Source organism: Pseudomonas sp. IT-P218 (genome assembly GCF_949767605.1).
GTDB lineage: Bacteria > Pseudomonadota > Gammaproteobacteria > Pseudomonadales > Pseudomonadaceae > Aquipseudomonas > Aquipseudomonas putida_AE.
This window is the reverse complement of record NZ_CATKQQ010000002.1, coordinates 1-56916: the sequence shown is the minus strand read 5'-3', so window position 1 is coordinate 56916 and position 56916 is coordinate 1. Positions and strand designations below refer to the sequence as shown.

Below are 56916 nucleotides of genomic sequence, written 5' to 3'. Positions count from 1 at the left end.
ACCCGTGCGCGAGCGCGGGCGCAAGCAAGGTGAAGGCCGCAGCCTGTCTGCCGAGCAGGAACAGAACATCTACCAGCTGTTGGTGAGCACGCCGCCGGAACGGCACCAGTTACCGTTCCTGCTCTGGCACCTGGAAGCGATGCAGGCACTGGTCAAGCGCCTGCACGACATCGACTTGCCCGAACGCACCGCCGCCCATTATCTGCAACGCTGGCAGCTCAATGCCGAGCGCCCGGCCAAGCGTGTCGCCAATGCTTCGCTGGCGGTACAGCGCTGGTACCGCAGCACCTACCGGGACATCCTCGAACAGGCTCGTACGCAGAATGGCGAGATCCACTGGATCGATGACTACGGTGCCCGCAACGATCAGGGCAAGCTCAGTCACGGGGTGCTGCGCGCGGTGAGCAATCGCGGCAAGGTGCTCTGGCTGCCTTATGAAGACGGCTTGCGCGCGCCCCACCTGCAAGCGTTCTTCGACCGCCTGCATCGCTCGGCAGACCGCAAAGTGTTTGCCCTGCTCTCGGGCATGCACTGGCAACGCGCCGCGACCTTCATCACCTGGGCCGGCGAACGCGCTGAGCGGCTGCAGCTGTTTCATCTGCCCGAAGCCAGCGCAATGCTCAGCGGTGCCCGCGAACTGGCGACCCAGATCGGTCAGCAAGCCGCCCACGTCAACCCTGACGACACACCTGCCGCGGTTGCCAGCACCCCGCCCCGTAACCCCATGCTGCAGATGCTGCGCCTGATGTTAAAACATCAAGTCGCGCATAAGTCCGAATCGCAGCGGTTGTACGTTGATAAACGACAACAACAAAAAGCGAGAGGCAAATCCATGACGCTTACCCATCTGCAACGACTGGAAGCGGAAAGCATCCAGGCAATGCGCGAGGTTGTCGCCGAATCCGACAACCCGGTCATGCTCTACTCCATCGGCAAGGACAGTGCGGTCATGCTGCACCTGGCCATGAAGGCCTTCTACCCGGCCAAGCCGCCCTTCCCTCTGCTGCATGTCGACACCACCTGGAAGTTCCAGGAGATGTATCGCTTCCGCGATCAGATGGTGGCCAAGCTCAACGTCGACCTGCTGACCCACACCAACCCCGAAGGCATTGAAATGGGCATCAGCCCGTTCAAGCACGGGTCGCAGATCCACACCGACATCATGAAGACCGAGGGGCTGAAACAAGCGCTCGATCACTACGGTTTCGACGCGGCCTTCGGCGGCGCACGTCGCGACGAGGAAAAATCCCGGGCCAAGGAGCGGATTTTCTCCTTCCGCTCCGACCAGCACCGCTGGGACCCGAAGAACCAGCGCCCGGAGCTCTGGCACCTGTACAACACGCGCAAACACAAGGGCGAGTCGATCCGCGTGTTCCCTTTGTCCAACTGGACCGAGCTGGACATCTGGCAATACATCTACCTGGAAAACATCCCGATCGTACCGCTGTATTTCGCCGCGCCGCGCCCGGTGGTCGAGCGTGACGGGATGCTGATCATGGTCGATGACGCACGCATGCCGCTGAACCCGGGTGAAGTGCCGATGATGCGCAACGTGCGCTTTCGCACGCTGGGTTGCTACCCGCTCACCGGTGCCGTGGAGTCCGATGCCGACACCCTGCCCAAGATCATTCAGGAAATGCTCCTGACCCGCACGTCCGAGCGCCAGGGGCGAATGATCGACCACGACGCGTCCGCATCGATGGAGAAGAAAAAACAAGAGGGGTATTTCTAATGGCACACGTATCCGACCTGATTGCCGAGGATATCGGGCAATACCTCAAGTCCCACGAGCACAAGAGCCTGCTGCGCTTCATCACCTGTGGCAGCGTGGACGATGGCAAGAGCACGCTGATCGGACGCCTGCTCTACGATTCGAAAATGCTCTTCGAAGACCAGATGGAAGCGCTGGAAGCCGACTCGAAAAAAGACGGCACCCAGGGTGGCGAACTGGACTTCGCGCTGTTGGTGGACGGCCTGGCCGCCGAGCGCGAACAAGGCATCACCATCGACGTGGCCTACCGTTTTTTCTCCACGGAACTGCGCAAGTTCATCGTGGCCGACACCCCGGGCCACGAGCAGTACACCCGCAATATGGTGACCGGTGCCTCCACCGCCGACGTGGCCGTGGTGATGATCGACGCCCGCCGCGGCGTGCTGACCCAGTCCAGGCGTCACAGCTACCTGGCTTCGTTGATCGGCATTCGCAAGGTGGTGCTGGCCGTCAACAAGATGGACTTGATGGACTACTCGGAAAAAGTCTTCAACGCCATCGTCGATGACTACCGCGCGTTCGCCAAGCAGATCAATCTTCAGGATGTCACCGCGATCCCGATGTCCGCGCTGCGCGGTGAGAACATCACCGAGCAGAGCGAGCACATGCCCTGGTATCGCGGCACCACGCTGATGGGCTACCTGGAAACCGTCGAGATCGACGAGGCGCACCAGCAGAAACTGGCGTTCCGCATGCCGGTGCAGTGGGTCAACCGCCCCAACCTGGATTTCCGTGGTTTCACCGGCACCATCGCCAGCGGCATGATTCGTCCCGGCGACCGTGTGCGTGTGTTGCCGGCCGGGCAAGAGAGCCGGATTTCGCGCATCGTGACCCTCGATGGCGACCTGCAACAAGCCGTGGCCGGCCAGTCCATTACCCTCACCCTGACCGACGAAGTCGATTGCAGCCGTGGCGATGTCCTGTCCACCGCAGAAGATCCGGCCAGCGTCGCCGACCAGTTCCAGGTCAGCCTGATCTGGATGCACGAGCAGGCCATGCTCGCCGGCCGCCCCTACCTGATGAAGATCGGCGGCAAGACGTTGCCGGTCACCCTGGCAGTGCCCAAGTACAAGATCAACGTCAACACCATGGAGCACCTGGCAGCCAAGGAACTGGCGCTGAACGAGATTGGCGTGTGCAACCTCTTCACCAGCCAGCCGATCGCTTTCGATCCCTACAAGGACAACCGCGAAACCGGCAGCTTCATTCTCATCGACCGCCTGAGCAACGCCACCGTCGGCGCCGGCCTGATCGAGTTCTCCCTGCGCCGTTCGCAGAACATCCACATGCAGCACGTGGATGTGAACAAGAAGGCACGCGCCGAACAGATGGGCCAGCAGCCGGTGCTGCTGTGGTTCACCGGTTTGTCGGGCGCCGGCAAGTCGGCCATCGCCAACCTGCTGGAAACCCGCCTGTACGCCCGCGGCCGCCATACCTACCTGCTCGATGGCGACAACGTGCGTCACAGCTTGAACCGCGACCTGGGCTTCACCGATGCCGACCGGGTGGAGAACATCCGCCGGGTGGCCGAGGTGTCCAAGTTATTCGTGGATGCCGGGATGATCGTGTTGACCGCCTTCATCTCGCCGTTCCGCTCCGAGCGCGAGATGGCGCGTGGGCTACTGCAGGATGGCGAGTTCATCGAGATCTTCGTCGACACGCCGCTGGCGGTGGCCGAGGAACGCGACCCCAAGGGCCTGTACAAGAAAGTCCGCCGCGGCGAGCTGAAAAACTTCACCGGCATCGACTCACCTTACGAGGTGCCGAGCAAGCCGGACATCCATATCCAGACCAGCAAGCTGACGCCGGAGGGTGCAGTGGACCGGATCATCGAGGTGCTGACCGAGCGCGGTTTCATCGGTCAGGAACGCTAGCCCCGACGCCCGGTTCACGCCTCTGCACAGGCGCTCGAGCTGGGCTCACCCCATCAAGAGAGTCCAACAATGACAATCAGCTCTATTGACGAACAACAGCTGTCGAGTGGCCAGACCTGGGCCACGTTCTGCGATCACCTCAAGCGCTGCGGCGAGCAGATCCTGCGTCCCGAAGCACCTGCCGATGCGGCCACCCGCGCCGAAGGCTTCCGCTACCTCACACGCCTGCTGCGCATCGGCCTGGAGATGCACATCGAGTTTGCCGACCCGGCGTTTCCCAGTTTCTTCAAGACCTCCCACGAGACCGCGAAGATCGGTGCCGACAACCCGGACAATCTCTACGAGTACTCGCGCCTGGACGGCTCGCTGGACTATCGCATCACAGGCCAGCGCGGCAGTGTCGCCTACCTGAGCTTTGGCACCCAGAAAGGCGGTTATGAAACCGACGGCACCCTGATCCAGACCGGCTTCATCGATGCCAGCCAGTTACAACTCGATGACCAGGGCAACTTCGAAATCATCCTCAGCCGCGAACCGCAAGCGGGCAACTGGTTGAAAATGGAAGGCGCCACCAACGCCTTGATCGTCCGCCAGACGTTTCTGGACCGTCGCAGCGAAGTGCCGGCCAAGTTGAGCATTGAACGCATCGGCACCGATGCCAAGCCACTGGCCCTTGACCCGGCGACGTTCCAACAAGGCCTGGCGCGGGTATCGAGCTTCGTCGAGAACACCGCCCGGCTGTTCGCCGACTGGAGCCAAAGCTACCTGCCGCACAGCAATCAGTTGCCCCCGGCCAACCAGGCGCTCTGCCAATCGGTGGGCGGCGATCCAAATATTTTCTATTACCACTCGCACTGGGCGCTGGCCGAGGACGAGGCGTTGGTCATCCACATCGATAAGGTGCCGGACTGCGACTTCTGGAACCTGCAGATCAACAATTACTGGATGGAGTCGCTGGACTACCGCTACCACCGCATCTGCTTCAACAAGCACCAGGCCCGGTACGACGACAACGGCGGGGTGACGCTGGTGCTCAGTGAGCGGGACCCCGGAGTGAGCAACTGGCTGCAAACCGCCGGCGTCCGCCAGGGCACGTTCTGCCTGCGTTGGGTCGGCGCCCGGGAGCAATGCCACCCCACCACTCGCGTGGTAAACGTCGCTGCCGTCGCGGAGGTCGTATGAACGCGCCCAGCCGAATTGAAGATTTGACCGTCGACAAGCTGTTGGCCAGCGCAATCGCTCGCACCGACGGCCTGAGCCATTTTGGCGATGATAACTACCGGGCGTCCCTGCAGGCGCTGCTCGATGCCCTGGCCAGCGAGGCCGGGCTGTCGCAAACCGGCTTGCATCTGCTGGAAGAACGGTTGGTCGGGCAACTGGTCAACCGCCTGGTGATGGAAGACTACCTGAGCCGTTATCCGGAAATAACCCGGATAGAAATCGACGACCCGCTGGTCATCGTCGGCCTGCCGCGCACCGGCACCACCATGTTGCAGCGCACGCTGGCGGTCGACCCACGCTTCTACTGCGCCGCCTGGTGGGAAACCCGTTTTCCGGCACCGCTGGCTGGCGAAACCCTGGCCGCACCGGCCAAGCGCATCGCCCAGGCCAAGGCAGAGGTCGATCTGATGGCCGAGGTGATCCCGCAGATCCTCGCGATCCACCCGCTCGATGCCCTGCTCTGCGATGAAGAGTTCATGCTCATGGAGCATTCCTTCATGTGCGCCATGGACGCCTACGTGAATGTACCCAGCTACACCCGCTGGCTGGATCAGCAGGACCAGCGGCCGGTCTACACGCAACTGAAGAAGATGCTGCAGTTCCTGCAGTGGCAGAAACAGCAACGGGGTGAGACGGCGGCTCAACGCTGGCTGCTCAAGGCGCCACAACACCTGCACACCCTGGATCTGCTACTGGATGTCTTCCCCGGGGCGCAGGTGATCCTGACCCACCGTGAACCGGCCCAGACCATCCCGTCGATGGCCAGCATGGCCCACACCCTGTGGCAGATGTACAGCGACAACCCGGACCCGAAAGCCGCCGGTGAGCAGTGGAACCACCGCATGGCGCGCGGTATCCGCCACACCATGCAGGTGCGCGAGCAGCATGCGCCCGAGCGCTTTCTCGACATCCACTTCGCCGACACCGTGAAGCAGCCGCTGCTGGTACTGGAAAAGGTCTACGCCTTCGCCAACCTGCCGTTCACCGATAAAGCCCGCACCGACGCGCAGGGCTGGCTGGCGCAAAACAGCCGGGAAAAACGTGCCAGCCACGACTACAGCCTGGAACGCTTTGGCCTGAACGAGGCGCAGATGACCCAGGACTACAGCGAATATCGCGCCCGTCACCTGGGCGTCAATCACTGAGCGTCAATCCTGAACAAGGGCTGGAGAAATCATGGAAAAAATCATGTTGACCTTGTGGAAGCCGGCGCGACTCGACGCCGGGCAATGGCGTGCGGTTTTGCTCGGGCTGCGCGACGCATTAGCCGCAGCCGGTGGAGAAAACATCCGCGTCATGCTGGTCGATGAGGCGGTTGCCAGTGCATCCGCGCAACGCATCACCAACAGCGCAGCGCCCCTGGACGGGATGCTGTCGTTGTGGCTGGACAGTGCCTCGCAATGGCCCGCGATCAAGACCATCGTGGCGCCGTTGAGCAGCCGCCTGGAGGCGTATCTGGTGGTGGAATCCGAGCCCTACCCCGAGGAACGCCAGACCCGTGCCGCTCGGTACCGGGTGCCGCTCGGCGAGCGCACACCCGGCATGAACCAGGTGGCGCTGCTGCACAAGCCAGATCGGATGAGCTACGAGCATTGGTACGATACCTGGCGCAACGGGCACGGCCCTAATGCCTATCCACTGCAATCGATCTTCGGCTACCGACAGAACACCGTGGTACGGGCGCTTTCCTTCGGTGCGCCGGTGCTGCACGCCATCGTCGAAGAAAACTTCCCGCCCGAGGCCCTCGGCAATCCGCAAGGTTTTTTCGCCGCCCTGGGCGACCCGGAAAAATGCGTGCAGCGCCAGCAGACCATGTACGAATCGACCAGCACATTCATCGACTTCGAGAAGATCGACTGCATCCTCACCAGCGAGTACCAGCTCAGTGCCTGAATGGCCCCAAGGAGGTTTCACATGTTGGACCTGCAAGCTATCGAGCTGATCAAACAGCTCAAGGCGCGTTATTTTCGCGCCATCGACACCGGCAATATCGAGATGCTCCAGGGCATGCTCACCGAGGACGTCGCCCTGTCGTTCAAGAGCCCTGCCTACGAGTTCCACGTCAACGGTCTGGGCGATGCGCTGGACTTCTACCGCACCTCATTCACCAAGACCCGCCTGGCCACCCACAACGGTCACACCCCGGAAATCGAAGTCGCTGGCGATCAGGCCACAGCCCTCTGGTACCTGAGCTACGTGTTCATCAACCTCGAGGACAACACCCACATGCACGGCAGCGCGATCTACCAGGATCGCTACATCAAGCACGGCGAGCGCTGGATGATCGCCGAGACGGGCTACGAAACCCTGCTCGAGACTCTCCAGCCCTTGAGCGAACAGCTGCAGATCACCTCCAGACCCATCAACTGAATGCACGACAGGAGACCTTCATGGCCAGAGCAGAAAACATAGTGACCTCCCACAAGGTGGAAATTAATGCCCCCGCCCGGGTGGTCTGGGAAGTGCTCATCGATCTGGACAACTACCACCAGTGGAACAGCTTCTGTCCGCACATACGCTGCGGCCTGCAGATCGGCGACGAGGTGCATATGCAGGTGCTTTCCCCCGAGACCGGCGAAACCGTTCCGGTGTTCGAATACCTCGTGGCCTGCGACCCCGAGCAACTGTTGTCCTGGGAGCAGCGCCCCGTCCCGGAAAACATGGACGCCGCCCGCCGCGACCAGTACATCAAGGCCATCGATGCCAACCGCTGCAGCTATTTCACCACCGATATTTTCCTGGGCCTGAACCAGGACACGATCATGCGCGAGCACGGTGCCTGGGTAAAAACCGGCTTCGACCAGATGGCCCTGGACCTGAAACGACGTGCTGAAGCACTGCACGCCAGTCGCACCTGAACGACCCACTCCTTACCAGAACAATAAGAAGGTAATCACCATGTTGCTCAAAGATAAAGTCGTCATCATTTCCGGTATCGGTCCAGGCCTTGGCATCAAGCTGGCCGTGCGCGCCGCGGAGTATCAGGCCAAGGCCGTGGTGTTGGCTGCACGTACCCCGGCCAAGCTGGATCAGGCCGAGCAAGCGGTCCGCGACGCGGGCTACAGCACCCCTATCCTGAAAGTCCCCACCGACATTTCCCGGGTCGATCAGTGCCAGACGCTCGCGGACCTGACGATCGAGCACTTCGGCCGGATCGACGTACTGATCAATTCCGCCTACGCCCACGGCGCCTGGGGCAGTTCCTCCGAGTCGTCAATGGCCGACTGGCGCAATGCGATGGACGTCAACCTGTTCGGCACCATGCACATGACCCAGGCGGTGCTGCCGCAGATGAAGAAACAGAAGTCAGGCAGCATCGTCATGATCAACACCATGGCCACCCGCACCCCCAACCAGCTGGAGTCCGGTTATGCCGTCTCCAAAGGCGCGCTGAAAACCGCCGTGCAATACCTGGCCCAGGATCTCGGCCCGTTCGGCATCCGCGTCAACTCCACCTTCATGGGCTGGATGTGGGGCGCGCCCGTCATCGGTTACTTCGAGAGCGAAGCCAAGCGCCTGGGCGTCCCGATAGAGTCGCTGGTGGACCAGGTCGCGCAACAGATTCCACTGCGCAAGATTCCGCAAGACAGCGACTGCGCCATGGCCGCCCTGTACCTGGCCAGCGACTTCGCCAAGGTCATTACCGGCGCGCAACTGGACGTCAACGGCGGCCACTACCTGCCCTGCTAAGCCCTTGAAGGCGACAAGCCTGCGTATCAGCTACAAACGGCTGCTGGAGATGATCGCATTACCCTGTAGGAGCGAGCTTGCTCGCGAAGAGCCTGAGAGCACCGCGGGGTGTCAGGCTGCCCGCGTCACCGTTGACCTCAATCGCGAGCAAGCTCGCTCCTACAGGTAACGCGTTACCTATTGCTCCCGGGATTCCGTGAAGAACCAAAAAAAAGCCCCACCGAATACCGATGGGGCTTTTGTCATTGCAACGACCCGAAGCTTAACGCCCGATCGCCCGCGCCGCATCCGCGGTGTATTGGTCCGGGGTGAACTTGCCTTCGTTGAGGATCGGCCCCTTTTTCGCTTCGTTGGTCATGCCATAGCCGGTGTACTGGCCGGAGTTCAGGTCCATGAAGAACTGCGAACCGGCCTGCCAGCCGCTCATGTCGGGGTGGTAGTAGTAGTTGATCATGGCGTGCTTCCACAGTTGCCCACGGGCGTCGTAGTTGTCGGCCAGGACCGCGTTCCAGGTGTCTTCGTCGATGAACAGCACACGCTTGCCATAGACATGGCGATAACCTTCCTTCAAGTCGGCCTCCAGCACCCACACCCGGCGCAATTCATAACGCATGAGATCGGGGTTGGGATGGTTGGGGGTCAGCATGTCGGCGTGCTTGACGGTGCCGGCGTTGGGCTTGAAGGCGTTGGCCGGGGTGTAGATCTCGCGCTTGCCGATCAGCTTCCAGGTGAAACGCTCTGGAGAGCCGTTGAACAAGCGGTCTTCGTCGATGGTCATGGTGCCGTTGGTGCCGATCATCGGCTGATCGAAACCGTAGCCCGGCAGTTGCCGTACGCGCCGGGTCGATGGGCTGTAGGTCCAGGCCTGGCGGGCATCGGTGCCGAAGTTGTAGGGTTCATGGGAAATGCTGATGGTGCCGTTGTCGCGGGCCGGCTTGAGGGTCATGTTGTTGCTCATGGCCGCAATCTTGTCTTCGGTCCTGGAGTCGGCGCCCGGTGAGTTACCCAGTGCCAGGTTACGTGCGTAAGCTCGCCCCCAGCCAATGCTGCCGTTGGGCAGGACCGACGCCAGGTCGGAGGTTTTTTCCTCGGTGTAGGCACGTGCCGGCAACTGGTGGTTCCACAGCAATTCCATGCCGTTCCTGGGGATCGGGAACGGCACCTGGCCGATCCCGGTGAAACCGGCACCGTCGTTGACCAGTTGGGCGTGCAGCGCATTGTCCATCACCCGGCGACAGACATAATCGGGGTAGCGAAAATCCCGATGGCCGGGGTAGATGTTCATCTTGTAGGTGGTGGGGTATTTCTTCAGCAGGGCTTTCTGCCCTTCGGTCAGGTGCGACTCGTACTGGCTCATGTTCTGCGCGGTGATCACCAGGATCGGCTTCTCCGCGGCATAGGGATCCACCGGCTGGTCGCCGGAGAATTTCACATGATTCCAGCCTGGCACTTCACCCAGGTATTTGCCGGTGTACGGCGGAATGGTGCCCTCGGCATTGCCGGCCTGCTCGGCGCCGACACAGGTCAGCTCCTTGCCCAGTTTGGCTGCTTCCTGGGGTGACACCGCGGCGTGCGCATAACCCATCAGCCCGCTATTGGCTGTGACTGCGACCGCGAGCATGAGACCTGTTCTTGTTATTTTCATGTGATGCCTCCTACGCTGATAAGGCTTTATGGAATGGACCCATTGTTCGTGTTCTGCCGGCCCGAACATCGTCCGGAAAGACTAAGGCGCCGCTAAGCGCCCAACTTTTCTTGCAGCTGTGCCTTGAGCACCTTGCCGGTGGCATTGCGAGGCAAGGGTTCGCGAACCCGAAAGACCTGCGCCGGCACTTTGTAGGCGGCCAGGCGCTCGGCAATGAATGCGCAGATTTGCGCCTCCTGGGGCAGTGTCGAGGCCTGGCCATGCACGGCCAGCCCTACCGTCTCGCCCAGCAGCGGGTCGGCAATGGCGAACGCCGCCGCCTCCAGGACTCCGGGCATATCGAGGACGCAGGTTTCGATTTCCGCGGCGGAAATCTTCTCGCCACCGCGGTTGATCAACTCCTTGACCCGGCCGGTGATGTGGAGGAATTGCTCTTGGTCGAGGTAACCGATATCGCCAGTGTCCAGCCAACCGTCGCGCAGGCTTTGCGCAGTGGCTTCGGGCAGGTTCCAGTAGGCGCTCATCAAGGTTGGGGAACGCAACCAGATCACCCCGCGAGTACCCGCCACCTGTGGCTGGTCAGGGCTGTCACCGATACGAATATCGACGATCGGCAGCGCCCAACCTGCCGTCTGCGGCTTGTACACGAACGGGTCGCCGCCGATAGCCGCGCCGATGCCATTGCTTTCGGTCAGGCCGTAGCCGGCACCGCCGATGACGTCGGGCTTGAGCTTGAGCATGTTGTCCAGCACCCCGGCGGACGACGCTGCACCGCCCAGACCAAGACCGAACAGGCTGGCGGTGTGCTCGCTGCCAAAGCGTGGCGACGCAAGCAGTTGCTGCATCATCACCGGCGCCCCGTTGAACTGGGTACAGCGCTCATCGCGAATGAGGTCGATGGCACGTTCGACATCCCACTTGTACATCAGCATCAAGCGCCGACCGCCGCGCAGTGCCGACAGGAATTGCGCATGCAAGCCGCTGACATGGAACAGCGGCACAGCCGCCAGCGTGGTGGGTGGATAGCCGCTGTTGATCACCACGCCGATACGCTCGGGCGAGCTCATGGCGCAAAACGCGCCCTGGAAATCCAGGGCAAACAGCGCCTGGCAAATGGCCCGGTGACTGGACACGGCGCCCTTGGCGCGGCTGGTGGTGCCCGAGGTGTAGAGGATCAGTGCCGGCGCCTCAGGATCGATTTCCAGCGTGGGCACAGGTTGTGCCGGGGCGCTGATCAAGTCCTCGAAACGCAGGCAATTTTCGGGCAAGCTTGCTTCCCCGGCCCCGACGACGATCGTGGCGCGCTGCTCGCGGGCCAGGTCTTCGCGCAGGGTATCGAGGCGCGCTTGGTCGCATAGCAGCAGGCGCGAACCGCTGTCCTGCAACGCGTATTGCAACTCGTCGCGCAGGCCCCAACTGTTAAGCGGCACACACACCGCGCCACAGCGCACGATCGCGGCGAAGGCCACCAGCCAAGCCGGCTGGTTGCGCATGGCAATCGCCACCCGCTCGCCCGGTTGCAGGGCAAAACGGGCGACCATCTGCCCGGCCAGGCGGTCGACCTGATCGAAGAACTGGTTGAAGGTCAGGCGCTGCGATTGCCAGACCAGGAACTCCCGGTCACCGTGAACCCGACCGGCGTCGAACACCTGCAGCAAGTCGTGCGCGGCGTGACGAAAGTAACGTGGAGCGCCGTCATCGGGCGTCACCACTTCGAACGGCGCACCGGGGGCGATCAGTTCGCGCCATGCGGTTTGCCAGCGTTCAATGCTCATGTTTGTTTTCTCCAGAACGGGCGAAAGACCTGTGGGGGCGACCAGCACATTCAATATCTTCATGGCCTGACACTCCGCCTTCGCGGGCAAGCCCGCTCCCACAGGGGTGTTGCGTCGTACTCAAGTGCCGGGTACCCCTGCGATTCCATGTGGGAGCGGCACATTCAACATCCTCGTTGCTTGACACTCCGCCTTCGCGGGCAAGCCCGCTCCCACAGGGTGGTGCGTCGTGCTCACATGCTGGGTACACCAGCAATTCTTGTGGGAGCGGGCTTGCTCGCGAAGAGGCCGGTGCATTCAACATCCTCTTTGCCTGACACTCCGCCATCGCGAGCAAGCCCGCTCCCACAGGGGGGGGTTACGCGTTAGAGGCGTAGCGTTCGCAATGGAAATCCCGATCGCCCAGGCTGCTCTGCGCCACGCGCACGCGCTTGAGATACAGGCCGACATCCAGTTCGTCGGTGACGCCAATGCCGCCGTGCATCTGCACCGCTTCGTTGGCGACCTTGATCGCCGTGTCGCCGGCCTTCCATTTCGCCAGGCTGACCAGTCGGGCGCGTGCCCCGGCGTCGAGGCTGGCGTCGTCCAGGGTCGCCAGCGCGGCCATCAGGGCGCTGCGGCTCAGCGCCAGGTCGACATAAAGTTGCGCGGCGCGGTGTTGCAGGACCTGGAAGGTGCCAATCGGCGTGTCGAATTGCACGCGGGTCTTGAGGTACTCCAGGGTGGTTTCGAACAGTTGCTCGGCCATACCCAACAGCTCTGCAGCCAGGCAGGTGCGACCACGGTCCAGCGCGGTTTCCAGCGCGGCCCAGCCTTCGCCCAAGGTCCCCAATAGCGCATCGCTGCCCAGTTGCACGCCGTCCAGTTGCAGGCGTGCGCTGTTGCGCGAATCGATCAGCGCCAGGGCGCTGACGGTCAAACCCTTCGCATCGGCCGGCACCAGGAACAGGCTGATGCCCTGGGTCTCACCCGACTGCCCGGACGTGCGCGCCGCCACCACATAGGCGTCGGCACCGAGGCCATCGACCACCCAGAACTTTTCTCCGTGCAGGCGATAGCCCTGCCCTTCGGCCTTGGCCTCGAGGGCAATACGACGCGGGTCGTGGCGCGACTGTTCGTCCACGGCCAGGGCCAGGCGCTGTTCGCCACCGATCAGCGCCGGTAACCACTGCGCCTGCTGCGCCGAATTGCCTGCAACTTGCACCAGCGAACCACCCAGTACCACGCTGGACAACAGCGGCGTGGCCGACAGGTTGCGGCCCATGGATTCGAAGATCGGCCCGAGGCCCTTGCAACCAAAATCCAGGCCACCGAACGTTTCGGGAAAGGCGATCGCGCTCCAGCCCAGCCCCACCGCGTCACGCCACAGTTGCGGGTCGAAACCCAGGGCTACTGCCTCATCGCGCAGTCGACGCTGGGCACTCACTGGGCTGCGGGCGGCGAGAAAGTCCCGGGCGCTGTCGGCCAGCAGGCGCTGGTCATCGTTATAACGCAGGCTCATGGGGTGACTCCTTTTTTTGCGTCGGGCAAGCCCAGCACACGCTTGGCGATGACGTTCAACTGGACCTCCGAAGACCCACCGGAAATGGTCAGCGCATAGCTGTTCAACCAGGAGCGGGTCACCGCCAGTTGCTGCTCGCTGAACGTCGCACTTTCCCAACCGAAGGCATGCCCGGCCATGGCATCGAGCAGCACTTCGAACTTGTCGCGCTCCTGTTCGGTGTGCGTAAGCTTCATGATCGACATCAGGCCGCCGATGTCATCGCCGGCCCGCGCCTCTTCACCCATGCGCTGTACAGTCAGGTTGTAGGCCTGCTCGTTCATCGCACAGGCCGTGGCCCGCGCCTGCAAAGCGTGCTCGCTCTGACTCTGTGGCGCCGGCACGTACTCGCGCATCAGGGCCAGCAGGTCGAAGTGCGACGGCAGGCTGAATTCGCCGAATTTCGACATCGCCTTGCGTTCGTGCTGCAGCAGGTACTTGGCCAGGTTCCAGCCACCGTTCAACGGCCCGATCAACTGGCTCTTGGGCACCTTCACGCTGTCGAAGAACACCTGGCAAAACGCCGACTTGCCGCTGATCAGATCGATCGGTTGCGGCTTGACGCCGGGACTGCGCATGTCCAGCACGATCAGGCTGATGCCCTCGTGTTTCGGCGCGCTGAAGTCGGTGCGTACCAGGGCGTACATCCAGTCGGACTTGTCGCCGTAGGAGGTCCAGATCTTGCTGCCGTCCACCACGAAATGGTCACCGGCATCGCGGGCGGCCATTTTCAGGCTGGCCAGGTCGGAGCCGGCGTTCGGCTCGGAGAAGCCCTGGCACCAGCGCACTTCACCGCGGGCAATCGGCGGCAGAAGATCGCGCTTCTGTTGCTCGCTGCCGTAAGCCAGCAGCACCGGACCGAGCATCCAGATGCCCAGGTTGATCTGCGGCGGTCGGCACTTGAGGCGGCGCATCTCGCTTTCCAGCACCGCCAGTTGTTCGTCACTCAGGCCGGCGCCGCCGTATTCCTCGGGCCACTCAGGGCAGAACCAGCGCTTGTCGCGCATGCGTTCAAACCAAAGGCGTGCGTCTTCACAGGGAAACTGCGGGTTCTGGCTGCCCCACACCACATCGCCTTCAGCCATGCCGGTGCGCATCGACGGCGGGCAGTTGGCCTCCAGCCAGGCACGAGTGTCCTGGCGAAATTGCTCGATAGTGCTCATGAAAGTCCCCTTCGACCCGCCCCGGATCCGGGGCGAGTGCGGTTCTTGTTGTTGATGGACGAGCGTCAGCGTTGGGTGCGCGGCATACCGAGGCCAAACTGGGCGATCAGTTCGCGCTGGATTTCATTGGTGCCGCCGCCAAAGGTCAGAGTCGTTGCAGAGCGCAATTCATACTCCAGGTCACCTTCCAACAGCGTCGCCGCCGAACCGCTGCGCATCGAGCCATTGGCACCGACGATCGCCGCCAGCTTGCGCAGGATCTCGATGGCCGACTCCGAGCCGAACACCTTGGTGGTCGAACTCAGCGCGACGCTCATGCGGTCGAGCTCAAGGTCGGCGGCAATGCGCATGTTGATCAGGCGCATCGCCTCCAGGCGCGCATAACACTCGGCCAGCGAGCTGCGCACCCAGGCCTTGTCCATCGCCCGACGGCCCTGTTCATCGCGAGCCCGCGCCCACAGGTAAACCCGGCGAAACAGCGCCACCACCTTGTCCGACCAGGTACCGAGGCCCAGGCGTTCGTGGTTTAACTGCGAGGTGATGAGTTTCCAGCCACCGTGCAACTCGCCCACCAGCATGTCGTTGGGCACCCGCACGTTGTCGTAGTAAGTGGCCGCCGTCGGATTGCCCACGGTGTGGATCAGGGTGTGGGAGAAACCCAGCGTCGTGGTATCGACGATCAGCAGCGAGATGCCTTTGTGCCGCGCCTGGGTCGGATCGGTACGGGCCGCCAGCCAGACGAAATCGGCCGATTCGGCTCCCGAGGTCCACAGCTTGTTGCCATTGACCACGAAGCCTTCTTCGTCCTGGCGCGCACTGGTTTTCAGCACCGCCAGATCGCTGCCGGCATCGGGTTCGGAATAACCGATGGCGAACATGATTTCGCCCGCGGCGATCCCGGGCAGGAAGCGCTCTTTCTGCAGCTCACTGCCATGGGCCATCAAGGCCGGGCCCACGGTGCTGATGGTCACGAACGGCAGCGGCGCGCCGGCGATGTTGGCTTCTTCGAAGAAGATCAACTGTTCGGTGGCGGCATAGCCCTGGCCGCCGTGGGCCTTGGGCCAGCCGACCGCGAGCCAGCCGTCGCGGCCCATCTGGCGGATGGTCTGGCGATACAGCTCGCCGCCTTCCTTGCCGCGCAGCTGCTCGCGCATGTCCTTGGTCATCAGGGCCTGGAAATAGTCCCGCACCTTGTGGCGCAGGGCATGTTGTTCGGGAGTGAGGTCGACGAACATCTGCTGCTCCTTAGGCTGCGCCGAGAATCAGGCCGCTGGTGGGTACGCCGGTGCCGGCGGTGACCAGCACGTTCTGCACATCTGCCACCTGGTTGACCGCCGTGCCACGCACCTGGCGCACCGCTTCGGCGATGCCGTTCATGCCGTGGATGTAGGCCTCGCCCAGTTGCCCGCCGTGGGTGTTGATCGGCAGTTTGCCGCCACGGGCGTGGTGCCCGGCGCGGATGAACTCCTTGGCTTCGCCGCGTTTGACGAAGCCGAACTCTTCCAGCTGCGGCAGCACGAACGGGGTGAAGTGGTCGTAGATGATCGCGGTCTGGAAAGATTCGGGACCTAGGCCCGACTGGCGATACAGCTCGCGGGCGACCACGCCCATTTCCGGCAGCCCGGTAATGTCGTCGCGGTAGAACGAAGTCATGCTCTGCTGGCCGTGGCTGATGCCCTGGGAACCGGCCTTGATGGTTACCGGTTTCTGCCGCAGGTCACGGGCGCGCTCGGCCGAGGTGATGACCATCGCTACCGCGCCATCGGACTCCTGGCAGCAATCGAGCAGGTGCAGCGGTTCGCAGATCCAGCGCGAGGCCTGGTGTTCTTCCAGGGTGATCGGCTTGCCGTGGAAAAACGCCTGGGGGTTGGTCGCGGCGAAATCCCGCGCGGCCACCGCGATCCGGCCGAAGTCTTCGCTGGTGGCGCCATAGGTGTGCATGTAGCGCTGGGCGAACATGCCGACCCAGGCGGCCGGCGTATGGAAGCCGTGGGGCATGTACCAGCCATAGTTGACGTTGTCGAAGATCGGCGAAGCCGCGAAGCCGTAGTTGCCGGTGCCGAAGCGGTACCAGGAACGCTCGTTCATGGCCCGGTACACCACCACTACTTTCGCCACGCCGGTGGCCACCGCCATCGCCGCGTGCATCACCGGCCCGCAGGCCGCGCCGCCGCCATGGGGCACCTGGGAGAAGAACTTGACGTCCTTGCAGCCGAGCAGGCGGGCAATTTCGTACTCCGGGACCTTGTCCACCGAGTAGGAGCTGAAGCCCTCTACTTCGGAGGGGTCGATGCCGGCATCCTTGAGCGCACTCAAGGTGGCCTCCATGGCCAGGCGCAATTCGGTGCGTCCGGAGTTCTTGGAAAATTCGGTCGCGCCGAGGCCAACGATCGCGGCGCGCCCGGAAATCGATGAATCAGTCATCTGTGTCTCTCCGGCTGTCAGGGCAGGATCAGCGCGACCGTGCCGGTCACGTGGTTGCCCATGGAATTTTTGCCGCTCAAGGTGATTTCCACCGAGCGGGTTTCGGCGTCGAGTGCGCTGACGCTGCCGTTGAAGGTCATGCAGTCGCCGGGATAATTCGGCGCGCCGAGCTTGATTTTCAGCGCGGTGAACTGCGCCAGTGGCCCGGCCCACTGCTCGATGAACCGCTGCACCAGCCCGTTGGTGGTGAGGATGTTCATGAACACGTGGGGCGAACCCAGGGCACGGGCCGCCTCGGCGTCGTGGTGACCGGGGAAGTAATCACGGGTGGCAATCGCGCCGCCGTTGATCAGGGTCACCGTGATCGGCACCGCAAGCTCCGGCAGTGCTTCGCCGGGGCGCACGTCTTCAAAGCGCTTGGTGTTCTTCGAGGTCATATTTCCATCCCAGCTTGTCGTTATCGTTGAGCCAGTCGCCCAGGCGTTCCAGGCTTGCCGCCGAGCCACCCAAGGCAAGGGACAGGCCGCGACTCCAGTAGAGAAAACGGTGGATCGGGTACGTCAGGTCGACGCCGATGCCGCCATGCACGTGTTGTGCGATATGGCCGATGCGGTGCCCCGCTTCACAGGCCAGCCAGGCCGTGGCCAGTGCCTCGCTGGGTGCCGTCAAGCCGGCATCGATGCGGTAGGCCAGTTGCCACAGCGTGGTGCGCAAGGCTTCGACGGCGATATGGGTGTCGGCCATGCTCATCTGCACCGCCTGGAAGCTGCCGATGACGCGCTCGAACTGCCGGCGCTCGCTGACATAGGCCACGGTGCGGCGGATCTGCTCTTCGCTGACCCCCAGTTGCAGGGCCGCCAATGCCGCTGTGCAACGCTGCTCCAGCCAGGCGACGGCCTCGGCCGGCAGTAGCGCGGTGGCGTTCACGGTCAAGCCTTCGATGTGCAGGTCCGTGGCGGCTTCGCCATGGGTCAGCACTGCCGACACCCGCCGAATTTCAGGCGCCGCCAAGTCGAGCAGGAGCAAGCGCGGCTGCCCTTCGGCCTGTACCAGCACCAGTGCGGCACTGGCCTGGTCACCCAGGGACAAGGCCGCGACCCGGCCACTGATCGACCAGCCCCCGGTGTTCGTCTGCGCCTGCAACTCAATGCCCCGAGCACTGCTCAAGCCATCCAAAGAAAGGCTTAGCAATGCCTCGCCGGAAGCCGCTTTGGCCACCCACCCGGCACTGTCGCCGGCGTCGAAACGGGCCAGGGTCGCGGCCGCCAATTGATGACGCCACAACGGCACCTGGGCCAGGGCCTTGCCTTGGGCCTGCAGCACCAGCATCAGTTCGGTCATGCCCAGGCCGCTGCCACCGTGCTCTTCGGGAATCGCCAGGGCGTGCAGCCCGGTCTCGATGCACAACGCCCACAGAGGCGCCATCATCGATTCGCCGCTGGTGTCCCACTGGCGCATGTACTCGTCATGGCAATGGTCGACAAACAGGCCGTCGGCCATCTGCGCAATGGCGCGCTGGTCTTCGCTCAATTCGAAATCCATGGGTGGCTCCTATGCCTCTACCGGCCGGAACATCGGCAGGGTCTGTTGGTCATCGAAGGTCTGGAACTCGACCTGCAGGCGCTGGCCGATCTGCAATTGCTCACGCTCGATACCCACCAGCCCGGCGATCAGGCGCACGCCCTCCGCAAGCTCGATCAGGCCGATCGGGTTGGGGTAATCGAACGGCGGCACTTCGGGGTAGTGCATCACCACGAACGAATACAAGGTGGCGCGGCCGCTGGCCTCAAGGGTGTCCCAGTCGAAGCTGTGGCACTCGATGCACACGGGCGCCGGTGGATGGCGCAGGGTCTGGCAGGCGGTGCAACGCTGGATCAGCAGCTGACCCTTGGCGCAGCCTTCCCAGAAGAACCGGGTGTCGTCGCTGATGCCTGGCAGCGGGCGCTTGGCCTTGACCGGCGCCGCTTCAACCTTGGTCGGTGCCTGGGCATTGGCCGCGCGGAACTTGAACACGCGAAACAGCAACTGACCCACCGGCTCGTCGCCGCCGGCTTTTTCGACGAAGTGGCTCATCACCAGGGTGACGAAAAAGCCGGTGCCCAGGGCGGTGGTTTTCTCATCGCCCACCGAATCCAGGCGCGTGGTGTAGTAGAGCTTTTCACCCAAACGCAGCGGGCGGGTGAAGCTCAGTTCGGAGTTCACCGCCACGGTGGAGGCATAGCCGTAGGCTTCCATTTCCTTGAGCACCTCGTACGGGTTCTCGTCGGTGGAGCCAGGCGGATAGTTGTTGGCGTGCAGGCCTTCCATGGTCCACACCTGCAGCATCGCAGGCGGCGCGATCAGGCCCTCGTGCCGGGTGCCCAGGGCAAATTCCGCGTCGGTGTACAGCGGGTTGTCCACGCCCATGACTTCGCACCACTGGCGAATCATCGGGGCATTGACCTCGTCCCAGGCGTACACGCGGCCGTACTCGCGCCCCACCAGGGCGCGCACATTGGATAGCAATTGTGGATCAGCCAAAGTCGTCTCCTTCACATTGAAGGCGGCCACCGAACCCGGTCGCCGCAATAGGTCGATCAGGTGGGCAGCACCTGCGCGGCGCCGAGAAATGCCGGGCGTTCACCACCGCCATGCAGCAACAGGTTGCAACCGCTGGCGTAACCGGCCAGCGGCGATGCGATATAGAGGCAGGCGTTGGCGATGTCTTCGGCCACCGCCATGCGGCCGGCCGGGATACCCGCAGCGACGGCGGCGATACCGGCCTCGGAGCCGTAGTGAAGATGCGCCTGATCGGTCAGCACCAGTCCCGGACTGACCGTGACCACCCGCACCTTGGGCCCCCACTCCACCGCCAGCGATTGCACCAGCGCCAGCACCCCGGCCTTGGCCGCGCCGTAAGCGGCGGTACCCGGCGATGAGCGCAGCGCACTGATGCTGCCAATGAAGACGATGCAACCGCCCTGGGTCTGTGCCTGCATCAGCCGGTTGGCGTGCTGGGCGACGTTGAGCGGCGCGATCAGGTTCAGGCCGATGATGCTTTCGTGGAACCTCGGCGAAGCTGTGGCCGCGTCGGTGGCAGGGCTGCCGCCGGCGTTGTTGATCACCACGTCGAGGCGCCCGAAGTCGCGCTCGATGGTGGCGAACAGGCGTTGCAGGGAATCGTGGTCGCGCACATCGGTGGCGATGAAGGTCGCGCGCTTGCCACCCACTGTCGGCACCTGTTCAGGTTCGCGCCGGGCACAGACGATCACCCGTGCGTTCGCGGCCAGAAATCCAAGCGCGATACCGGCGCCGATGCCCTTGGTGCCACCGGTGATCAGCACCACCTTGCCGCTGTAATCAAGACCCGAATGCAGCTCCATCATGTGCTCCTTTTCTACTGACAAGAGCCACTCTAGGGACGAACCGCGGGCCAAACTACGTCTGAACGGACGATGAAAATTCAACGCCGTGAACAGGACACTGGCGCCTTTCACACCTTGCCTGGTCTTCGAAGATGCCCATGTCCGACTCCTGCGCTGCACCGGTCCTGCTCGAACGCCCACTGCCCGGCGTGGCCCTGCTGCGGCTCAATCGCCCGCAGGCGACCAACGCCTTGAGCCTGGAATTACAGGCGCTGCTGTCGCGCTATTTCAGTGAGCTGGCGCTTGATCCCGAAGTGCGCTGCATCGTGCTGACGGGCGGCGACAAGGTGTTTGCCGCCGGTGGCGACATCAACAGCATGGCCGGGGTCGGCGCCATCGATATCTACAAGCGCCACACCGAACGGGTCTGGGGCCCGATCCAGCACTGTCCGAAACCAGTGATCGCGGCCGTCTGTGGCTACGCCTACGGCGGCGGTTGCGAACTGGCAATGCACGCCGACCTGATCGTCGCCGGGCGCAGCGCGCGCTTCTGCCAACCGGAAATCCGCATCGGCATCATGCCCGGCATCGGCGGCACCCAACGGCTGGTGCGGGCGGTGGGCAAGGTCAAGGCGATGCGCATGGCGCTCACCGGGCAACCGATCAGCGCCGAGGAGGCCTGGGTCGCCGGCTTGGTCAGCGACCTGGTGGACGACGACCAGGTCCAGGCCCACGCCCTGGAGCTGGCACGCGTCATCGCCGCGATGCCGGCCCTGGCCGCCGAGCAGATCAAGGAAGTGATCCTGGCCGGCATGGACGCCCCGCTGGAAGCCGGCCTGGCTTTGGAGCGCAAGGCCAATGCATTGCTGTTCGCGTCACGGGATCAGAAGGAAGGTATGCAGGCGTTTATCGAAAAGCGTCCGGCGCAGTTTGAGGGGTTTTAGCAAAAAACCTGTGGGAGCGAGCCTGCTCACGATAGGGCCAGCCATTCAACTTCTCTGCTGACTGACCCGCCGCCATCGCGAGCAGGCTCGCTCCCACAGGGATTTCTACAGGTCTTGCGATCCCCTGTAGGAGCGAACATCAGAAGACGGTTTCAGGAGCCGCTAGATACTCATCACCATCTGCCCACTATCAACACGCAACTCAACACCATTGATCGCCCGCGCCTCGTCGCTGGCCAGGAACAGCACGCTGGCCGCCACATCCTCGGGGCGGCACATGCGGTTCATCGGATCGCTGTCGATGGTCAGGCGGTTGGGGTCGACGCCTTCGGGGAAGCCGCCGCGGGTCATGTTGGTGAGTACGCCGTCGGGGTGCAGGGTGTTGCAGCGGATGCGGTATTTGCGCCGCCGGCACATCACCGCCACCGAACGCGACAACGCCGCCACTGCGCCCTTGGAGGCGCTGTAGGCGAGGTAATCGTCGCGCCCGGCCAGGGCTGCGATGGACGACAGGTTGATGATCGAGCCACCGCTGTCCTTCATCAACGCGATGCCTTCGCGGCAGCCCAGGAACACGCTGTCGGCGTTCACGCGCATTACTTTGTGCCAATCAGCCAGGCTGGTTTCCTCGATCGAGCCGGCGATCAGGATGCCGGCGTTGTTGACCAGGATATCCAGGCGACCGTAGTGCTCGCGCACATGGTCGATGACCTGACGCCACTGGTCTTCGCTGCTGACGTCGTGGCGGATGAAAGCGGCGGTTGGCCCGATTTCAGCGGCCAGGGCCTGGCCGGCCTCGACGTCCAGGTCGCTGATCAGCACCTGGGCACCTTCGGCCGCCAGCAGGCGCGCGCTGGCAGCGCCGATGCCCCTGGCGCCGCCGGTGACCAGCGCAACCTTGCTGTGAACACGCCCGTTCTTCCTGGTTTGCTCGAGGGTCATCATGGGGTCTCCTGTGCGAGGGTTGTTTGCGATTGCTGGCTGCGGGCACGGGCGACGGCGGCACCGGCTCGACGGCCGGAGAACACGCAGTCGGCCAGGGACAGGCCACTGATGTACAGGTGCGAAGGGATGCCCAGGGCACTGCGTCCGGCGGCGTATAATCCAGTGATGGCCTGGCCTTGCTGGTCGAGCACCGCGCCGCTGCGCTCATCCACGCGTAAGCCGCCCAAGGTCAGGGCGCCCAGGGGGAATACTGGATTGGTCACCGAGATATCACAGGCATAGAACGGTCCTTGTTCAAGCACCTGGCGCCCGCCTTCGGACTTGCCGAACGGCTCCGGCGCCTCGCCACGGGCGGCGGCGTTGGCCGCCAGCACCGAGTCGCGCAGCACGGCGGGGGCCATGGACGTTGCACTGGCCAGCTCGGTCAGGCTCTTGCCCTTGCGCACCTTGAACAGCATCAGCGCCAGGGCCGGAAAGCTCTGGAACCACCAGTAGCCGCCGAACAGCGCTTCGCGGATGGCTTTCTTGCGCAGCGGCGCATCCAGCACCAGCCACGCCTTGCCGCCCTGTTCTTCCATCAAGGGTTGGCCGAGGGTGGCGCCGTAGACTTCTTCGTTGCAGAAGCGCCGACCCTCGCGATTGACCACGATGCCTTTGTGCCAACTGTACGGCGGGTTGATAAAGCGCCACGCGGATACCCGCTCAAGCCCCGCACCCTGGCCACCGACACTGGTGCCCAGGCGCAAGCCACTGCCATCGCAGCCGGTGGCGCCGACCTTGAAGTTGCGCCGGAACTTCGGCGCGTGCTGTTCGAGTAGCTGGCGATTGAAGATGAAACCGCCGGTGCTGAGGATCACACCATCGCGCGCCCGCACCCGGCGTGGCTGGGCGAAGTCCCGTTCCAGCTGGCAAACCTTCTTGCGCAGTTTGTTGCAATAGCCAGGGGCGAAGTTCTGCAAGCGTTCGGCGCGGGCCGCCAGTCGTGCATGCAGCTGTGCTTCCTTGCTGCCTTCGGGCATGCACCAGAACTCGGCGCCCAGTACCCGCCCCTGGCGATCGGTCACCAGTCGTCGCGCCGCCGCCTGCAACAGCGTCTTCGCTCCGGCCTTCAGGCACGCGGCCTTGAGGTGGGCAAACAGCACTGCGCCGCCCTGCCCTTTGCCCACGGTGCGATGCCCTCGTGGTGCAGGCGGCAAGGGACCGCCGTGATCAGGCACCAATTCGTTACCCGAGTAATAGAGGAAGTAGCCGTCGGGCGGGTATGAGGTCTTGCCCCCGCCCGGTGGCATCTGGTGGGCGTAGGGTGCGCCGTGGCTTTCCAGCCATTGCAGGTTGCTCACGCTGTCTGTGCAGAAGCGCCAGAGGGTGTCATCGCCGACCACGCCCCGGGTTTCGTGCTTGAGGTAATCGAACATGGCTTCGGGGCTATCGTTGAAACCCGCTGCCTGTTGATGGCGTGTGCCACCACCGGCGTACACCACCCCGCCGCTCTTGGCGCTGGCGCCGCCGCCGGTGAAGCGGTCGGCGATCAACACGTCGGCGCCCTGGGCCCGGGCTTCCAGCGCGGCGCAGGCACCGGCCGCGCCCCAGCCGACGATCACCACGTCGCATTGTTGGTCCCACGTCACACTGTTGCCATCGGCCACTTGCAAGGGTGGCAGCACGTCGGTGCTGGGGAGGTTATCGGACATTGGCATAACCCCTCCTAACGCTGGCTGGCCAGGTGATTGGCGGCGACATAACCGAAGGTCATCGCCGGTCCCAGGGTGCCGCCGGCGCCCGGATAGCTGGTGCCCATCACCGACGCCGAGCAGTTGCCGATGGCGTACAGGCCAGCGATGGTCGAACCGTCATCGCGTACCACCTGGGCATGTTCGTTGGTCAACAGGCCGCCCTTGGTGCCGATGTCCCCGGCGTCCAGGCGCATGGCGTAGTACGGGCCTTTTTTCAAGGGTGCCAGGCAAGGATTGGGCTTGATGTTGCAGTCGCCGTAATAGCGGTCGAAGACGTTGCCGCCACGGGCGAAGTCGAGGTCCACGCCGCTCTCGGCGTAGCCGTTGACCTTGCTGACGGTGGCTTCCAGGCCAGCGCTGTCGACGCCGATCTCCCGGGCCAGGCCGGTAAGTGTGTCGGCCTTCCAGTACAGGTTGTTGAGCCATTCCTTGCGCAGGCGGCTGTCGGGCATGATCTGGCCCGGCATCAGCGGGCCCATGGCGTAGTTGAAACGGAAATGCGCGTCGAAGATTACCCAGGCCGGCACCGATTTGCCGCCGGTTTTCTGGTTGTCCTGGTGCATGGCATCGACGAATTCCAGGTACGGCGCCGCTTCGTTGACAAAGCGTTGGCCCAGGCCGTTGACCACGATGGCACCGGGGAACGCACGCTCGGCGAAGATCCCCCGGGGCTTGTCTTCACCCGGCACGGCAATGGTAGGTGCCCACCAGGCCCAATCCATCAACGCGGTGGCCGCGCCCTGGGCCATGCCAGCTTCCAGGGCTGCGCCGGTGTTGTTGCCGGGAGGCGTCGCGCTCCAGGCCTTGCGGGTCGGCTTGGGCAGGTACTGGTCGCGCAGGACCTGATTTTGTTCGAAGCCTCCGGAGGCCAGGATCACCCCCAGGCGTGCATGCAGTTGCAGCTCGGCGCCGTCACGCCGCACGGTGACGCCGGTGACCCGACCGTTATCGGTGACCAGGCCGCAGAAATCGGTGTTGAGCCACAGCGGCACGTCGCGGTCCATCAGCGAGCGGCGCAGCGAGGCCACCAATGAGTTGCCCAGGGATGCGCGGCGATCCATCTTGCTCTTGCGCCGCCATTTGAAGTCCAGCTTGTAGCGCAGCATCAGCTTCATGATCAGCAGGCGCCAGCCGAAACTGCGGGCCATGGCCTTGTGCGCATCGCGCGCGGTCCAGGCGATGCGCCCCATCAGCAGGGTTGAAGGTGACGGCTTGCGCAGGTTCGCCAGTTCATCACCCAACAGGCTGGTGTCGAACATCTCCGGGTCGAGGGTCCGCCCGCCGGGCAGCGCCCCCGGCAGGTGCGGATAATAATCTGGGTATTTCGCTGCCACCGCGTAGCGCACCCGGCTGATACGGGTGAGCTGTTCGATCATCTTCGGCGCATTGTCGAGGTAGGCACGCAGGCGCGTTTCATCGACATGTTCGCCTGCCGCGGCCTTGAGATAAGTCAGCGCCGTGGCGTAGCTGTCGTTGCCGCGCTGGCGAGCGAAGTAGTGGTTGTTGGGGATCCAGATACCGCCCCCGGAGATCGCCGAAGTGCCGCCGTACTGGTCGCTTTTCTCCAGCACCAGCACGCGCATTCCCTGGTCGGCGAGGAACACCGCCGAAGTCATCGCACCTGCGCCCGAACCAACGACGATCACGTCGTAGTGGGTCTGAGACTGAACTTGAGCCGTCATTGTTGTTATGCCATTAGCTGAGGTCAGGAAGAAACCGCCGACCACGCAGGGTGCGCTGGCGGAGTGCAGCCCCATGATCGGGGCTGCGGGGGGATGGGCTCATCGTCAAAGTGGACTAGGGGCCTGGTCGTACACACCCCCTGTCATTCCATGTGCTCACCCTGTAGCTGCCTTGCCAGCGAAGAGGTCGGCAAATCCAGCATCTCAATCGGCTGACATATCGCCTTCGCCGGCAAGCCGGCTCCTACAAGGGAACCCAATCCCGGCAACACCCAATCACACTGTAGGAGCTGGCTTGCCAGCGATGAGGCCGGCACAGCTAACATCTCCATCGCCTGACACGCCGCCATCATGAGCAGGCCCCCACAGGTATGGGATTAAAGAGCGGCGCGTCTGGCGGCCCACGGATGCGCCTGCTCCAGCTGGCTGGCCAGGCGCAGCAGTACGTCTTCGCCGCCTAAACGCGCGGTGAACATCATGCCCACCGGCAGGCCGTTGTCGCTCTGGCCCAAAGGTAGCGAGATGGCCGGCTGGCCGCTGACGTTGGCCAGCACGGTGAAGCCGGCGCTGCCCATGGCATTGTGGGCGTAGCTGTCCCAGGGCTGGTCGAGGGACAGCAGGCCGAGCTTGGGCGTGAGGCTGCCGGTGACCGGCGACAGGATCACGTCGTAGCGTTCGAAGTGCTGCTCCATGGTCGCGCCGATGTTCTCGAACGATTGGCGGGCGCGGTACAGGTCCTCGCCGCTGGTGCCCTTGGAACGCTCCAGGTTGACCAGGGTGATCTTCTCCAGATCCTGCGCCGTGGCTGCGCGGCCGAGCACCTGTTCACGGTCGTGGATCAGGGTTCGCACCGCCGTCCCGATCACCGTGCCGTGGGCGCCGAACAACTGGCGAGGATCGACCCCGAGGGTCAACTCGTCGATCTCGTGCCCAAGGGCGAGCAGTTGCTTGATGGTCTGTTCCAGGGTGGCGGCAATCGCCGGTTCCAGCGGCGCACCGGTCAGCGATTGGCGCACCACGGCTACCCGCAACTTGCCCGGTTCGCGCTGCAGCTCTTGCACATAAGGTCGTACCAAGGGTGGGCTCCAATAGGCACTTCCCGCTTCATGGCCTTGCCCGACATCGAGGAACAGCGCGGTATCGCGGACCGTGCGCGAGACCACGTTACCCACGCTGGCGCCAAACCAGCCTTCGAAATGCAGCGGTCCGCTGGGGGTGCGATAGCGACTGGGCTTAAGCCCGACCAGGCCGCAATACGAAGCCGGAATGCGGATCGAGCCGCCGCCATCGGTGGCGTGGGCCACGGGCACGATCCCCGCTGCCACCGCCGCCGCCGCGCCACCGGAGGAGCCGCCCGCACTCATGGCCAGGTTCCAGGGGTTATGGGTCTGGCCCCAGGCCAGGGATTCGGTGGTGGTGGTCAGGCCGAACTCGGGGCATGTGGTCTTGCCGAACGGCACCGCGCCGGCCTGTTCATACCGGCTGATCAGGGTACTGGTGCGGGTGGCGGGCGGTGAGTCCTTGAACATCCGGCTTCCGTTGCTGGTGACGGTCCCTTGCAGCGAGGTATTGAGGTCCTTGATCAGCAGTGGCACGCCGGCCAGGGCGCCCTGGTTTAAGGTGCCGGCCGCGCGGCGCTGGGCAAGCATGGCGCGTGCGTAGGCTTCATGCAGCATGTTCACCGCATTGACCCGGGGGTTGACCTCGTTGTAACGGGCCAGTGTCGCCGCCAGCAGGTCCTCGGCACTCAGCTCGCCACTGCGGATCGCCTGGCTCATCGCCCAGGCGTCCATGGCCTGGTAGTCGCTGGCCGAAAGCCCCGCCGCGCGGGCGTCGGCAAACCGCCCAAGAAGGCCGACGCCGACCGCCACGGCACCGGCCTTGAGCACGCTGCGGCGCGGCCAGCCAGTGGCGGAGTTGAGTGGTGCGTTTTCGTGGTTATCCATTGTAGTGATCGCGCCCTGTTTGTGGGTTATTAGAGTGTTCAGGTCTTACGCCCTGTGGGATCGAGCCTGCTCGCGAAAGCGATGGATCAGTCAACATTGATGTTGATTATGCTGGCCTCTTCGCGAGCAGGCTCGCTCCCACAGTGAATGCAGTGTCTGCTCATGCAACATTGAATCGTGCCGACAACTGATCCAGTGCCCGCGCCAGTTGCTCCAGGTCCGCGGCGGCCACCGCGCTGCGCCCGGCATTGGCCGACAGCGCACCGGTGCCGCTGGAAACGCTCTCGACCCTGGCGACCATTTCCCGAGTGACCCGCACCTGTTCGGTGATCACCGTGGCGATGGTGTCCACGCTGCGGATCACATCATCGGTGCCGCTGCGAATCTGCGCCACCGAATCGCCGGCCTCATGGGCCAGGTTGACGCCGTCACGCACCCGGCTGACCACCCGCCCCATGCCGTCGACCACCGCCAGCGTGCCTTCCTGGATGCGCTGCACGGTGAGATCGATTTCGCCAATCGAGCTGGCGGTGCGTTGGGCCAACAGGCGAACTTCGTCGGCGACCACGGCAAACCCGCGCCCCGCCTCCCCTGCCCGCGCGGCCTCGATGGCGGCGTTCAACGCCAGCAGGTTGGTTTGCTCGGCAATGCTGCGAATAACCTTGAGCACGTGGCTGATCTCCCCGGAGAACCCTTCCAGCTGGCGAATGTGCACGGCAGTGTCACTGATCACGTCGCTGATGCGGTTCATCTCCTGGGCCATGTCGCGAATAAATTCCTCGCTCTTGCCCGAGCGCCGCGCCGAATGCTGGGTGATGTCGCGAGACACGCCGACATGGTTTTCCACTTCGCTGATCGACCCCGAGAGGTCCTCCACCGCCCGGGAAATCCCGCGCACCGCGTCCGCCTGTTGCTGGGTGGCCGTAGAAGCCGACTCCGCCGACTCAGCCATGTGCGCCGCTTCGTGACTGACCCGCTGCACCAGCTCGCGCATCTGTGAAATGAGCCCGTGCAGGCCGTCACGCATCAGCGCAATGTCGCGCAGCATCAGCGCGAACTCGTCGCCGCCCTTGATCTCGATTGGTTGCACCAGATCGCCACTGGCGATGGCCCGCACGCAGGCACCGGCCTGGGCAAAGGCACGCTTGAGCCGACGCAGCGTGGAAAACGCGGTGAGGCTGCCCACCAGGCCGCCTACCACCGCCAGTGCCAGGTAAGCCAGCAACGTCGAACGATAGCGGTACTGCGCCGCCTCGTAGGCCTGCGCAGCGCGCAGCTTCTGCAAGGCCTGCAGCTTGCTCAGCTCAGCCACGGCGGCATTGCCCCGGGGCTCGGCCATGCGCAGAAAGGACAGAATGCCCGGCAGGCGAAAATCGCCGACGCGAAAGGATTCCAGAAGGATGCCCAACTCGTCCTGCCATGCCCGGTAATGCTGGTCGAACGCATCAGCCGCCTGCTGCTCTTCGCCACTCAATGAGCGTTGGCGATAGCTCGCCCAAATCTTCGCCAGTGCCACATTGTTACTCTCGATGGCACTCAGGGTGGCTTCCACCGGACGGTCAAACGCCGCCACCAGCGAGCCTTCCGGGTCTTGCTGGATCGCCAGCAGAACCTGGCGACGACTTTCACCGAGGCGATGTTCGATGTCACCAAACATCAACAAGGTCGCCAGGTTGTCCTCGTTGATGGCCCGCAGGCTGTCGCGCGCCTGCTGCAAACCGTAGGCGCCGAACAGTACCGCCAGGGCAAACAACAAGGTGGCCAACAGCGCCCAGAGCCACAGGCGCTGGGCGATCGTAATTGCCTTGAACATGATCAATGGCCTGTCCCCTGGAGCGGATGGGGCGCAAGGTACCCCAGCCTGGAATTAGTCGCGAGTGACCCCGGCCAGCATCGCCGCCAGAAAGTGCTCGCCATAGGGCGGCAACAGGCCCCATTCCCGGCGCGGGTCGTGGGCCGAGGCCTTGAACACCGTGCGCAGGTGACTGAATTCGAGAAAGCCTTCGCGGCCATGGTAATGGCCCATGCCCGAGGCACCGATACCACCGAACGGCGCATCGTGCAGGGCGGCATGCATCATCACATCGTTGATCGTGACCCCGCCGGACAGGGTGTGCTCGAGCACATGACGTTGCTCCTGTGCATCCTCGCCGAAGTAGTACAGCGCCAACGGACGTGGCCCTGCGTTGATTTGTGCGATGACCTGATCGAGCTCGTCATAACCCAGCACGACCATGGCCGGGCCAAAGATTTCCTCGTGCATGATCAGGCTGTCCTGGGCCGGATCCACCACCACCCGCAGCGGACGACGCCGATCCTGGGGATCCACCGCGAGGGGTTCGGGCAGGCACTCGATGCGAGTACCGCGCGATTGCGCATCCTCGACCAGGCCCTCGACCCGCTCCAGATGGCGCTGGTTGACCACTGCCACCACATCCGGGTTGCCAGCCACCGTCGGGATGAGATCGCGATAAGCGCCTCGCAATGCATCGAGGAAAGACTCGAGGCGGGCCTTGGGCACAAACACCAGGTCCGGGGTGATACAGATCTGTCCGCCATTGCCGGCCTTGCCTGCGGCGATGCTGAAGGCGGCCTTGTTCAGGTCGGCGCTGGACGAGACGATCACCGGCGACTTGCCACCCAGCTCCAGGGTCACCGGCACCAGGTTTTTCGCGGCATTGCCCATTACCCGCCGGCCAATCGCCGTGCTGCCGGTAAACACCAGATGATCAAAAGGCTGGCTGCTGAACGCCTCGCCCAACTCCGGGCCGCCATTGACCACGGCCACCACCAGCGGGTCGAGGTGTTCGGCGCACAGGCGCGCCACCAGTTCAGCGGTGCGCGGCACCACTTCCGACGGTTTGAGGATGGCCCGGTTGCCCGCTGCCAGCGCCGAGGCCAGAGGACTGAACAAGGTGTACAGCGGGGCGTTCCAGGTGCCGAGGATGCCCACCGTGCCTTTGGGCTGGTGCATGACCCAGGCCCTGGCGCCGAGCTGGTCATAGGGGGCAAACATTTCCCGCGGCTCGTCCTGCATCCACCCTTGCAGATGATCGCGGGCATATTTGAGCGAAGCCAGTGAACCCAGCACGTCATTCATCAGGGAAAAGCCGGCGGGCCGTCCGCCAAAGTCCTGGTCGATCGCCGTGGTCAATGCCCCGTGGTTGTCGACCAGCAGGTCGATCACTTGCTGCAGGCGCTGGCGGCGGGTGTCGACGCTGACACTGCCGGCGCCGGCAAAGGCTTCTTTCTGGCGCGCAAGCAGGCTGGAAAGGTCGTCCGAAGACGTGGCTGAACTCATTGTTATCCCCTTGCAGGTTGGCTCGATGGCCGGTGAGCGCCCGATGCGCCTGGCGCCACCCTAGCCTCGCACACGCCTGCGCCGCCTCGTCCAATCGGACGAGGCGGTGCATTAGCGTTAGTCCGTTGAGACGATGTTCAAGGCCTGCAAACGTCCAATACTGGCCATACGAAAACCTCCACCCCATGAGGCCAGTCATGGCAATGCAAAATATCAGCTTCGATCCCCAGGCATTTCGCGCCGCGCTCGGCACGTTCACCACCGGGGTCACGATCATCACCACCCAGACCGAAGACGGCTCGCCCGTGGGCATCACCGCCAACAGTTTCAACTCGGTGTCGCTCAACCCGCCGCTGGTGCTCTGGAGCCTGTCCAAGCAAGCGCGCAGCCTGCCGATCTTCAGCAGCGGCAAGCACTGGAACGTGCACGTGCTGTCCACGGAGCAGGAGACCCTGTCGGGACGATTCGCCACCCAGGGCGAGGACAAGTTCGCCGAGATCCAACTGGACAATGGCATCAGCGAGGCACCGTTGCTGCAGGATTGCACGGCGCGCTTCCAGTGCCGCACCGCGTTCCAGTACGAAGGTGGCGACCATGTGATTTTCGTCGGCGAAGTCCTCGCCTTCGATCACAGCGACCGCGCGCCGTTGGCGTTCCAGAGCGGCCAATATGCCCTGGCCACGCGCAAGCCCCGCAGCGAACTGCGCCTGGCGACCACGCCGCCACCGCCCGAGTGCAGCTACACAGAGGACTTGCTCGGCTACCTGCTGGGGCGCGGCCATTACCAGGCGCTCAATGCCCTGCGCCAACTGCTGAACAGCCAGCAGCTGGACGAACAGACGTTCTTCGTCCTGTCGATCCTGTGTATCCGCGACAACATGACGCTGGAGGAGATCAACACCTTCGTCACCTACACCGGCCGCGAAGTGACGCTGGCCAGCATGCGTTTTCTCGAGCGCCAGCGCCTGGTGGCCTTCGAAGGGCCGGCACAAGCGCCGCGTTTTGTCCTCACCGCCCAGGGCCGCGAAGTTTCGTTGCATCAGCTGGCGCTGGCCAAGGCCGTGGAAGAAGACCTGTCGGCCAAGCTCGGCGCCGCCGATGCCCAAGCCTTGAAGGTGTTGCTCAAGCGCCTGATTCACGTGAGCGACCCGGGCCTGCCTGACCTGTGGGCGCCGCGATGACCGCTCGCGCAAGTACGCTGCCGGCCGCCACGGTCGGCTGGGGCAGCCATGGCCTGCTGTTGCTGCTGGCCATGGTGTTTGCCGACAACTTTGTCGGGCGCCAGATACTCGCGGTCATGGTCGAACCGATCAAGGCCGAATTCGGCGTCAGCGACACGGCCATCGGCTTGATCTCTGGCTTGGCGTTCGCGGCCGTCTATGCACTCATGGGCCTGCCGGCCGGGCGGCTGGTGGACCGCATGCCGCGTATCCGCCTGCTGGCCATGTCCTGCCTGCTCTGGGCCGTGGCCACCATGGCGTGCGGGCTGGCGGGCAGCTTCCTGGCGCTGGCCGTTGCGCGAATGCTGGTGGCCATCAGCGAATCGCCGACCACTTCGGCCTCGCTTTCGTTGATCGCCGACCTGTATCCGGCCCATCGTCGCTCCTTCGCCATCAGTTGTTTTACCGCGGCGCCGACCTTTTCCTCGATCATCGGTTTGAGTATCGGTGCCTGGGTGGTCGAGCACTATGGCTGGCGCACGGCGTTCATTGCCCTGGGCATGCCGGCCCTGGTGTTTTGCACCCTCCTGGCGTTTTTCGTGCGCGAGCCGCAGCGTGGCCGCTGGGACCTCACGCCACACACCCACACAGCGCCCGCGCTGCTTGGCATGGGCGCCGAAGCCCGCAAGCTCTGGGCATTGCCGGCCTACCGCTGCCTGATTCTCGCGGGCGGCCTGACCACGCTCAGCTCCTATGCCATTGCCATGTGGAACACCAGTTTCCTGGTGCGCTCCCACGGCTTGTCACTGCAACACGCCGGCTTGCTGGCGGGGGTGATCTGCGGGACCTCGGCCGGGATCGGTGGTCTGTTCAGTGGCTGGTTGAGCGACCGCCTGTGCCGTCGCGATCCCCATTGGCAGGTGTCCATTCCCGTAGTGGGCCACCTCGCGGCCACCTGCGCCCTGGTCCCCTATCTACTGTGGTCCGACTCCGTGCTGGTGCATCTGGGCGACGTGCCGATCCCAGACGCCATGCTCTGGTGTGCGCTGTATTCCTTTTTTGCCGTGTGGTGGGTCGCGCCCTCCTACAACCTCGTCACGCAACTGGTGCCAGCGGGTAGGCGCGGTACCGCCATGGCGCTGCAAACCATCGTCAGCACGCTGCTCGGTATTGGCGTCGGCCCCTTGTTGACCGGCTTGTGCAGCGACATGTTGCTACCGCTGTTTGGCCAGGAGTCATTGCGCTATGCATTGCTGCTGGTGAACCTTCCAGTAATTTGTGCGGTGCTGCTGCTGATGCGCACGGCGCACCATGCTCGCGCAACAGGCTATCGCCACGCGGGATAATTTTTCCAGTTGACGGGACATCCATGCCAACCACCAGCGCATCAGCCAATCCAGTACACAGCGCCCGCGATCGACTGCTGGACGCGGCACTCGAACTCTTCGCCACCCACGGCTATCAGGCCATCGGCTTGCGCGACCTGGCGAGCTACCTGGGGTTGCATGCCGGGTCGCTCTACCACCACATCGAAAACAAGCAGGCCTTGTTGTTCGAACTCATCGAGTCGGCCTTGTCGGACCTGCTGCTGGACACGCTGCGGCGAATGAAAGGCGCACGCAACGCTCGTGCACGTCTGCGGCTATTCATCCAGGCTTTCGTCGCTTTCAACTGTAATGAAAAATACAGACTGACGCTGGTCACCCGTGAGTTCACCAACCTGAACGAAGAACAGAAGAAGCAGGTGATCCAGCTGAAAAACCGCTACGCCGCTCTCTTGAACGCCATCATCACTGACAGCTACGGCGAGAAAGGCGCGGCCTGTGCAGACATCTGCCCGACCACCAGTGCTGTCATTGCCATGCTGTTTGGCCAGTCGCAGTGGTATACCCTCGAGACCAGCGAAGCACAGCTGACAGAAACACTGACAGAGGTAGTGGCGTGCATTATCGCCAACAACCAGAAGACCAAAACACCTGCGACGCGGCCAATAACGCGAGGCGCTGTCAATTTTCCCCACCCACCGCCTGATTCGCTTTATCCTTGACGCAAATCGATGACAAGCCTGTAGAGGGCTATTGACTGTTCCCCCATGCGCAAACTTTTGTACCTGACGTTCTCCATGGCGCTTGTCGCCGCTCTTACGACCTACGCAATGTGGGCCGCGGATCGCCCGACGGGGCTGTACCTCTCGGATCTGCGGATCGATGTCGCCGTCGACCAGGGCACGCCCGCTGACCGCGGCAACTTGCTGGGCATCCAGCCCGAGCTGTTTCCCACCGACTACCAAAGCCCCGAACGCTTGCACCGCAAACTCGCCGCCTACTTGCAGAAGGCCCGGGACCAGGGGCTGTTGAATGAAAAAACCATCGTCGTATTGCCCGAACATGTCGGCACCTGGCTGATGGTCAGCGGCGAAAAGGACGAGTTGTACCAGGCCGGCACGTTCAAGGAAGCCATGAACTGGCTGGCCGTGAGCAACCCGCTGAAGTTCGTCCGCGCGCTGATTGGCGCCGAGGGCGAGAGCCGTATCGACGACGCGCACCTGCGCATGAAAGCCAAAGGCATGGCCAAGGATTACCAGGCGTTGTTCGGCGGACTGGCCAAGGAGTTTGACGTCACCCTGGTGGCCGGCTCCATCGTGCTGCCCGACCCCAGTGTCGTCGACGGCACGTTGAAAATCGGCCGTGGCGCGTTGTTCAACAGCAGCGTGGTGTTCGGCCGCGATGGCCTGCCCATCGGCCAACCCCAGCGCCAGATGTATCCGGTGTTCGAACAGCAGGAGGCGATCAAGGCCAACGGCGAACACAGGCTCAATGTCGTCGACACCCCGGCCGGGCGCCTGGGCGTGCTGATCGGCAGCGACAGCTGGTACCCGGACAACTACCGCAAACTCGATACTCAACAGGTACAGCTGGTTGCTGTCCCGGCGTTTGTCTCCGGTCGCGGTACCTGGGACCAGCCGTGGCGTGGCTACAAGGACTCATCGACACCCGCCTCCGTCAGCCTCAAGGCCGGGGAAGTCAGTGAAGGCCAGGCCTGGCAGCGCCTGAACCTGAGCACTCAAGCACCCGCCAGCCAGGCCATCGCCGGCATCAATGTATTCCTGCGTGGACAGTTCTGGGATCAGGGCAGCGCCGGGCAGAGTTTTCTCAGCAGCAACGGCCGGCATTTCGCCGACGGCAAGGCCCGCGGTGCGCGTCTGCTGAATCTTTGGCTGTAGGCCATGAAACCCACCCCCATGCGCCTGGGTGATCTGTCGGTGGGTTTTGTTCACAGCCTGGCCGACGCCGTGCGCAGCCACGGCACAGACCCGCAACCACTGCTCGAGCAATACGGCCTGGATGCGGCCCGGTTGAGTGAAGCCGGTGCCCGTCTCTCGATCCCGCGCTACATGCGCCTGGGCCACGCGGCCATCCAGTTGACCGGCAACCCGGCGCTCGGCTTGCAGATGGGCCTGCTCAGTCGCCTGAGCCAGGCCGGCCTTGCCGGCGTGACTGCCGCCCAGGCGCCGACGGTGCGCGAGGCGGCGCGCTGCCTGATTCGATTCGAAGCCTTGTATGGCTCCAACTATCGCGGTCAATCGAGCTTTCACGAAGATGCCCAGGGTGCCTGGTTGCGCTTCTATTCCATCAGCCCCTACAACAGCTACAACCGCTTCGTGGTGGATTCGATCATCTGTGGCTGGTTGCAGCAATTGTCCAGCGTCAGCCCTGCCCCGCTGCGCGCCGAACGCATCGACATCGAGTTCGAGGATCCCGGTTACCGCGCGGCCTACGAGGTGCTGGGCGACTGCCCGATCCAGTTTGGCGCCGAGCACAATCAACTGCGCCTGAGCCTGGCCAGCCTTGCCCAGCGCAACCCCGAGCATTGCCCGAGCACCTGGCGCCACTTGTTGAAGTTGTGTGAGCGAGAGCTGGAGCAGCTGACACGCACCCGCAGCCTGGGTGAACGCATCACTCAATTGCTGGGGCCGTTGCTCAATGGTGGCCGGGAACCCGACCTGGAAGAAGTGGCGGCACGCCTGAAGCTGCCGGTCTGGACCTTGCGCCGCAAGCTCGCCGAAGAAGGCACGCAGTTTCGTGCGATCCTCAACGACACCCGTCGCGACCTGGCCATGACCTACATCCGCGATACCGAACTGGCGTTCGGCGAAATCGCCTATCTGCTGGGCTTTGCCTCAGCCGAAGCCTTTCAACGCGCCTTCAAGCGCTGGACCGCCCAGACGCCCGGCGAGTTTCGCCGTAGTCGCAGAGAGACAGCCATCAGCAGCAAGCTTTAAGTTGAACGTTAAAGCTCGGTCGCGTCTTCGGCGGGTTCCAGTGGGTCCAGTTCAAACGCCTGATACTCGAGCAGTTCTTCTTGATAATCGTCCATTTTCGAATCCCCCACAGCTCATGAAAAAACGTCTGAATAAATGACCAGCGCCTTGAGCCTAAAGTGCCCACGTGAAAAAAAAATGACGCGGACACGACAGTTCGTCGCTTACAGATAAAACGTAGCAGGCGGGAGGGAATTTATCACAGGATTTTTTTGCTGCAGGCCGCAGGACGACGGTCTGTTTGACGCGGGTCAATCTTTGTAGCGGTGACGGGGCCGGCGCGAAGTCGCCTGGCCCCGTGGCGCAATCACTGGCCAGTGACGGGCATGGCCTGGATCGGCTCCGCAGGTGGCGACATGTCGCTCGGGTTGGCGGGTGGCGTGATGCTTTCCGTGGAAGGCGTTGGCTCAGCGTTTGGGGACGAGGAAATCGGTGCGGCCTCAGGCGGCGGCGCAACCGGCTCGGAAGCGGCTGGAGCGACTTCAGGGGCCTTGGCGGCTTCTGGCGCCGGGGCAGGCTCTGGTGCAGATTCCGGTGCCAACGGCGCTGGCGCCGGTGCCGGTGCCGGCTTCGGCTCGGGCACGCCCAGGTCGGTTTTCGGCTTGTCGGGGATGTGCGCCGCGGCTTTCACTTCCTTGGGCAGGAACAGCTCGACCAGGGCGAAGAAACGCTCGTAGAACTTCGCCGAGGTGACGGTTTCGCTCGCGACCTTGACCATCGAGTCGTCCGACGAGCCGATCGGCATCGACACCGAGCCCAGCACACCGACACCGAGGCTGGCCGAGTTGTTGGTTTTCTTCAGCGCGTACTTGTCCTGCAGGGCGTTGGCGAACACGGTGGCATGGTGCTCCGTCGTGCCGTCTTCGGTGCAGACCACGCTGAAACTGATTTCCATGTGGTTTTCGCCGGTCTGCTGGAAGCTCTTGTGCCCACTGACCAGCTTCGGATCACTGCTGGTGATGATATAGCCCTGGCTCAGCAAGGCTCGACGAGCCGCTTCACAGGAGGCCGAATCGGTCACCGGATAGTTGCGGGAAAAGGTTCCGGAATCATCGAAGTTCTCATGCTCGTAGATGGCGGCTTTCTTCGACGAACAACCGGCAGCAGCAGCCAGCACCAAGGCCAGCCCGACAACCCGCATGGGAATTGATTTAAACATTGAACATCCTGAGAGAAACGGTTCGGGGCGTATTGTGCAACAGATCGATGCTTAGCGGCGTACCGATTGTGTCTTAAAACAGTTACAGGGGTGTTGACCCGATGGTCGGGAGAAAATTACCCCGCCTCGTGCAATACAGGCGAAAAAAAACCCCGGCCTAACGGCCGGGGTCTTCATATCACGCGGACTGAGATCAGAAACGCTTGATCTCGGCCTGGCTTTCCAGCTGCTTGCGGTAAGCCGCGAAGTCTTGCTGGCCAACGCGCGAAGCGAGGAAGCGACGGTATTGAGCCTTCTCTTCTTCGGTCGGCGTGGCGGCCTCGTTCACACCGTTCAGACGCACGATCATCAGGCTGCCATCAGGCAAGGTGACGCTGCTGAAAGTCGGCTTGTCCTTGGCGGCAGGCTTGGGCATGCGGAACAGCGCCTGCAGCACAGCCGGGTCAACGCCTTCCTGAGCGCGGGTCGCAGCTTCGGTAACCTTCCAGCTCTGACCGTCGATCGGCTTGTCCAGAGGGGTCTTGCCATCACGCAGGCTGGCAATCAGCTCGTCAGCACGGGTCTTGGCGGCAGCAATGGCGTGCTCCTTGGCCAATTGCATGCGGATCGGACCTTCCACCTTTTCCAGTGGCAGTTGCTCAGGCTTGAGGTGCTCCTTGGCACGCAACACGATCACGGTGTCGGGGTCGAGCTCGATGGCGGTGCTGTTGGCACTCTCATCGAGTACTTCCGGGCTGAACGCTGCGGTGATCACGGCACGGTTGGCCGCAATGCCTTCGCCACCTTCACGGCCGAATGGCGCGGAAGTATGAACGGTCAGCTTCAAGTCCTGCGCAGGCTGGACCAGATCGGAGGCTTCGAACGCGGCGTCTTCCAGTTGCTTGGTCGCTTCGACGAAACGCTGCTCGACCTGCTGAGCCTTCAATTCGCGGGTCAGCTTGTCTTTCAGGCTGGCCAACGTCGGCACTTCAGGCGCTTCCACGCCCAACAGCTTGATCAGGTGGAAACCGAAGTCGGTGCGAACCGGCTCGGAAACCTGGTCCTGGGCCAACGCATACAGGGCTTTCTCGAACGCCGGGTCATAGACGCCAGGACCTGCGTAGCCCAGGTCACCGCCGTTATTCGCCGAACCCGGGTCCTGGGAGAATTCCTTGGCCAGGGCGTCGAACTGCTCACCCTTGTCCAGGCGGGCCTTGATCTCTTCGATCTTGGCCTTGGCCTGCGCTTCGGTGGTCTTGTCGTTCACTTCGACCAGAATGTGCGCAGCCCGGCGTTGCTCGGACAGGTTCGCGGTTTCTTTCTGATACGCCGCTTGCAGGTCTTCGTCCTTGACGCTGACCTGATCAAAGAAGGAAGCCTTCTTCAACTCCAGGTAATCGATGACCACCTGATCCGGCGTCATGAATTCCTTGGCGTGCTCGTCGTAGTAGGCCTTGACCTCTTCGTCGGTCAGCTTCACGGTCGACGGGTCGACCTTGATGTTCAGGGAAGCGAAATCGCGGGTCTGTTTTTCCAGACGGGCGAAGGCCAGGACCTGGGCATCGGTAACAAAACCGCTACCCGCCACACCGGCGCGCAGTTGCCCGATCAGCATTTCCTGAGCCAGCATCTGGCGGAACTGCATGCGGCTGTAGCCGAGCTGACGAATCACCTGGTCGAAACGCTCAGCGCTGAACTTGCCATCCACCTGGAATTCAGGTGTTTGCAGGATGACCTGGTCCAGCGCCGCTTCGGAGAAAGCGAATTTGGAGTTTTCTGCGCCTTGCAGCAGCAGTTTGCGGTCGATCAGGCCTTTGAGGGCCGATTCGCGCAGCATTTTTTCGTCGAGCAAAGAGGCGTCGAAATCCTTGCCCAGCTGTTGCATGAGTTGACGGCGTTGCATATCGACCGCCTGGCTCAGCTCGTTCTGGCTGATTTCTTCACCATTGACCTTCGCCGCTTCGTTCTTGCTCGTCGTGGCCTGGAAAATGGCGTCGAAACCGGTCAAGGCCATCAGTGCAACGATGACCCCGATAATGGTCTTGGCAATCCAGCCTTGTGAATTGTCCCTGATATTTTGCAGCATGCGTCCCCCATAAACGGTTGAACTTCAAAATTAGGCAACCGTGGAGCGTGGGTAGAATCCGGATAGAAGAAAGGCGCATCCGAGGATGCGCCTTCTCGTAACTGGCGGAGCGGACCGATGACTCGTCTTGACAAGCCTCGGCGTCTCGGACCGGCGAACTGCCGACTGGACTACCGCTCCGCTGCCAGGTCAGGCTTGACCCCGACCCGGATAGGCAAAAACCTGAATGGAACTTAGTTGACAGCTTCTTTCAGTGCTTTACCGGCTTTGAAACCTGGTTTTTTGGCAGCTGCGATTTCCAGCGTCTTACCGGTCTGTGGGTTACGACCGATGCGAGCTGGACGATCAGTTACGGAGAAGGTACCGAAACCAACCAGAACCACGGAGTCGCCAGCCTTGAGAGCGCCAGTGACGGATTCGATTACAGCGTCCAGCGCACGGCCAGCAGCAGCTTTCGGGATATCAGCGGATGCAGCGATAGCATCAATCAGTTCCGACTTGTTCACTCTAAGTCCCCTTATATCTATTTGAGTATGATTCTAAGTTTTTTTGGTGAAAGCAAAAACGAGTGCTGAATGGCCTACAGACACTTAAGAGCCGCTTTATAACAAGGGCTCTAAAAAGCTGTCAAGGAAGCCCCCCAGGCAAATACGTACTAATGCGTGCTAATTCTTTCCTTAGAATCTGCGTCACGTTTCTCATCCTTCGCGACTATCTCCGGAGCCACATCCGGTAAGGGCTCCGGGGCGTATTGCAGCGCAATTTGCAGGACCTCGTCAATCCATTTAACTGGTTTAATCTGAAGATCTTGCTTGATATTGTCCGGAATTTCCTTCAAATCGCGAACATTCTCTTCAGGAATGATCACGGTCTTGATTCCGCCACGATGCGCGGCCAGCAGTTTTTCCTTCAAGCCGCCAATCGCCAATACCTGGCCACGCAGGGTAATTTCACCCGTCATGGCAACATCTGCACGTACCGGGATGCCGGTCAGTGCCGAGACCAATGCCGTGCACATGCCCACGCCGGCGCTAGGGCCGTCTTTCGGGGTCGCGCCTTCCGGCATGTGGATGTGCGTGTCGCGCTTCTCGTGGAAGTCCAGGGGAATGCCCAGGCTCTTGGCCCGGCTGCGCACAACGGTCAGGGCTGCGGTGATCGATTCGACCATCACGTCACCCAGGGAACCGGTCTTGATCAGCTGGCCTTTACCCGGTACGACAGCGGCTTCGATGGTCAGCAATTCACCGCCCACCTGCGTCCACGCCAGGCCGGTCACCTGACCGATCTGGTCCTGCTGCTCTGCCAGGCCGTAGCGGAATTTACGCACGCCCAGGAAGTGTTCCAGATCGTCCGCAGTGACCTTCACAGAGAAGCGTTTTTCCAGCGCATGCTCTTTGACCGCCTTGCGGCAGACCTTGGCAATCTGGCGCTCCAAGCCCCGTACACCGGCTTCGCGGGTGTAGTAGCGGATGATGTCGCGGATCGCTTCGGCGTCGAATTCCAGCTCGCCTTTCTTCAGGCCGTTGGCCGTGATCTGCTTGGGCGAGAGGTACTTGACGGCGATGTTGATCTTCTCGTCTTCGGTGTAGCCCGGCAGACGAATCACTTCCATCCGGTCCAGCAGCGCCGGTGGAATGTTCATGGAGTTGGAGGTGCACAGGAACATCACATCGGACAGGTCGTAATCGACTTCCAGATAGTGATCGTTGAAGTTGTGGTTCTGCTCCGGATCGAGCACTTCCAGCAACGCCGACGCCGGATCGCCACGCATGTCGCTGCCCATCTTGTCGATTTCATCGAGCAGGAACAGCGGGTTGCGCACACCCACCTTTGTCATCTTTTGAATCAATCTTCCAGGCATCGAACCGATGTAAGTACGGCGATGACCACGAATTTCCGCTTCATCGCGCACGCCGCCGAGGGCCATGCGCACGAATTTACGGTTGGTGGCGTGGGCAATGGACTCCGCCAGCGAGGTTTTACCCACCCCGGGAGGACCTACCAGGCACAACACCGGACCACGAATCTTCTTCACGCGCTTCTGCACGGCGAGGTATTCGAGAATGCGTTCCTTGACCTCTTCGAGGCCGTAGTGATCGGCGTCGAGAATGTCTTCTGCGCGAGCCAGGTCAAGGCGCACTTTACTCTGGGCCTTCCACGGCACCTGGACCAGCCAGTCGATGTAGGAACGCACCACAGTCGCTTCGGCGGACATCGGCGACATCTGCTTGAGCTTGTTCAGCTCGGCCGTCGCCTTGGCCAGGGCGTCTTTCGGCAGGCCGGCGGCATCGATGCGCTTTTTCAGCTCTTCGACTTCGTTATGCCCTTCGTCGCTGTCACCGAGCTCTTTCTGAATGGCCTTCATCTGCTCATTCAGGTAGTACTCGCGCTGACTGCGCTCCATTTGCTTTTTGACACGACCGCGGATGCGTTTTTCGACCTGCAGCAGGTCGATCTCGGCATCCAGCAAGGCCAGCACGTGCTCGACACGGGCCGACAAATCGATGATTTCGAGAATTTCCTGCTTCTGCTCGATTTTCAGCGCCATGTGCGCGGCCATGGTGTCGACCAGGCGGCCTGGCTCATCGATGCTGTTGAGCGACGACAGGACCTCAGCCGGGACTTTCTTGCCCAACTGCACATATTGTTCGAACTGCGACAGCAGGCTGCGCACGAACACTTCCGACTCGCGCTCAGGCGCATCGACCTCGTCGATCAACGACACTTCAGCGCGGCAGTGGCCGTCCACTTCGCTGAAGCGCTCCACGGCGCCACGCTGCTCGCCTTCGACCAGAACCTTGACCGTGCCGTCAGGCAGCTTGAGCAGCTGCAGAACGGTCGCAATCGTACCTACGCGATAAAGTGCGTCTTCGCCGGGATCGTCGTCAGCAGGGTTTCTCTGGGCCAGCAGAAGGATCTGCTTGTCGCCCGTCATCGCGGCCTCGAGGGCTTCGATGGATTTCTCGCGCCCCACGAACAGCGGGATAACCATGTGCGGATAAACCACGACATCACGCAATGGCAGGAGAGGCAATTCGATGGTTGTCTTCATGATTTCGCCTCTACGGCGGCCATAAGGCCGGAAACAGATGGATGTAAGCTTGAAACCAAGATGGGGGCTGCCTTGAAAAAAAACAAGCACAAAGACAGTGTTAAAAAGTGCAAAAAGCAAAGGGGCCCGAAGGCCCCTTCTTTGTACCGGCTGCGTGACGCTTAGGCGTCTGGCGCGGCCTTGGCAGCAGGCTCACTGTTTTCATAGATATACAGCGGCTTGGACTTGCCTTCTATAACGCTTTCGTCGATCACCACTTTACTCACCTCGGACTGCGAGGGGATTTCATACATGGTGTCGAGCAGTACACCTTCGAGAATCGAACGCAGGCCACGGGCACCGGTCTTGCGTTCCAGGGCACGTTTTGCGACCGATTTCAGTGCGTCGGCACGGAATTCCAGGTCTACGCCTTCCATCTCGAACAACTTGGCATATTGCTTGGTCAGTGCGTTTTTCGGCTCGGTGAGGATCTGCATCAACGCAGCCTCATCAAGCTCGTCCAGCGTGGCCAGGACCGGCAGACGACCGACGAATTCCGGGATCAGACCGAACTTGACCAGATCGTCAGGCTCGACTTCACGCAGGGACTCACCGACTTTCTTGCCTTCTTCCTTGCTGCGCACTTCTGCACCGAAACCGATGCCGCCTTTGGTGGAACGGTTTTGAATAACCTTTTCCAGACCAGAGAACGCACCACCGCAGATGAACAGGATGTTACGGGTGTCGACCTGAAGGAATTCCTGCTGCGGATGCTTGCGACCACCTTGAGGTGGAACGGAAGCGACCGTACCTTCGATCAACTTGAGCAGGGCCTGCTGCACGCCTTCACCGGAAACGTCCCGGGTGATCGACGGGTTGTCGGATTTGCGCGAGATCTTGTCGATCTCATCGATGTAGACAATGCCCATCTGGGCCTTTTCCACGTCGTAATCGCACTTCTGCAACAGCTTCTGAATGATGTTCTCGACATCTTCACCCACGTAACCCGCCTCGGTGAGGGTGGTTGCGTCGGCAATGGTGAACGGAACGTTCAGCAAGCGGGCCAGTGTTTCGGCAAGCAGGGTTTTACCCGAGCCTGTCGGGCCGATCAGCAAGATGTTGCTCTTGCCGAGCTCGACGTCGTCGCTCTTCTTGTCACGCTGGTTAAGACGCTTGTAGTGGTTGTACACCGCTACGGCCAGAACCTTTTTCGCACGCTCCTGACCAATCACATACTGATCAAGGATGCCGCTGATTTCTTTAGGCGAAGGCAATTTATGCGCGCTGCTCTCGGCCTGGGCTTCCTGCACCTCCTCACGGATGATGTCATTGCACAGGTCGACGCACTCGTCGCAGATAAAGACCGAGGGGCCGGCAATCAATTTGCGCACTTCATGCTGGCTTTTGCCACAGAAGGAGCAATAGAGCAGCTTGCCGTTGTCCTCGCCGTTGCGGGTGTCAGTCATTCGTTCGATCCAAATCCGATAGGCTTGCAACACAAGATGAAGGCTATTGCGGGCTTTTTCAAGCCCGCTGGTGATCGGACCCGCCGACCACCCCTATTTTGAGCTGCTTATTTTACGCGGGGCGCTGGTTGATCACTTCATCGATCAAGCCGTATTCCTTCGCAGCTTCTGCACTCATGAAGTTGTCGCGGTTGGTGTCGCGCTCGATTTCTTCCAGAGTACGCCCGCTGTGCTTGGCCATCAGCGTGTTCAGACGCTCGCGGATGAAGAGGATTTCCTTGGCATGGATTTCGATATCCGATGCCTGGCCCTGGAAACCGCCCAGTGGCTGGTGAATCATCACACGCGAGTTCGGCAGGCAGTAACGCTTGCCTTTGGCACCGGCCGTCAGCAGGAACGCGCCCATGCTGCACGCCTGACCGATACAGGTGGTCGACACGTTGGGTTTGATGAACTGCATGGTGTCGTAGATCGACATGCCCGCCGTCACCGAACCGCCCGGGGAGTTGATATAGAGATGGATGTCCTTGTCCGGGTTTTCCGCTTCAAGGAACAGCAGTTGCGCACAGATCAGGTTAGCCATGTAGTCCTCTACCGGACCCACCAGGAAGATCACTCGCTCCTTGAGAAGACGCGAGTAGATGTCGTAGGCGCGCTCGCCACGAGCGGACTGCTCGACAACCATCGGGACCAGGCCGCCTGCGGCCTGGATATCAGAGTTCTGCTGAATATACGAATTACGGAACATGCTCTGCAGTCACTCCCAAATAGTTATGTCTTGAATACGCATAAGCCAGCTCGAGAGCTGGCTTATGTGTGTGCTTCTTAGCGCAAAAATGATCAGTCGGCTTGTGGAGCTTCTACCGGCTTGACCGCTTCTTCGTAAGAGACCGATTTGTCGGTCACGCTAGCTTTCTGCAGAACAGTATCCACAACTTGCTCTTCCAGCACAACCGAACGAACTTCGTTCAGTTGCTGGTCGTTCTTGTAGTACCAGGACACAACTTGCTCAGGCTCCTGATAAGCCGAAGCCATTTCCTGGATCATCTCGCGAACGCGGGCTTCGTCAGGCTTCAGGTCGAATTGCTTGACCACTTCAGCCACGATCAGGCCCAGGACAACACGGCGCTTGGCTTGCTCTTCGAACAGCTCGGCCGGCAGTTGGTCAGGCTTGATGTTGCCGCCGAACTGTTGAACAGCCTGCACGCGCAGACGGTCGACTTCGTTGGACAGCAATGCCTTTGGCACTTCGATCGGGTTGGTGGCCAGCAGACCGTCCATGACCTGATTCTTGACCTTGGATTTGATCGCCTGGCGCAGTTCGCGCTCCATGTTCTTGCGAACTTCGGTGCGGAAGCCTTCCAGACCGGTTTCCTTGATGCCGAATTGAGCGAAGAACTCTTCGTTCAGCTCTGGCAGTTTTGGCTCGGAAACGGTGTTGACGGTCACGGTGAACTCGGCGGTTTTGCCAGCCAGGTCCAGGTTCTGATAGTCCTCAGGGAAGGTCAGGTTCAGAACGCGCTCTTCGCCGGCTTTAGCGCCAACCAGGCCGTCTTCGAAGCCAGGGATCATGCGGCCGGAACCCAGGACCAGCTGGGTGCCCTTGGCGGAACCGCCAGCGAACACTTCACCGTCGACCTTGCCAACGAAATCGATGTTCAGCTGGTCTTCGTTTTGAGCGGCGCGATCAGCCACTTCGAAACGGGTGTTCTGCTTGCGCAGGATGTCCAGCATCTTGTCCAGATCGGCGTCAGCCACGTCAGCGCTCAGGCGCTCTACGGCGATACCTTCGAAACCGGCAACGGTGAACTCAGGGAACACTTCGAATACGGCTACGTATTCCAGGTCCTTGCCCGCTTCCAGGGATTTTGGTTCGATCGACGGCGAACCCGCCGGGTTCAGCTTCTGCTCAACCACAGCTTCGTAGAAGGAAGACTGGATCACGTCGCCTACAGCTTCCTGGCGAGCGTCAGCACCGAAACGGCGCTTGATTTCGCTCATTGGCACTTTGCCTGGACGGAAGCCAGCAATCTTGGCCTTTTGGGCGGTCTGCTGCAGACGCTTGTTGACCTGGCTCTCGATGCGCTCAGCCGGCACGGTGACGCTCATGCGGCGCTCAAGAGCAGTAGTATTTTCAACAGAAACTTGCATGGATATTCCTCGTTGCACAGACGTTAGCCGGCCGTTTCCGACCCCAGAATCAAGGGCATGCATTCTAGTGGGTCAAACTCAAGAAGTCACCCTACTGAAAACGGGTAAAAACGCAGCAGGCAATTTATAGGTGCGAATGCACGAATGCACCTCGCCCCGATGGCAAATACAACCAATCACGCCAGGGCTCTGCGCCAACCTTTCTATATATAGAGGAGGTCGCCAATCATCTCCCTGGCAGCCGATCTCGCAAGCAAGGCCGGCGGGCAACACGGCATCATCGCGAAACATAAAAACGACGAAACGCCCTGCCCTTGCGACCCGGTACCTGCGGTCGCTGAATCTGCTGAAACAAAAAAGGCGCCAGACTATTAATCTGGCGCCTTTTCGAAATATGGGGTGGACGATGGGGATCGAACCCACGACAACGGGAGTCACAATCCCGTGCTCTACCAACTGAGCTACGCCCACCATATTGCGTAACAAAGAAGCCAAATCACTTCTTTGTTGAACCTCAACCAGGCCAGGCGGCATGGATGAAGTCTTGTTTGGTGCGGATGAAGAGACTCGAACTCTTACGCCTCGCGGCGCTGGAACCTAAATCCAGTGTGTCTACCAATTCCACCACATCCGCGGGATGAAGCCTTTAAAGCAAAGGCGCCAGACTGTTAATCTGGCGCCCTTCGAAATATGGGGTGGACGATGGGGATCGAACCCACGACAACGGGAGTCACAATCCCGTGCTCTACCAACTGAGCTACGCCCACCATATCGCGTTACTTGTGCCAAAGCTGCCTAATGGCGCACCCGGCAGGACTCGAACCTGCGACCATCCGCTTAGAAGGCGGATGCTCTATCCAGCTGAGCTACGGGCGCCTTGTTAATCTGTACTCTTGGAGGACTACAAACTAAGTGCTTTTCAGTCTTGCAGAACCGTAATCCCGCTCAACCTTCTCAACCAGTGCTAGGCTGTGCCCGACAAGTGCGACGAATAGTATAGAGCCCCCCGCAGGTCGTCAAATCCTTTTTGAAAAAAATTCATTTAATTAAAGGGGTTAGCGGAATTTGCAGACCAAGCGCCTTTGCCCTCACCGCATGACATGCGAGAATGCGCTCTCTTTTTTTCCCCTCTCGATGGTTAATCACGCGCAATGACTGCACAACTTATCGACGGCAAATCGATCGCCGCCAGCCTGCGCCAGCAGATCGCCCAACGCGTCAACGAGCGTCGCCAGCAAGGTCTGCGCACGCCGGGCCTCGCGGTGATCCTGGTCGGCAGCGATCCTGCCTCTCAGGTTTATGTCTCGCACAAGCGTAAAGACTGTGAAGAGGTCGGCTTCCTGTCCCAGGCCTATGACCTGCCTTCCGACACCACCCAGCAAGCGCTGGCCGACCTGATCGATCGCCTCAATGACGATCCGGCGATTGACGGCGTCCTGCTTCAGCTTCCTCTGCCGGAACACCTGGATGCCTCCAAATTGCTGGAACGCATTCGCCCGGATAAAGACGTCGATGGTTTCCACCCTTATAACGTCGGCCGCCTGGCCCAGCGCATCCCGCTGCTGCGTCCCTGCACCCCGAAAGGGATCATGACCCTGCTGGAAAGCACCGGCGCCGATCTCTACGGGATGAACGCGGTGGTGGTCGGCGCTTCCAATATCGTCGGACGCCCGATGGCGATGGAACTGTTGCTGGCCGGTTGCACCGTGACCGTCACCCACCGCTTCACCAAGGACCTGGCCGGTCACGTCGGCCGTGCCGACCTGGTGGTCGTCGCCGCCGGCAAGCCGGGCCTGGTAAAAGGTGAGTGGATCAAGGAAGGCGCGATCGTGATCGACGTTGGCATCAACCGCCAGGAAGACGGCAAGCTGGTGGGTGACGTGATCTACGAAACCGCCCTGCCCCGTGCCGGCTGGATCACTCCGGTGCCAGGCGGCGTTGGCCCGATGACCCGCGCCTGCCTGCTGGAAAACACCCTGTACGCCGCTGAAACCCTGCACAGCTGAGGCGCAGGTAGAGGCAACCAGCGACACAAGGAACCCCGCCCATGGCGGGGTTCTTTTTTGCCCGCGGAACGGAATGACCATCCGCCGGAAAATGACGTTTTTTTCACGTTTCGAGGGTCTTTCACTCTGCCTCGAACAACCATCGACAGTTATTCAGCCATACTCCAGAATGTCGCGCTTTTCGGGAAATAGCCCGTTACAAAACGGCTTATCAACACTTTATTGAGTCTGCCAGCGTGAAAATCCGTCTTTCCATCCTGAGCCTATTTTTTGCAGTTACAGGGACTTTCCTCACGCCAATCGCCAGTGCCGACGAGACCACCGCAGCGCCGCGGGATACCAAGTCACTCAAGCTCGCTTCCGGCAGCTCCTTGCTGCTGGACCTGCAGACCAACAAAGTCATCTATGCCAGCAACCCGGACGTCGTCGTCCCCATCGCTTCGGTCAGCAAACTGATGACCGGCCTGGTCGTGGTTGAAGCCCGGCAGAACATGGACGAATATATCAACATCGACATCAGCGACACGCCGGAAATGAAAGGCGTGTACTCCCGGGTAAAACTCAGGAGCGAACTGCCGCGTCGGGAAATGCTGCTGATTGCCCTGATGTCCTCCGAAAACCGCGCCGCCGCCAGCCTGGCCCACCACTATCCAGGCGGCTATGCGGCGTTCATTGCCGCGATGAACGCCAAGGCCCGGGCCCTGGGCATGACCAACACCCATTTCGTCGAGCCGACCGGTCTCTCCGCGCGCAACGTATCGACCGCGCGCGACCTGAGCAAACTGTTGATCGCCGCGCACAAATACCCGTTGCTGACCGAGCTGAGCACCACCAAGGAAAAAACCGTCACCTTTCGTAAACCCGTCTATAGCCTGGGTTTCCGCAATACCGACCATCTGGTGCGCAAGCCGGACTGGGACATCCAGCTGACCAAGACCGGTTTCACCAACGCAGCAGGCCACTGCCTGGTGCTGGTGACCCGGATGAGCAACCGTCCGGTTGCCCTGGTGCTGCTCGACGCTTATGGCAAATACACGCACTTTGCCGATGCCGCGCGCATCCGCAATTGGGTTGAAACCGGCAAGAGCGCTGCCGTGGCTTCCGCCGCCTTGCAGTACAAATCGGACAAGAACCTCAAGCAGCGCCAGAGTGGCGTGGTTGAAGCTTCGAAGTAAGCCGGCCGCTACAGCAGACAAAAGCCCCGATCAATCGGGTAATGCTGTTCACTTTAGGTTGGAGGGCCCCAGGTGGTATTTGGATTAGGTGTATATCCATTCCTGCGGTAACGGCCACCTATGGTTTCGCTCTTACAGCGAGTCACTTGGAAAAGCCCCAAGTAACCAAGGGCTCTTGCCCCTGACGTTCGGTGCCTCGCTGTGGCTCGGCATGCCCTCGCTCCGGTCCTGCTCCGTGGGCCCGTCGCCATCGGCCATCCATGGCCGAGGGCGACTAAACCGGCATCCATGCCGGTTTACCCACTGCGCAGAACCTCCACTCGGCCTCTCGATGGGGCAAGAAAATCAAAAGCCAAAGCAAAAGCGAGGCGGCCTGACAGCCGACCTGATTAAGGGACCTGTCTACGATCCAATTGTGGGAGCGAGCCGGCTCCGGGCGGCGCTCCGACGATGGACGTCCAGATAGCGCGATCCTCCAGACAGGGCGCGTTATCGTTGACGTCCATCGTCGGAGCGCCGCCCGGAGCAAGCTCGCTCCTACAGGGGAACGTGCTCACTTGAAACCAGGTCGGCTGTCAGGCCGCCTCGCTTTGCTTTTGATCGTGGCGCCCCGTTAAACCACGATGGCCGAACGCAGGCATTGCGTAGTGGGTAAACCGGCAGGACGCCGGTTTAGCCGCGCTGGGCCAGGGACGGCCCATCGCGGCGACCCACGGAGCAATGCCGGAGAGAGGGCATGCCGAGCCACAGCGAGGCACCGAGTGGTGGGGCAAGAGCCTTTTGGTTACTTTTGGGCTCTTCCAAAAGTGACTCGCTGTAAGAGCGAAACCATAAGTGGCCGTTACCGCAGCAATGGATATTCCCCCAATCCAGTTCTTAACAACACCATGCTTAAGTGAACAGCATTACGATCAATCGGGGCTTTTTTCGTCAGCGATTAATCGTTGGGCAGTGGCATCTGGTCGTCATCCGGAATGCCATCACCCTTGCTTGGGTCGTGCCATCCCTGCGGATGTTCGGTGGGCACCACCGTTGGCCGCGCCAGCGGATCGCGCATCGGACTCTCCGGATCCATCACCGGGTCGATGTCCTGCTCCGGAGTGGTCGGTACGGTTTCCGGACGCTTGTCGTTGAAACTCGAATCGGTAGACATACGCACCTCCAGGAGGCAATCAGGGTTTCAGGTCACCGAGTGGATCGTAGGGTTTGGCCGGCGCCTTGGAGTTGTCATCCGGCTTTACGTCCCTCGGTGCCTTGGCCGGCCCGATGGGATCGACCGCCGGGTCAGCAAGGTCCGGGGAGTCGGGATCAAAGTCCAACTCATCGCCGGACGAATGCTCGGACGAGTGAGGACCGTCGGGGGTATTGGAATGGGCCATGGCGCCTCCTGAGGGCCCGGGAAAATCCGGGCCTTCCCTATAAGAGGCTGGCAATGGGCGCAGGTGCCCGGCGGGTGACGAACGGGCCTACTGCGCGCCCAGCGCTTTTTTCGCCTTGGCGGCAGCCTGTTCCTGGCCTGCCTGGGCGAGATCGCTGGCTGCCTTGAGCCAGCGTTGCTGATCGACCTGGGCAGGCAGTTGGATCGGATTCTGGATCAACACCGCCCATCCACCGGCATCCTTGAATGCCGATTCGAACGAGCCGAAGCTCATCATCAACCGCTGATCCATGCCTGCGCGCAGCAAGACGGTCTGCTTCTGCCGGTTGTAGCCGGTCAAAATCGCGTAACGCGGCTCGGCCCACAGCGCCGAACCTTCAGTAAAGCGCACCATCACCGGGTACCCGGCCGCGACCTGGGTCAGCAAGGCCGGCAGGTTGCTGTCGAGGGGATAGACCACCATCCCGTATTCGCGGGCGAGGTTCTGCATGTTCTGTTGCAACTGGGCTTCGGCGCCCGGCAAGCGCAGCGGTTTATCGAGGAGCCCCGGGGTAATCACGATGCCCTGCTGCGACAGCATGCTCGCCAAAACCTGCGGCCCGCTTTGGTTCGCCACCCCCTTGTAGAACCGCCCGCTGAGTTCGACCCGCTCCGGCAGGCGCTGGATCTGCGGCGCAACGCTTCCCGCGCATCCCCCCAGACTGGCAACGCACCCGACAATCAGCGCCGCCGATAGCATTCGAGAAATCACTCGCACCATCATCACTCTCTTGATCAGTTGCCTGGCAATCGCATTCCCGGCTTGGCCGTCGATCATAGGATGCCGCACCGCAGCGGTATAGCCTTAACCCGCAGTTGTTTGCATTCGATAGAGCAAACTGGTTGGTGATAGGCGACCTTTGGTCAATAGCCTGAAACACGCCAGCGACTAGACTGTCACTTGGATAGTGAGTGTGCCCGCTGCAGGGCAAAGAGGAGGCCTGGATGAGCCTGGCAATGACAATCGTAATGCTGATTTCCGGCTGGCTGGCGGTGGCCGCCGCCATGTTGTGGGGCGTCCTGCGCATTACCCGCCGGCACCATCACCCTGCTCCGCCAGTACCGCTGACGGAAACCGATAAAGGCGCCGCGCAGCACGCCACCGTCCACTGAATCACAATCTTCGGTCACCCATAAAAAAACGGCCGCCTGGTTTCCAGGCGGCCGTTTCGTTTCAGCGAGGGTCAGGCTTCAGAAGCAACCCGCTTCTGCCTTGCCCGCCGGGACATCATGTTCAACACCTCGATCGCAGCCGAGAACGCCATCGCGGCATACACGTAGCCCTTCGGTACATGGGCGCCAAAACCTTCGGCGATCAGCGTCATGCCGATCATGATCAGGAAGCCCAGGGCCAACATCACGACCGTCGGGTTGTCATTGATGAACTTGGCCAGGGGATCCGCCGCCAGCAACATCACCAGCACCGACACCACCACGGCAATGATCATGATCGGCAAGTGCTCGGTCATGCCGACAGCGGTGATGATGCTGTCGATGGAGAACACCATGTCCAGCATCAGGATCTGGCCGATCGCCGCGGCAAAGCCCAGGGTTACGGTCGAAGTAGCCGACTTCGGATCTTCCGGCGCCGGGTCCATGCTGTGATGGATCTCGGTGGTGGCTTTCCACAACAGGAACAGGCCGCCGGCGATCAGGATCATGTCCTTCCAGGAAAACGCATGGCCGAGAATCTCGATCACCGGCGAAGTCAACTGAACGATGAACGCGATGGTGCTGAGCAAGCCCAGGCGCAGGATCAGCGCCATGCCGATACCGATGCGCCGCGCCTTCTGCCGATGCTGCTCGGGCAGTTTGTTGGTCAGGATCGAAATGAAGATCAGGTTATCGATGCCGAGCACGATTTCCATCACCACCAGGGTGGCCAGGGCGACCCAGGCGGTGGGGCTGGCGGCTAGCTGTAAAAGGTATTCCATGGGTCAGTCCTGACTCGTTGTAAGACGGTTTAGATTTCCTGGGAGGAAGATTCGGATTTTTCCGCTTCTTTTTCCGATGATTCTTTTTTGCTGATCAGCCCGCCGGTGGCTTCGCTGAGCGCTTGCTCGGCGGCTTTGTGCGTATCGTCGATCGCCTGCTTCGCGCTTTCGGCAGCCGCACCCATCAACTGCTGGGCACTTTTTTCCGCCTGGTCGCAACCGGCCAGAACCAGTAAAGACGTGATCAGCAGCGCCGTCGCTTTTAGTTTCATATGATTTTCCTCGATATAACGAACGCGGCCGAAACGAAGGCCCGTTGATAGCGAGGGATTCTAGGGAAATGAATACTTCAGGAAAATTCGTATTTTTAGCGGTTATACTTCGGTTTTTACGAACCGTTGATTCCCATGCTCAACTATCGGCAATTGCATTACTTCTGGGTGGTCGCCAAGACAGGCAGCATCGTGCGCGCCTGCGAGCAACTGAACCTGACGCCACAAACCATCAGCGGGCAGATATCGCTGCTCGAACAGACCTATGGCATTGAGCTGTTCCGTCGGGTTGGTCGGCAGCTTGAGCTGACGGAGGCCGGGCGACAGACCCTGACCTACGCCGAGCAGATGTTTCAGCTGGGGGGCGAACTGGAATTGATGTTGCGGGCGCAGCCCAACGAGCAGCAGATCCTGTTTCGCGTGGGCGTGGCCGACGTGGTGCCCAAGTCCATCGTCTACCGCCTGATCGCGCCGACCATGGAATTGAATGAGCCGCTGCGCATCACCTGCCGCGAAGACAAGCTTGAGCGGCTGCTGGCCGACCTGGCCATCCAGCGCCTCGACCTGGTGATATCCGACAGCCCGATGCCATCGCACCTGGACATCAAGGGCTATAGCCAGAAACTTGGCGAATGCGGGATAAGTTTTTTTGCCACCGCCGAATTGGCCGCGCGTTACGGTCAGGATTTTCCCCGCGGCCTGCATGGCGCGCCCCTGCTGATTCCCGGGCCGGAAACCGTGGTGCGCAGCCGCTTGCAACGCTGGTTCGCCGAGCAGCAGATCCAGCCGCAGATCGTCGGCGAGTTCGACGACAGTGCCTTGATGCAGGCTTTCGGCCAGTCCGGCAGCGGTATTTTCATCGGCCCGAGCGTGATTGCCGACGAAGTGAAACGCCAATACGGCGTGCAGGTGATTGGCCAGACCGACGCAGTCAGCGAGTCGTTCTACGCCATTTCGGTGGAGCGCAAGGTCAAGCACCCTGGCATTGTCGCCATTACCGAAGGTGCCCGACGCGAGTTGTTTACCGAACTGTGACGCCTCAGGCGCAAACTTCGCGGGGTTTGAACGTCATCAGCGCAATCGCCAGCAGGACCGAGGCGAGGATAAGCGCGGCCGCCGCGAAGCCAAGACCCTGCAGCCCTACGCGGTCAATCACCGAGCCGCCGATCATCGCGCCCAGGCCAATGCCCAGGTTGGCGCCGGCAATGTTCAGCGAAGCGGCGAAGGCTGGCGCTTCCGGCGCGGCTTTCATCAAGCGCACGTGACTGACCAGGAACATCGCCGCCTGAGTCACGCCCCAGATGCCCATCGCCGCCGCCAGACCGAGGGGCGAATGAATGTTCGGCACCAGGGCCACCAGGCCGGCAATCATCAACGCACAGAACATCATCGACGCCATCAGCGGGTGACGATCCACCGCACGCCCGCCCAGCGAGTTGCCGATCAACCCCACCGCGCCGAAGCCCATCAGGCACCAGCCGACCACAGTGCCGTTGAACCCGGCCAGGCGCTCGAGGATGTCGGCCAGGTAGGTGTAGGCCGTGAACATGCCGCTGAATACCACCACCGACAGCAACACATGCCCCAGCATCAGCGGGCTGCGCAGGATCTTGAACTGCGAAAGGAAGCTCACCTGATGCTGGTGCAGGTTGGTTTTCGGCAGGTAGATAAACAGCAGCAGCGCCTTGGCAAACGCGATGACCGCCAGGATGGCGAACGCACTGCGCCAGCCGAACGCGTCGGAAATCAAGGTGCCCACGGGAATGCCGAACACCGTGGCGCAGACAATGCCGAAGCCGATCTTGGCGATGGCGCGGCCGGCGTATTCCGGCCCGACGATGTCCACCGCAGTCTCGCTGGCCAGGGCCCAGAACACCGGCAACCCCAGCGCCGGGACCAGCCGGGCAAACGCCATCACCCAGATGTTCGGCGCCAGCGCCGCCAGGGTGTTGGCCAGGCCGAACAGGATCAGCACCGAGATGAACAGCTTGCGCCGCTCGAAGCGGGCGAAATACGCCGTGAGGAACGGCCCGAAGGCGGCGACGGTGAAGGCGAACAGGGTGACCAGCAGGCCGGCTTGCGGGATGCTGACGTCCAGGTCCCGGGCGATGGCCGGCAACAAGCCGACGATGACAAATTCCGTGGTCAGCACCGTGAAACCGGCGGCAGACAACAGAAGAATGGGCAACAGCATGCACAACTCCAGAAAAAACGACGACACCAGCGATAGCCCGAAGGCCCACTGGCAGAGATGAAATGAGGATGGCGAATGTTAACAGAGTGATAACGGATGCGGTTGCACGAACCTGCAAATTGCGTTGCGTAGCCGAGCGGCAGTTCGTCACAGGTCTGAAGGATCGTGCCTACGCTGTGATAAAGTCCGCGCCCTGCAAAACGTAACACCCTGTGTTCATCGATCTTTCATGACGTCGATGGCGCGACCTTCTTCGGTTTCCTGCCTGTGGTCTGCCCCGCAGCAGCGGCGAAACCTTGCACTTATAAAAAAATACGAGATGCCGTTTTATGACCGCTTCATCCCCTTCTCTATTGCAACGCCTGAAACGCCTGAGCCTGGTCACGCAAATCGTGATCGGCCTGGTCGCCGGTATTGCCCTGGCCCTGTTCGCGCCTGAAACGGCGAAGTCCACCGCATTTATCGGCAAAGTGTTCGTCAGCGCGCTGAAAGCGGTCGCGCCGATCCTGGTGTTCGTGCTGGTCATGGCGTCGATCGCCAACCACAAGCACGGCCAGGAAACCCACATCCGGCCGATTCTGTTCCTGTACCTGCTGGGGACTTTCGCCGCCGCCGTGGTCGCGGTGGTTGCCAGCATGATGTTCCCTTCCAGCCTGGTGCTGTCGACCCACGACGTTGCGGTGACCGCACCGGGCGGCATCGGTGAAGTGTTGCAAAGCCTGCTGCTGAGCGTGGTCGACAATCCGGTCAGCGCCCTGATGAACGCCAACTTCATCGGCATCCTGGCGTGGGCCATCGGCATGGGCATTGCCATTCGCCATGCCGGCAACACCACCCGCGAAGTGCTGGGCGACCTGTCCAATGGCGTGACCGTGATCGTGCGCCTGGTGATCAGCTTCGCCCCGCTGGGGATCTTCGGCCTGGTGGCCTCGACCCTGGCCACCTCCGGTTTCGGCGCCTTGATCGGCTACGCGCATCTGCTGGCCGTGCTTCTGGGCTGCATGCTGTTCGTGGCGCTGGTGATGAACCCGCTCATCGTGTTCTGGAAACTGCGCAGTAATCCGTATCCACTGGTGCTGACCTGCCTGCGCGAAAGCGGCATCACCGCGTTCTTCACCCGCAGCTCGGCGGCGAACATTCCGGTCAACCTGGAGTTGAGCAAGCGCCTGGGCCTGCACGAAGACACCTACTCGGTGTCGATCCCGCTGGGCGCCACCATCAATATGGCCGGTGCGGCGATCACCATCACCGTGCTGACCCTGGCGGCCGTGCACACCCTGGGCATCGCCGTGGACATCCCGACCGCCATTCTGCTGAGCGTGGTGGCGGCCATCTGCGCCTGTGGCGCGTCGGGCGTGGCGGGTGGTTCGTTGCTGCTGATCCCGCTGGCGTGCAGCCTGTTTGGCATCCCGAGCGAAATCGCCATGCAGGTGGTGGCGGTCGGTTTCATCATCGGCGTGTTGCAGGACTCGGCGGAAACCGCGCTGAATTCGTCCACTGATGTGCTGTTCACCGCGGCGGCTTGCCTGGGTGAAGAGGCGAAAGCAGAACGTCTGGCCTGACACAT

At 61.8% G+C, this 56916-nt stretch carries 48 protein-coding genes and 4 tRNA genes; 19 read left to right on the top strand and 33 right to left on the bottom strand.

The window, feature by feature from the left end:
• The first annotated feature begins 139 nt into the window (after positions 1-139).
• The 8 genes from cysD (at position 140) to ACM6I6_RS01195 (ending at position 8556) form a co-directional block, all read left to right on the top strand.
• On the top strand, positions 140-1732 hold the full coding sequence (gene cysD, locus ACM6I6_RS01230; RefSeq protein ID WP_323627881.1) for a sulfate adenylyltransferase subunit CysD: 1593 nt from the start codon (positions 140-142) through the stop codon (positions 1730-1732).
• A complete protein-coding gene (gene cysN / locus ACM6I6_RS01225; RefSeq protein ID WP_414919263.1) occupies positions 1732-3645 on the top strand; it encodes a sulfate adenylyltransferase subunit CysN in 1914 nt (637 codons plus the stop codon). The genes cysD and cysN overlap by 1 nt, the downstream gene beginning before the upstream one ends.
• Before the next feature lie 69 nt (positions 3646-3714).
• Positions 3715-4827: a DUF1214 domain-containing protein gene (locus tag ACM6I6_RS01220; protein ID WP_274074659.1), complete on the top strand. Its 1113-nt coding sequence runs from the start codon at positions 3715-3717 to the stop codon at positions 4825-4827.
• On the top strand, positions 4824-6011 hold the full coding sequence (locus ACM6I6_RS01215; protein ID WP_323607344.1) for a sulfotransferase: 1188 nt from the start codon (positions 4824-4826) through the stop codon (positions 6009-6011). The genes ACM6I6_RS01220 and ACM6I6_RS01215 overlap by 4 nt, the downstream gene beginning before the upstream one ends.
• Positions 6012-6042: 31 nt before the next feature.
• Positions 6043-6759: a hypothetical protein gene (locus ACM6I6_RS01210; RefSeq protein ID WP_274074657.1), complete on the top strand. Its 717-nt coding sequence runs from the start codon at positions 6043-6045 to the stop codon at positions 6757-6759.
• A 21-nt stretch (positions 6760-6780) separates the two neighbouring features.
• Positions 6781-7236 carry a nuclear transport factor 2 family protein gene (locus ACM6I6_RS01205; RefSeq protein WP_274074656.1) on the top strand — a complete coding sequence of 152 codons (456 nt, stop codon included), beginning with the start codon at positions 6781-6783 and terminating at the stop codon, positions 7234-7236.
• Between the two features lie 20 nt (positions 7237-7256).
• Complete coding sequence (locus ACM6I6_RS01200) at positions 7257-7724, top strand: SRPBCC domain-containing protein (RefSeq protein ID WP_414919262.1); 468 nt, start codon at positions 7257-7259, stop codon at positions 7722-7724.
• A 40-nt stretch (positions 7725-7764) separates the two neighbouring features.
• Positions 7765-8556, top strand: coding sequence for an SDR family oxidoreductase (locus ACM6I6_RS01195; protein ID WP_274074654.1), 792 nt, complete (start codon positions 7765-7767; stop codon positions 8554-8556).
• A gap of 262 nt (positions 8557-8818) precedes the next feature.
• On the opposite strand, the gene ACM6I6_RS01190 is transcribed toward ACM6I6_RS01195, so the two are convergent.
• The 10 genes from ACM6I6_RS01190 to ACM6I6_RS01145 form a co-directional block, all read right to left on the bottom strand.
• On the bottom strand, positions 8819-10177 hold the full coding sequence (locus ACM6I6_RS01190; RefSeq protein ID WP_274074653.1) for a DUF1329 domain-containing protein: 1359 nt from the start codon (positions 10175-10177) through the stop codon (positions 8819-8821).
• A 116-nt stretch (positions 10178-10293) separates the two neighbouring features.
• Complete coding sequence (locus ACM6I6_RS01185) at positions 10294-11976, bottom strand: class I adenylate-forming enzyme family protein (RefSeq protein WP_274074652.1); 1683 nt, start codon at positions 11974-11976, stop codon at positions 10294-10296.
• A gap of 358 nt (positions 11977-12334) precedes the next feature.
• Positions 12335-13477 carry an acyl-CoA dehydrogenase family protein gene (locus ACM6I6_RS01180; protein ID WP_274074651.1) on the bottom strand — a complete coding sequence of 381 codons (1143 nt, stop codon included), beginning with the start codon at positions 13475-13477 and terminating at the stop codon, positions 12335-12337.
• Complete coding sequence (locus ACM6I6_RS01175; RefSeq protein WP_046817043.1) at positions 13474-14679, bottom strand: acyl-CoA dehydrogenase family protein; 1206 nt, start codon at positions 14677-14679, stop codon at positions 13474-13476. Before ACM6I6_RS01175 ends, ACM6I6_RS01180 begins: the two co-directional genes overlap by 4 nt.
• 65 nt (positions 14680-14744) lie before the next feature.
• Complete coding sequence (locus ACM6I6_RS01170; RefSeq protein WP_274074650.1) at positions 14745-15914, bottom strand: acyl-CoA dehydrogenase family protein; 1170 nt, start codon at positions 15912-15914, stop codon at positions 14745-14747.
• A 10-nt stretch (positions 15915-15924) separates the two neighbouring features.
• Positions 15925-17103 (bottom strand): lipid-transfer protein, encoded by a 1179-nt coding sequence (locus ACM6I6_RS01165; RefSeq protein ID WP_274074649.1) that lies wholly within the window; start codon positions 17101-17103, stop codon positions 15925-15927.
• A 17-nt stretch (positions 17104-17120) separates the two neighbouring features.
• Positions 17121-17540: a MaoC family dehydratase gene (locus tag ACM6I6_RS01160; RefSeq protein WP_274074648.1), complete on the bottom strand. Its 420-nt coding sequence runs from the start codon at positions 17538-17540 to the stop codon at positions 17121-17123.
• Positions 17512-18645 carry an acyl-CoA dehydrogenase family protein gene (locus ACM6I6_RS01155; RefSeq protein WP_323607343.1) on the bottom strand — a complete coding sequence of 378 codons (1134 nt, stop codon included), beginning with the start codon at positions 18643-18645 and terminating at the stop codon, positions 17512-17514. The genes ACM6I6_RS01160 and ACM6I6_RS01155 overlap by 29 nt, the downstream gene beginning before the upstream one ends.
• Before the next feature lie 9 nt (positions 18646-18654).
• Positions 18655-19623 carry a bifunctional MaoC family dehydratase N-terminal/OB-fold nucleic acid binding domain-containing protein gene (locus tag ACM6I6_RS01150; protein ID WP_274074646.1) on the bottom strand — a complete coding sequence of 323 codons (969 nt, stop codon included), beginning with the start codon at positions 19621-19623 and terminating at the stop codon, positions 18655-18657.
• Positions 19624-19679: 56 nt separating this feature from the next.
• Positions 19680-20465 carry an SDR family oxidoreductase gene (locus ACM6I6_RS01145; RefSeq protein ID WP_046817037.1) on the bottom strand — a complete coding sequence of 262 codons (786 nt, stop codon included), beginning with the start codon at positions 20463-20465 and terminating at the stop codon, positions 19680-19682.
• 140 nt (positions 20466-20605) lie between these two features.
• Here ACM6I6_RS01145 and ACM6I6_RS01140 point away from each other — a divergent pair, with 140 nt between their 5' ends.
• Positions 20606-21391 carry an enoyl-CoA hydratase gene (locus ACM6I6_RS01140; RefSeq protein WP_274074645.1) on the top strand — a complete coding sequence of 262 codons (786 nt, stop codon included), beginning with the start codon at positions 20606-20608 and terminating at the stop codon, positions 21389-21391.
• 162 nt (positions 21392-21553) lie between these two features.
• Here ACM6I6_RS01140 and ACM6I6_RS01135 read toward each other — a convergent pair whose 3' ends face one another.
• The 6 genes from ACM6I6_RS01135 to ACM6I6_RS01110 form a co-directional block, all read right to left on the bottom strand.
• Entirely contained in the window at positions 21554-22336 is a 783-nt protein-coding gene (locus ACM6I6_RS01135) for an SDR family oxidoreductase (protein WP_274074644.1), read from the bottom strand.
• On the bottom strand, positions 22333-24033 hold the full coding sequence (locus ACM6I6_RS01130; RefSeq protein ID WP_274074643.1) for an FAD-binding protein: 1701 nt from the start codon (positions 24031-24033) through the stop codon (positions 22333-22335). Before ACM6I6_RS01130 ends, ACM6I6_RS01135 begins: the two co-directional genes overlap by 4 nt.
• A gap of 8 nt (positions 24034-24041) precedes the next feature.
• Positions 24042-25751, bottom strand: a complete 1710-nt coding sequence (locus ACM6I6_RS01125) for an FAD-binding protein (RefSeq protein WP_274074642.1) — start codon at positions 25749-25751, stop codon at positions 24042-24044.
• A gap of 377 nt (positions 25752-26128) precedes the next feature.
• Positions 26129-27697, bottom strand: a complete 1569-nt coding sequence (locus tag ACM6I6_RS01120; RefSeq protein ID WP_274074641.1) for an amidase — start codon at positions 27695-27697, stop codon at positions 26129-26131.
• A gap of 160 nt (positions 27698-27857) precedes the next feature.
• The gene (locus ACM6I6_RS01115; RefSeq protein WP_323607342.1) at positions 27858-29510 is read right to left on the bottom strand and encodes a methyl-accepting chemotaxis protein; all 1653 of its coding nucleotides are present in this window, start codon (positions 29508-29510) and stop codon (positions 27858-27860) included.
• Between the two features lie 54 nt (positions 29511-29564).
• Positions 29565-30998 (bottom strand): coniferyl aldehyde dehydrogenase, encoded by a 1434-nt coding sequence (locus tag ACM6I6_RS01110; protein WP_274074639.1) that lies wholly within the window; start codon positions 30996-30998, stop codon positions 29565-29567.
• 197 nt (positions 30999-31195) lie between these two features.
• On the opposite strand from ACM6I6_RS01110, the gene ACM6I6_RS01105 reads away from it, so the two are divergent.
• From ACM6I6_RS01105 to ACM6I6_RS01085, 5 genes are read left to right on the top strand one after another with little or no spacing between them, the layout of a single operon-like run.
• Positions 31196-32179, top strand: coding sequence for a flavin reductase family protein (locus tag ACM6I6_RS01105; protein WP_274074638.1), 984 nt, complete (start codon positions 31196-31198; stop codon positions 32177-32179).
• A complete protein-coding gene (locus ACM6I6_RS01100; protein ID WP_274074637.1) occupies positions 32176-33504 on the top strand; it encodes a spinster family MFS transporter in 1329 nt (442 codons plus the stop codon). The genes ACM6I6_RS01105 and ACM6I6_RS01100 overlap by 4 nt, the downstream gene beginning before the upstream one ends.
• Before the next feature lie 23 nt (positions 33505-33527).
• Positions 33528-34205 carry a TetR/AcrR family transcriptional regulator gene (locus tag ACM6I6_RS01095; RefSeq protein WP_274074636.1) on the top strand — a complete coding sequence of 226 codons (678 nt, stop codon included), beginning with the start codon at positions 33528-33530 and terminating at the stop codon, positions 34203-34205.
• 45 nt (positions 34206-34250) lie between these two features.
• Positions 34251-35381: a carbon-nitrogen hydrolase family protein gene (locus ACM6I6_RS01090; protein ID WP_414919261.1), complete on the top strand. Its 1131-nt coding sequence runs from the start codon at positions 34251-34253 to the stop codon at positions 35379-35381.
• Positions 35382-35384: 3 nt separating this feature from the next.
• Positions 35385-36440, top strand: a complete 1056-nt coding sequence (locus ACM6I6_RS01085; protein ID WP_274074634.1) for an AraC family transcriptional regulator — start codon at positions 35385-35387, stop codon at positions 36438-36440.
• Positions 36441-36786: 346 nt separating this feature from the next.
• Here the strand turns inward: ACM6I6_RS01085 and ACM6I6_RS01080 are convergent, their stop codons facing one another.
• From ACM6I6_RS01080 to ACM6I6_RS01030, 11 genes are all read right to left on the bottom strand, one after another.
• On the bottom strand, positions 36787-37638 hold the full coding sequence (locus ACM6I6_RS01080) for a DUF2242 domain-containing protein (protein WP_414919260.1): 852 nt from the start codon (positions 37636-37638) through the stop codon (positions 36787-36789).
• Positions 37639-37831: 193 nt separating this feature from the next.
• The gene (locus ACM6I6_RS01075; protein ID WP_274074632.1) at positions 37832-39703 is read right to left on the bottom strand and encodes a SurA N-terminal domain-containing protein; all 1872 of its coding nucleotides are present in this window, start codon (positions 39701-39703) and stop codon (positions 37832-37834) included.
• A gap of 233 nt (positions 39704-39936) precedes the next feature.
• Positions 39937-40209, bottom strand: a complete 273-nt coding sequence (locus ACM6I6_RS01070) for an HU family DNA-binding protein (protein WP_002552737.1) — start codon at positions 40207-40209, stop codon at positions 39937-39939.
• 149 nt (positions 40210-40358) lie between these two features.
• The gene (lon, locus tag ACM6I6_RS01065) at positions 40359-42755 is read right to left on the bottom strand and encodes an endopeptidase La (protein WP_046817997.1); all 2397 of its coding nucleotides are present in this window, start codon (positions 42753-42755) and stop codon (positions 40359-40361) included.
• Positions 42756-42916: 161 nt separating this feature from the next.
• Complete coding sequence (gene clpX / locus ACM6I6_RS01060; protein WP_046817996.1) at positions 42917-44200, bottom strand: ATP-dependent Clp protease ATP-binding subunit ClpX; 1284 nt, start codon at positions 44198-44200, stop codon at positions 42917-42919.
• A gap of 112 nt (positions 44201-44312) precedes the next feature.
• On the bottom strand, positions 44313-44948 hold the full coding sequence (gene clpP / locus ACM6I6_RS01055) for an ATP-dependent Clp endopeptidase proteolytic subunit ClpP (RefSeq protein ID WP_274074631.1): 636 nt from the start codon (positions 44946-44948) through the stop codon (positions 44313-44315).
• A gap of 92 nt (positions 44949-45040) precedes the next feature.
• Positions 45041-46351 (bottom strand): trigger factor, encoded by a 1311-nt coding sequence (gene tig / locus ACM6I6_RS01050; protein WP_274074630.1) that lies wholly within the window; start codon positions 46349-46351, stop codon positions 45041-45043.
• Between the two features lie 395 nt (positions 46352-46746).
• A tRNA-His gene (locus ACM6I6_RS01045) sits at positions 46747-46822 on the bottom strand.
• 78 nt (positions 46823-46900) lie between these two features.
• A tRNA-Leu gene (locus ACM6I6_RS01040) sits at positions 46901-46985 on the bottom strand.
• Between the two features lie 57 nt (positions 46986-47042).
• Positions 47043-47118, bottom strand: a tRNA-His gene (locus tag ACM6I6_RS01035).
• A 32-nt stretch (positions 47119-47150) separates the two neighbouring features.
• Positions 47151-47227 (bottom strand) — tRNA-Arg (locus ACM6I6_RS01030).
• A gap of 275 nt (positions 47228-47502) precedes the next feature.
• Here ACM6I6_RS01030 and folD point away from each other — a divergent pair.
• Together folD and pbpG are read left to right on the top strand one after the other, a co-directional pair.
• On the top strand, positions 47503-48357 hold the full coding sequence (gene folD / locus ACM6I6_RS01025) for a bifunctional methylenetetrahydrofolate dehydrogenase/methenyltetrahydrofolate cyclohydrolase FolD (protein WP_046817994.1): 855 nt from the start codon (positions 47503-47505) through the stop codon (positions 48355-48357).
• A gap of 236 nt (positions 48358-48593) precedes the next feature.
• Entirely contained in the window at positions 48594-49532 is a 939-nt protein-coding gene (pbpG, locus tag ACM6I6_RS01020) for a D-alanyl-D-alanine endopeptidase (RefSeq protein WP_274074628.1), read from the top strand.
• Between the two features lie 937 nt (positions 49533-50469).
• On the opposite strand, the gene ACM6I6_RS01015 is transcribed toward pbpG, so the two are convergent.
• From ACM6I6_RS01015 to ACM6I6_RS01005, 3 genes are all read right to left on the bottom strand, one after another.
• The gene (locus tag ACM6I6_RS01015) at positions 50470-50685 is read right to left on the bottom strand and encodes a hypothetical protein (RefSeq protein ID WP_274074627.1); all 216 of its coding nucleotides are present in this window, start codon (positions 50683-50685) and stop codon (positions 50470-50472) included.
• Positions 50686-50704: 19 nt separating this feature from the next.
• On the bottom strand, positions 50705-50911 hold the full coding sequence (locus ACM6I6_RS01010) for a DUF6021 family protein (RefSeq protein ID WP_274074626.1): 207 nt from the start codon (positions 50909-50911) through the stop codon (positions 50705-50707).
• A gap of 87 nt (positions 50912-50998) precedes the next feature.
• Positions 50999-51727: a peptidase C39 family protein gene (locus ACM6I6_RS01005; protein ID WP_323629338.1), complete on the bottom strand. Its 729-nt coding sequence runs from the start codon at positions 51725-51727 to the stop codon at positions 50999-51001.
• Between the two features lie 179 nt (positions 51728-51906).
• Between ACM6I6_RS01005 and ACM6I6_RS01000 the strand changes: the two genes are divergently transcribed.
• The gene (locus ACM6I6_RS01000; RefSeq protein ID WP_274074803.1) at positions 51907-52062 is read left to right on the top strand and encodes a hypothetical protein; all 156 of its coding nucleotides are present in this window, start codon (positions 51907-51909) and stop codon (positions 52060-52062) included.
• 71 nt (positions 52063-52133) lie between these two features.
• Here ACM6I6_RS01000 and ACM6I6_RS00995 read toward each other — a convergent pair whose 3' ends face one another.
• Positions 52134-52883: a TerC family protein gene (locus tag ACM6I6_RS00995; protein WP_274074624.1), complete on the bottom strand. Its 750-nt coding sequence runs from the start codon at positions 52881-52883 to the stop codon at positions 52134-52136.
• Positions 52884-52912: 29 nt separating this feature from the next.
• A complete protein-coding gene (locus ACM6I6_RS00990) occupies positions 52913-53155 on the bottom strand; it encodes a hypothetical protein (RefSeq protein ID WP_274074623.1) in 243 nt (80 codons plus the stop codon).
• A gap of 135 nt (positions 53156-53290) precedes the next feature.
• Between ACM6I6_RS00990 and nhaR the strand changes: the two genes are divergently transcribed.
• Positions 53291-54190, top strand: coding sequence for a transcriptional activator NhaR (gene nhaR / locus ACM6I6_RS00985; RefSeq protein ID WP_274074622.1), 900 nt, complete (start codon positions 53291-53293; stop codon positions 54188-54190).
• Positions 54191-54194: 4 nt separating this feature from the next.
• On the opposite strand, the gene ACM6I6_RS00980 is transcribed toward nhaR, so the two are convergent.
• Complete coding sequence (locus tag ACM6I6_RS00980; RefSeq protein WP_274074621.1) at positions 54195-55349, bottom strand: MFS transporter; 1155 nt, start codon at positions 55347-55349, stop codon at positions 54195-54197.
• A 329-nt stretch (positions 55350-55678) separates the two neighbouring features.
• Between ACM6I6_RS00980 and sstT the strand changes: the two genes are divergently transcribed.
• Positions 55679-56911: a serine/threonine transporter SstT gene (gene sstT / locus ACM6I6_RS00975; RefSeq protein WP_274074620.1), complete on the top strand. Its 1233-nt coding sequence runs from the start codon at positions 55679-55681 to the stop codon at positions 56909-56911.
• Positions 56912-56916: the final 5 nt, after the last annotated feature.

Excerpts from the sequence above, each read along its gene's own strand:
- cysD (WP_323627881.1), top strand. The coding sequence starts at position 140 with ATGCAGGCACTGGTCAAGCGCCTGCACGACATCGACTTGCCCGAACGC.
- cysN (WP_414919263.1), top strand. The coding sequence starts at position 1,732 with ATGGCACACGTATCCGACCTGATTGCCGAGGATATCGGGCAATACCTC.
- ACM6I6_RS01220 (WP_274074659.1), top strand. The coding sequence starts at position 3,715 with ATGACAATCAGCTCTATTGACGAACAACAGCTGTCGAGTGGCCAGACC.
- ACM6I6_RS01215 (WP_323607344.1), top strand. The coding sequence starts at position 4,824 with ATGAACGCGCCCAGCCGAATTGAAGATTTGACCGTCGACAAGCTGTTG.
- ACM6I6_RS01210 (WP_274074657.1), top strand. The coding sequence starts at position 6,043 with ATGGAAAAAATCATGTTGACCTTGTGGAAGCCGGCGCGACTCGACGCC.
- ACM6I6_RS01205 (WP_274074656.1), top strand. The coding sequence starts at position 6,781 with ATGTTGGACCTGCAAGCTATCGAGCTGATCAAACAGCTCAAGGCGCGT.
- ACM6I6_RS01200 (WP_414919262.1), top strand. The coding sequence starts at position 7,257 with ATGGCCAGAGCAGAAAACATAGTGACCTCCCACAAGGTGGAAATTAAT.
- ACM6I6_RS01195 (WP_274074654.1), top strand. The coding sequence starts at position 7,765 with ATGTTGCTCAAAGATAAAGTCGTCATCATTTCCGGTATCGGTCCAGGC.
- ACM6I6_RS01190 (WP_274074653.1), bottom strand. The coding sequence starts at position 10,177 with ATGCTCGCGGTCGCAGTCACAGCCAATAGCGGGCTGATGGGTTATGCG.
- ACM6I6_RS01185 (WP_274074652.1), bottom strand. The coding sequence starts at position 11,976 with ATGAGCATTGAACGCTGGCAAACCGCATGGCGCGAACTGATCGCCCCC.
- ACM6I6_RS01180 (WP_274074651.1), bottom strand. The coding sequence starts at position 13,477 with ATGAGCCTGCGTTATAACGATGACCAGCGCCTGCTGGCCGACAGCGCC.
- ACM6I6_RS01175 (WP_046817043.1), bottom strand. The coding sequence starts at position 14,679 with ATGAGCACTATCGAGCAATTTCGCCAGGACACTCGTGCCTGGCTGGAG.
- ACM6I6_RS01170 (WP_274074650.1), bottom strand. The coding sequence starts at position 15,914 with ATGTTCGTCGACCTCACTCCCGAACAACATGCCCTGCGCCACAAGGTG.
- ACM6I6_RS01165 (WP_274074649.1), bottom strand. The coding sequence starts at position 17,103 with ATGACTGATTCATCGATTTCCGGGCGCGCCGCGATCGTTGGCCTCGGC.
- ACM6I6_RS01160 (WP_274074648.1), bottom strand. The coding sequence starts at position 17,540 with ATGACCTCGAAGAACACCAAGCGCTTTGAAGACGTGCGCCCCGGCGAA.
- ACM6I6_RS01155 (WP_323607343.1), bottom strand. The coding sequence starts at position 18,645 with ATGGATTTCGAATTGAGCGAAGACCAGCGCGCCATTGCGCAGATGGCC.
- ACM6I6_RS01145 (WP_046817037.1), bottom strand. The coding sequence starts at position 20,465 with ATGGAGCTGCATTCGGGTCTTGATTACAGCGGCAAGGTGGTGCTGATC.
- ACM6I6_RS01140 (WP_274074645.1), top strand. The coding sequence starts at position 20,606 with ATGTCCGACTCCTGCGCTGCACCGGTCCTGCTCGAACGCCCACTGCCC.
- ACM6I6_RS01135 (WP_274074644.1), bottom strand. The coding sequence starts at position 22,336 with ATGATGACCCTCGAGCAAACCAGGAAGAACGGGCGTGTTCACAGCAAG.
- ACM6I6_RS01130 (WP_274074643.1), bottom strand. The coding sequence starts at position 24,033 with ATGCCAATGTCCGATAACCTCCCCAGCACCGACGTGCTGCCACCCTTG.
- ACM6I6_RS01125 (WP_274074642.1), bottom strand. The coding sequence starts at position 25,751 with ATGACGGCTCAAGTTCAGTCTCAGACCCACTACGACGTGATCGTCGTT.
- ACM6I6_RS01120 (WP_274074641.1), bottom strand. The coding sequence starts at position 27,697 with ATGGATAACCACGAAAACGCACCACTCAACTCCGCCACTGGCTGGCCG.
- ACM6I6_RS01115 (WP_323607342.1), bottom strand. The coding sequence starts at position 29,510 with ATGTTCAAGGCAATTACGATCGCCCAGCGCCTGTGGCTCTGGGCGCTG.
- ACM6I6_RS01110 (WP_274074639.1), bottom strand. The coding sequence starts at position 30,998 with ATGAGTTCAGCCACGTCTTCGGACGACCTTTCCAGCCTGCTTGCGCGC.
- ACM6I6_RS01105 (WP_274074638.1), top strand. The coding sequence starts at position 31,196 with ATGGCAATGCAAAATATCAGCTTCGATCCCCAGGCATTTCGCGCCGCG.
- ACM6I6_RS01100 (WP_274074637.1), top strand. The coding sequence starts at position 32,176 with ATGACCGCTCGCGCAAGTACGCTGCCGGCCGCCACGGTCGGCTGGGGC.
- ACM6I6_RS01095 (WP_274074636.1), top strand. The coding sequence starts at position 33,528 with ATGCCAACCACCAGCGCATCAGCCAATCCAGTACACAGCGCCCGCGAT.
- ACM6I6_RS01090 (WP_414919261.1), top strand. The coding sequence starts at position 34,251 with ATGCGCAAACTTTTGTACCTGACGTTCTCCATGGCGCTTGTCGCCGCT.
- ACM6I6_RS01085 (WP_274074634.1), top strand. The coding sequence starts at position 35,385 with ATGAAACCCACCCCCATGCGCCTGGGTGATCTGTCGGTGGGTTTTGTT.
- ACM6I6_RS01080 (WP_414919260.1), bottom strand. The coding sequence starts at position 37,638 with ATGTTTAAATCAATTCCCATGCGGGTTGTCGGGCTGGCCTTGGTGCTG.
- ACM6I6_RS01075 (WP_274074632.1), bottom strand. The coding sequence starts at position 39,703 with ATGCTGCAAAATATCAGGGACAATTCACAAGGCTGGATTGCCAAGACC.
- lon (WP_046817997.1), bottom strand. The coding sequence starts at position 42,755 with ATGAAGACAACCATCGAATTGCCTCTCCTGCCATTGCGTGATGTCGTG.
- clpX (WP_046817996.1), bottom strand. The coding sequence starts at position 44,200 with ATGACTGACACCCGCAACGGCGAGGACAACGGCAAGCTGCTCTATTGC.
- clpP (WP_274074631.1), bottom strand. The coding sequence starts at position 44,948 with ATGTTCCGTAATTCGTATATTCAGCAGAACTCTGATATCCAGGCCGCA.
- tig (WP_274074630.1), bottom strand. The coding sequence starts at position 46,351 with ATGCAAGTTTCTGTTGAAAATACTACTGCTCTTGAGCGCCGCATGAGC.
- folD (WP_046817994.1), top strand. The coding sequence starts at position 47,503 with ATGACTGCACAACTTATCGACGGCAAATCGATCGCCGCCAGCCTGCGC.
- ACM6I6_RS01015 (WP_274074627.1), bottom strand. The coding sequence starts at position 50,685 with ATGTCTACCGATTCGAGTTTCAACGACAAGCGTCCGGAAACCGTACCG.
- ACM6I6_RS01010 (WP_274074626.1), bottom strand. The coding sequence starts at position 50,911 with ATGGCCCATTCCAATACCCCCGACGGTCCTCACTCGTCCGAGCATTCG.
- ACM6I6_RS01005 (WP_323629338.1), bottom strand. The coding sequence starts at position 51,727 with ATGATCGACGGCCAAGCCGGGAATGCGATTGCCAGGCAACTGATCAAG.
- ACM6I6_RS01000 (WP_274074803.1), top strand. The coding sequence starts at position 51,907 with ATGACAATCGTAATGCTGATTTCCGGCTGGCTGGCGGTGGCCGCCGCC.
- ACM6I6_RS00995 (WP_274074624.1), bottom strand. The coding sequence starts at position 52,883 with ATGGAATACCTTTTACAGCTAGCCGCCAGCCCCACCGCCTGGGTCGCC.
- ACM6I6_RS00990 (WP_274074623.1), bottom strand. The coding sequence starts at position 53,155 with ATGAAACTAAAAGCGACGGCGCTGCTGATCACGTCTTTACTGGTTCTG.
- nhaR (WP_274074622.1), top strand. The coding sequence starts at position 53,291 with ATGCTCAACTATCGGCAATTGCATTACTTCTGGGTGGTCGCCAAGACA.
- ACM6I6_RS00980 (WP_274074621.1), bottom strand. The coding sequence starts at position 55,349 with ATGCTGTTGCCCATTCTTCTGTTGTCTGCCGCCGGTTTCACGGTGCTG.
- sstT (WP_274074620.1), top strand. The coding sequence starts at position 55,679 with ATGACCGCTTCATCCCCTTCTCTATTGCAACGCCTGAAACGCCTGAGC.